The sequence below is a fragment of the Streptomyces antnestii genome (genome assembly GCF_004005495.1).
Classification (GTDB): Bacteria; Actinomycetota; Actinomycetes; order Streptomycetales; family Streptomycetaceae; genus Streptomyces; species Streptomyces antnestii.
Genome location: NZ_RZYA01000024.1, coordinates 1 through 54,641, shown reverse-complemented (window position 1 = coordinate 54,641; position 54,641 = coordinate 1). Strand labels below are relative to the sequence as shown.

The following is a 54,641-nucleotide window of genomic DNA, read 5'->3' as shown; positions in this document are numbered from 1 at the left end:
GAGGTGGGGCGCAGCAGGCCGGCGGCGATGCGCAGGAGGGTGGACTTCCCGCAGCCGGAGGGGCCGACTACGCAGGTGAACTCGCCGGGGGCGACGGTGAGGTCGAGCGGGCCGAGGGCCGCCACCGTGCGGTGGCCCCGTCCGAACGACCGGGTGAGTGTGCGGGCCTGGAGTTTGGGGTGCGGATGTCCCACGGGTTCCCTCCCAGGGTGCGGCGGAGGTGGGCGCCGCCGACGATATGACGGGTCGTCAGATTGGGGAAGGGGGCGGGTTGTTGAGATACGTACCAAGGGGGCGTACTAGAAGGCGTACGAGAAGGGTGCGCGAAGAGGGCCCGCACCGGTCGGTGCGGGCCCTCTTCGGAGGAGTCGTGTGCGCTACGCCGCCGCGCAGCTCGGGCAGACGCCGCGGTACGTGACCTCGACGTCCGAGATCGTGAAGCCGAAGCGCTCGGAGTCGGGGAGGTCGGTGAGCGGGTTGCCGCTCGGGTGGACGTCCCGGATGGCGCCGCACCGCGCGCAGACCAGGTGCTGGTGCGGGCGGTGTGCGTTCGGGTCGTAGCGCTTGGCGCGCTTGTCCGTGGCGACCTCGATGACCTCACCGAGGGAGACCATCTCGCCGAGCGTGTTGTAGACGGTCGCGCGGGAGATCTCGGGGAGCTTGGCGACGGCGCGCGCGTGCACCTCGTCGGCCGTCAGGTGTACGTGGTCTCCGTCGAGGACCTCGGCCACGACGCGCCGCTGCGCGGTCATGCGCCAGCCGCGTCCGCGCAGTCGTTCCAACAGGTCACTCATGAGGGTCAGCCTAACAGGCGGGGAACCAGGTCCCGAACGGGTGTGACTTTGGATAGCTCCTTGACTTAGACAATGTCCATTGTAGGATCGAGGCCAGGCTTTGGCCAAGAGGAACACAAGAGGGAGGGCCGAAGCCGGGGGACAGGACTCGCAGGACCAGTAGGACTCGACGCAGGAGGCGCACGTGACGTCGCAGGGACCGCTCACCACGGAGGCCGGCGCGCCGGTCGCCGACAACCAGAACAGCGAGACCGCGGGCATCGGCGGGCCGGTGCTGGTCCAGGACCAGTCGCTCCTGGAGAAGCTCGCCCACTTCAACCGCGAGCGCATCCCGGAGCGCATCGTGCACGCCCGCGGCGCCGGCGCCTACGGCACGTTCACGCTGACCCGGGACGTCTCGCGGTGGACGCGGGCCAAGTTCCTCTCCGAGGTGGGCAAGCAGACCGAGACGTTCCTGCGGTTCTCCACCGTCGCGGGCAGCCTCGGCTCGGCCGACGCCGTGCGGGACCCGCGCGGCTTCGCGCTGAAGTTCTATACAGAGGAGGGCAACTACGACCTCGTCGGCAACAACACCCCGGTGTTCTTCATCAAGGACGCCATCAAGTTCCCCGACTTCATCCACACGCAGAAGCGCGACCCCTACACGGGCAGCCAGGAAGCCGACAACGTATGGGACTTCTGGGGCCTGAGCCCCGAGTCGACGCACCAGGTCACCTGGCTCTTCGGTGACCGTGGCATCCCGGCGACGCTGCGCCACATGAACGGGTACGGCTCGCACACGTACCAGTGGAACAACGAGGCCGGCGAGGTCTTCTGGGTCAAGTACCACTTCAAGACCGACCAGGGCATCAGGAACCTCACCGCCGACGAGGCCGCGAAGCTCGCCGGTGAGGACCCGGACTCGCACCAGCGCGACCTGCGCGAGGCCATCGAGCGCGGCGAGTTCCCGTCCTGGACCGTGCAGGTGCAGATCATGCCGGCGGCCGACGCGGCGACGTACCGCTTCAACCCGTTCGACCTCACCAAGGTGTGGCCGCACGCGGACTACCCTCCGATCGAGATCGGCAGGCTGGAGCTCAACCGCAACCCGGAGAACATCTTCGCCGAGGTCGAGCAGAGCATCTTCTCGCCCGCCCACTTCGTGCCGGGCATCGGCCCGTCCCCCGACAAGATGCTCCAGGGCCGCCTCTTCGCGTACGGCGACGCGCACCGCTACCGCGTCGGCATCAACGCCGGCCACCTGCCGGTGAACCGGCCGCACGCCACCGAGGCGCGCACCCACTCCCGTGACGGGCACCTGTACGACGGCCGGCACAAGGGCGCGAAGAACTACGAGCCCAACTCCTTCGGCGGCCCCGCCCAGACGGACCGGCCGCTGTGGGTGACGTCCGCCGTCACCGGCGGCACGGGCAGCCACGAGGCCCCCTCGCATGCCGAGGACGACGACTTCGTGCAGGCGGGCGACCTGTACCGCCTGATGTCCGAGGATGAGAAGGCCCGCCTGATCGAGAACCTCTCGGCGAACATCGCGGGCGTCTCCCGCGACGACATCGCCGAGCGCGCGATCGGCAACTTCCGTCAGGCGGACGGTGACTTCGGCAAGCGCCTGGAGGTCGCGGTCCAGGCCCTTCGCGGCTGACGGGACGCCTGCCGTAGGCAGAGGGCCGGCTCCTTCGGGGGCCGGCCCTCTTCGCGTACGGCCGTCAGCTCACCAGGGTCGAGGGGTGGCGGCGGGCCGGGGCCCAGCAGCGGATGATGTCGCGGACCGAGACGATGCCGACCGGCTCGTGGTCGTCGAGCACGATGAGGTGCCGGAAGCCGCCGTGCGCCATGGCCTCGGCGGCCTCCTGGAGCGTCCACGCCGGGGAGGCGAAGACGACGTCGGTCGTGGTGTGGGTGCCGGCTGTCTCGTGGTCCGGATTCTGGCCGAGGCCGAGTGAGTTGAGGATGTCGCGCTCGGTCAGAATGCCGATGCCGCAGGTGTCGGGGTCGAGGACGACCGCCGCGCCGACGCGGCGCTCGGACATCAGACGGGCCGACCTGCGCAGCGTGTGGGCGGGGCCGATGGTGAGGACCATCGTGCTCATGGCGTCGCGGACGAGCATGGGCGTGAGCCACCTCCTTGGTGAACCCGCGACCTCCGGGATGCCGAAGGATTGCCTCCGGTCCCGACCTGGAGAACGGATTCACAAGTTCACAAGTGGGGGGACTCTCAGAGTCGCAGCCGAAGGGGCCGTCAACAAGGGGGCGCGAAGGGTCCGTTGCGCCGCTTTTGAGCTTCCGCGCGCGGTTGCGGCGCGACGCTCGGCATTCAAGTAGCGGCGCTCAGGCCTTCAGGCAGTGGCTGCAGGCAGCGGTGGCGCTCAGGGCTGCAGGCAGCAGCGGCGCTCAGGGCTGCAGGTAGCTGAGCAGCTCGCCGTGGAGGAGGCCGTTCGACGCCGCCGCGTTGCCGCTGTGCGGGCCGTGGCGTCCGTCGAGCCCGGTGAAGACGCCGCCCGCCTCCGTCACGATGATCGCGTTCGCCGCCATGTCCCACAGGGAGAGCTCGGGCTCCGCCGCCATGTCGACCGAACCCTCGGCGACCATCATGTACGGCCAGAAGTCGCCGTACCCGCGCGTGCGCCAGACCGCGCGCGTGAGGTCGAGGAAGCCGTCGAGCCGGCCCTGCTCCTCCCAGCCGCTGAGCGAGGAGTACGCGAACGACGCGTCCGCGAGGCGCCCGACCTTGGAGACCTGAAGGCGCGAGGCCGACGTCAGGCTGCGCCCCGTGTACGCGCCCGCACCCTTGGCGGCCCACCAGCGGCGGCCGAGCGCGGGCGCGGAGACGACGCCGACGACGGGCTGGTAGCCGCCCTCGCCCGCCTCCATCAGCGAGATGAGCGTGGCCCACACCGGCACCCCGCGCACGTAGTTCTTGGTGCCGTCGATCGGGTCGATGACCCAGCGGCGCGGGCCCGTGCCCTCGATGCCGTACTCCTCGCCGAGGATCGCGTCCCGCGGCCGTGCCCGCTGGAGCTGGCCGCGGATCAGTTCCTCCGCGGCCTTGTCGGCCTCGCTCACCGGCGTCATGTCCGGTTTGGTCTCGACCTTCAGGTCGAGGGCCTTGAACCGGTCCATGGTCGCGGCGTCGGCGGCGTCCGCGAGGACGTGGGCGAGACGCAGATCATCGTGGTAGTCGGGCATGGGTGAACAGTATCGATCGAGGTCGCCCTCGGGCCACAGGGGACATCGGATGGCCGCCCGAGAGGGCTCAGTGCGCCGAGCCCGACAGCTGGAGGCCGATCACGCCGATGATCACCAGCGAGATCGAGACGATCTTGAGGACGGACACCAGGTCGTCGAGGAAGACCATGCCGTAGATCGCGGTGCCCGCCGCGCCGATGCCCGTCCACACCGCGTACGCGGGCCCGACGTCGAGCTTGCGCAGCGCGAGGGTGAGGAGGCCGAAGCTGCCGAGGGCGAAGCACGAGAACGCGATGGTCGGCCAGAGGCGGGTGAAGCCGTGCGAGAGCTTCAGGCAGACCGCGAAGCCGGTCTCCAGAATCCCCGCCACGATGACGAGCAGCCACGCCATGTGCTTGCCTCCAGCATCTTCGACTTCCGTGACCGCTCGGGGCCGTCCCCACCGTCTCGATCTTGGGCCCGGCCTGCGCGCGATTATGCACTTACCGGCACGGCACGGGCGCAAACAACGCTGAGGTCAGTCGCCCTCGCGCCGCTCCCGCGTCGCGAGCAGCCTCCTCAGGGAGTAGAGACGCGCGGGATCCGCGTGTCCCTGAGCGACCCACTCGTCGAGCGCGCAGTCCTGCTCGTCGTGGCTGCACGCGCGCGGACAGTTCGCCGTGCCCGGCTCCAGGTCGGGGAAGGCGTGGATGACGCGCGACGGGTCGACGTAGTGGAGGCCGAAGGAGCGCACGCCCGGGGTGTCGATCACCCAGCCGCTGTCGTCGGGCAGCGGCAGCGCGAGCGCGGACGTCGTGGTGTGCCGGCCGCGCCCGGTGACCGCGTTGACGTGACCCGTCGTACGGCGGCTGCCCTTCGGTACGAGGGCGTTGACCAGGGTCGTCTTGCCGACGCCGGAGTGGCCCACGAACACGGTGATCTTGCCGTCGAGCTGCTCGCGCACGCGCGCGACCGCCGCCCCGCTCTCCAGCTCGTCCCGGCTGGTGACGACGTAGGGGACGCCCAACGCCCCGTACAGCTCCAGGAGTTTGTCCGGCGGGTCGAGGTCCGACTTGGTGAGGACGAGCAGCGGGTCGAGGCCGCTGTCGTACGCGGCGACCAGACAGCGGTCGATCATGCGCGGGCGCGGCTCGGGGTCGGCGAGGGCGGTGACGATGGCGAGCTGGTCGGCGTTGGCGACGACCACACGCTCGTACGGGTCGTCGTCGTCGGCCGTGCGGCGCAGGACGGAGGAGCGCTCGCCGATGCGGACGATGCGGGCGAGGGTGTCCTTCTTGCCGGACAGGTCGCCGACGACGGAGACCTGGTCACCGACCACGGCCGCCTTGCGGCCCAGCTCGCGGGCCTTCATCGCGATGACCGGGACGTCGTCGATGAGGACGGTGAGGCGGCCCCGGTCCACGGTCAGGACCATGCCGTCGGCGGCGTCCTCGTGCTTCGGGCGGATGTTCGTGCGCGGGCGGTTGCCCTTGCGGTTGGGGCGGACGCGGATGTCGTCCTCGTCGGGGTTCTTGCCGTAGCGGCGCATGATCTCGATCCGCCCGTCAGTTCCCCAGCATCCCGGCCCACAGGTCGGGGAAGTCCGGCAGAGTCTTGGCCGTCGTCCCCACGTTCTCGATCTCCACGCCCGGCACGGCGAGCCCGATGATCGCGCCCGCGGTGGCCATGCGGTGGTCGTCGTACGTGTGGAAGGTCCCGCCGTGCAGGGGGCGCGGGCGGATGTGCAGGCCGTCGGCGGTCTCGGTGACGTCGCCGCCCAGCTCGTTGATCTCCTTGGTGAGCGCGGCCAGGCGGTCCGTCTCGTGCAGGCGCAGGTGCGCGACGCCCCGGAGCGTGGAGGGGGAGTCGGCGAGGGCCGCGACCGCCGCGATGCCCGGCGTCAGCTCGCCGACCTCGCTCAGGTCGACGTCGATGCCGTGGATCGAGCCGGACCCGGTGAACTCCAGGCCCTTCTCGGTCAGTTCGCAGGAGCCGCCCATCTCGGTGAAGATCTCGCGCAGCCGGTCGCCGGGCTGCGTGGTGTGCTCGGGCCAGTCGGGGACGGTGACCGTGCCGCCGGTGACCAGGGCCGCGGCCAGGAACGGCTGGGCGTTCGACAGGTCGGGCTCCACCGTCAGATCACGGCCGAGCAGCGCGCCCGACGTGACCCGCCAGACGTTCGGCTCGCCGCCGGACTCCGGGGTGTCGACCTGGGCGCCGACCGTGCGGAGCATGTCGACGGTCATCCGGATGTGCGGCATCGAGGGCAGCGGGCCGCCGACGTGGCGCACCTCGACTCCCTGGTTGAAGCGGGGGCCGGACAGCAGGAGGGCGCTGACGAACTGGGACGACGAGGACGCGTCGATCTCGACCCGGCCGCCGTCGAGGGCGCCGACGCCGTGCACGGTCATCGGGAGCGAGCCGCGGCTGTCGTCGTCGATCCGGGCGCCGAGGACGCGCAGCGCGTCGATCACGCCGTTCAGCGGCCGCTCGTAGGACCGGGGGTCGCCGTCGAAGCGCACCGGGCCGTCGGCGAGCGCCGCGACCGGGGGCAGGAAACGCATCACCGTGCCGGCGTTGCCCACGTCCACCGTGGCGGGCCCGTGAAGCCCCGAAGGGATGACGCGCCAGGCCTCGCCCGAACCGTCCGGGCCCACGCCCTCCTCGATGCCGACGCCCATGGCGCGCAGGGCGGCCGCCATCAGGAGAGTGTCGCGCGAGCGGAGCGGGCGGCGCAGCCAGCCGGGCTCGGCGGCGAGGGCGGCCAGGACGAGCGCGCGGTTGGTGACCGACTTCGATCCCGGCACATGGACCGTCGCGGAGACGGGGCCGCTCGCGTGCGGGGCGGGCCAGAGGTCGGTGTGCGCGGGGTTTTCGGTCATGCCTTTACTTTAGTGGGCTCAGGCGATCGGACCGGATCACGCGCCCCCACCCGGGGACAGGGGGAGCTCAGAGGCCCAGCAGCCAGCGCCCGCCGCCGATCAGCGAGCACAGTGACACCGCGTGGAAGAAGAACAGCCACATGCCCGCCGGTACGTGGGTGAGCCGGGACAGCTGGTCCGCGTCGGAGTCCCCGGCCCCGCCCCGCCGGCGCTTGCTCTGCAGCTCGAACGCGGGCCGCACGCCGCCCAGGAGCAGGAACCACACGACGACGTAGCCGAACGCCGCCTGCACCTGCGGGCCCGCCAGCCAGGACACGAGCACGAAGACGCCGCCCGTCACGATCACGGTCAGGGCGCCGTACGCGTTCCTGATCATCACGAGCAGCGCCACCAGCAGGGCCGTGGCCAGCCACAGGAGGGCCGTGATGTGCCCGGCGGAGAGCAGCGCGGCGCCGCCGAGGCCGAGCAGCGGGGGAGCGGTGTAGCCGGCGGCCGCGGTCAGGATCATGCCGAGGCCCGACGGCTTGCCGCGGCTGACGGTGAGGCCGCTGGTGTCGGAGTGCAGCCTGATGCCGTCGAGACGGCGCCCGGTGAGCAGGGCCACGATGCCGTGCCCGCCCTCGTGGGCGATGGTGATCGCGTTGCGGGAGAGCCGCCATATGTTGCGGGGGACGATCGCGGCGAGCGCGAGCGCCGCTGTGGCGAACACCACCCACTGGTCCGGGTCGGGCTGGCTGCCGAAGACCCGGTCCCACAGGTCGGCGGCGCCGGTACTCGCGATGACGTACATGGTGGGGGAAGGCTCCCTCTGGTCGGCCGGATTCTGGCACTGTGGCACGTATGTGCGGACGGTATGCATCGAGTCGTAGGCCCGAGGATCTCGCAGGAATCTTTGAGATCGAGAAGTGGGAGCCCGAGGAGGCCCTCGCGCCCGACTACAACGTGGCCCCGACCAAAGAGGTCTACGCGGTTCTCGACCGCCCTGTGAAGGACGCCGCCGACCGGAATCCGGTTCGCCAGCTGCGCACCCTCAAGTGGGGCCTCGTCCCGTCGTGGGCGAAGACCCCCGAGGGCGGCGCCCGGATGATCAACGCGCGCGCCGAGACGGTGTACGAGAAGCCGAGCTACCGCCGGGCCTTCGCGAGCCGGCGCTGCATCCTGCCAGCCGACGGCTATTACGAGTGGGTGACCGGGGACGCCGAGCGCGACCTGGAGGTCGAGGGCAAGAAGAAGCGGCCCCGCAAGCAGCCCTACTTCGTGACGCCCGCCGACGGCTCCGTCTTCGCGATGGCCGGCCTGTACGAGTTCTGGCGCGACCGCACCCTGCCCGACGAGCACCCCCTCGCCTGGTGGGTGACGTGCACCGTGATCACCACCGAGGCGGAGACCGCGCCGCTCGCGGTGGCGCCCGCCGAGGGCCCCCGCTCGCTCGCCGACATCCACCCCCGGATGCCGCTGATGCTCACCCCGGACCGCTGGGACGCCTGGCTCGACCCGTTCCGCACCGACGTCGACGACCTGAGGCCGCTGCTCGCGCCGCCGCCGGAGGGCCTGATGCGGGCGTATCCCGTGTCGACGTCGGTCAGCAACGTACGCAACAACGGGCCGGAGCTGCTCAAGGAGCTGGAGGGGCCCGAAGAGGGCACACTTTTCTGACGTGACCCAGAAAGCTTCTGATGTGCCCAGGAACACGTCCCGTAACGAGCCCCGTAGCGAGCTCGTCGAGACCGACGCCGGTGAGGCGCGTATCACCTGGCATCCGGCGCCCGCGAAGAAGGCCCGGCTCGTCCTGGCGCTCAGCCACGGCGCCGGCGGCGGCATCGAGGCGCGCGACCTGAAGGCCATCGCCGCCGAGCTGCCCGCCCACGGCGTGAGCGTCGCGCTCGTCGAGCAGCCGTGGCGCGTGGCCGGCAAGAAGGTGGCGCCCGCGCCGAAGACCCTGGACGTGGGCTGGCGCGGCGTGTGGCCCGCCCTGGCGCGGCCCGGGCTCCCGGTCGTCGCGGGCGGGCGCAGCGCGGGCGCGCGCGTCGCGTGCCGCACGGCGGTGGAGCTCGGCGCGGCCGGCGTCCTCGCCCTGAGCTTCCCGCTGCATCCGCCGGGCCGCCCCGAGAAGTCCCGCGCCGACGAACTCCTCGGCGCCGGGGTCCCCACCCTCGTCGTCCAGGGCGGCAACGACCCTTTCGGGAAGCCGGCCGAGTTCCCCGACTCGACCGCTTACGAACTCGTCGAAGTCCCTTACGGGGACCACGGGTTCGCGGTGCCGAAGCGGGCGGACATCGGGCAGGACGAGGCCGTCGCCCTCATCACGGACGCCGTCGTGAAGTGGGCCGGATCACTCGCATAGCACCTGGGAATGTTGCGCGGCGCACTTCTGTTGTGCGGAGCAGATGGCGTGCGAACGCTGTCGAAGATTTTGCGACAACGTACGAGTCTTACGAGAGGAAGTCCGCCGCATGGGTTCGACCATCTGCCCGAGCCGCAGCAGCGCCGCTGACCTGGAGTGGAGCGTGCTGCACGCGGCGAAGACCGCCCCCATTCGGGCGGCGGGGGGACCGGATCGTCGTCTATCCTCCGTTTCGAGTGGGGTCCCGTTCGGCCCCGCGACGTCGTTGGAGGAGGTGGGTCCGGTCACAGGGACCGACGCAGGTACCGAACGCGGCCAGGCGGAAGAGCCCGAGGAGTCCGCGACGGAGCGCAATGCGCGCTTCGAGCGGGACGCGCTCACGTTCCTCGACCAGATGTACTCGGCTGCGCTGCGCATGACGCGCAACCCGGCCGACGCCGAGGACCTGGTGCAGGAGACCTACGCGAAGGCGTACGCGTCGTTCCACCAGTTCCGCGAGGGCACCAACCTCAAGGCGTGGCTGTACCGCATTCTCACGAACACGTTCATCAACTCGTACCGCAAGAAGCAGCGCGAGCCCCAGCGCAGTGCTGCCGAGGAGATCGAGGACTGGCAGCTGGCGCGCGCCGAGTCGCACATGTCGACCGGCCTGCGTTCCGCCGAGTCGCAGGCGCTCGACCACCTGCCCGACTCGGACGTGAAGTCGGCGCTCCAGGCGATCCCCGAGGAGTTCCGCATCGCGGTCTATCTGGCCGACGTAGAGGGCTTTGCGTACAAGGAGATCGCGGACATCATGGGTACACCCATCGGTACGGTGATGTCCCGGCTGCACCGGGGCCGTCGCCAGCTGCGCGGCATGCTCGAGGACTACGCCCGCGACCGTGGGCTGGTCCCGGCCGGCGCCGGCGAGTCGAACGAAGCGAAAGGCTCGGGCTCATGAGCTGCGGAGAGCCGCACGAGACGGATTGCAGTGAAGTCCTCGACCATCTCTACGAGTTCCTCGACCACGAGATGCCGGACAGCGACTGCACGAAGTTCGAGACGCACTTCGAGGAGTGCTCTCCGTGCCTGGAGAAGTACGGCCTGGAGCAGGCCGTGAAGAAGCTGGTCAAGCGGTGCTGCGGCCAGGACGACGTACCGACCGACCTGCGGTCGAAGGTCATGGGCCGCATCGAGCTCATCCGGTCCGGGCAGGCCGTGCCCGACCAGGACGTGACGGCCTCGGCACCGAAGCTCCGGGAAGCCTGAACGGCCCTGATCCTCTAAAGCACTGCATCGGCGGGACGTGACGGCGGTACGTCACGTCCCGCCGCCGTTCCGTGCCGCTGTCACCCGAATGTGCTAATCCGCCGCCGGTGGCCCGGGCAATCCTCGCGATGCCGCCCGCGCACCCGTCCCCTCGCCCTATTCTCCGGAAGCTGAAGCGGACACGGGGAGGGGACTCGGCATGCGGACGGTTCCGCCTCTGGCCCTCGGCTGCGTCCTGTGCGCGGTCGCCGGCGCCCTCGTGTGCGCCGCCCCCGCCGCCGGCCCCACGACCCCGTGGCCCGCCGTCGCCCTCCTCGCCGCCCTGTACGCCGCGTGCGAACACGCGGGCCGGTGCCGCGTGATCGGGCGACGCGTGCCGCAGGGCATGGGCACCTTCTTCCCCGTCCTGCTCGCCGGGGCGTTCCTCCTGCCGCCGGCGGCCGCCGCCCTCGTCGCCGTGCCCGGCGCGCTCCTCGCCACGACCGACCGGCGCCCGGCCGCCCCCCGCCGCGCCTGGCGCGCCGCCCAGCTGGCCCTCGCCACCTGGGCCGCCGCCCGTGTCCACGCGGCGCTCGGCGGCACCGCGGCGGTGTCCGCGCCCCACTTCCCGTACGCCCTCGTGCCCGCCGGAGCGGCCGTCCTGGTGTTCTGCGCCGTCCTCGCCCTCCTGGACGGCGCGATCCTCGCCGCCGCCGAACGCGTCCCGCTGCGGGCCGCCTGGCGCGGTCTGTTCCCGCGGGCCCTCGCCCCCGTCGCCGTGCACGGCCTGGCGGGCCTCATGATGGCCGTCCTGTGGCGCAGCCCCTACGGGCCCCTCGCGGCGCTGCTCGTGCTGCTGCCGATGTACATCTCCTGCTGGGTGTTCGCCCAGTACCACCGCGAGCGCGCCGCCCACCAGGCGACGATCCGGGCGCTCGTGCAGGCCGTCGACATCAAGGACGGCTACACGCGCGGCCACAGCGAGCGGGTCGGCCAGGCGTCCATGATGATCGCCCGCGAACTCGGCATGGCGGACGAGCGGGCCGAGGTCCTCAGGTTCGCCGGGATCCTGCACGACGTCGGCAAACTCGGCGTCCCCACCCGTCTGCTGCGCAAGGACGGCCCGCTGACCCCCGAGGAGCGGCGCGTCATCGAACTGCACCCCGAGTACGGGCACGAGATGGTGCGCGGCATCGGATTCCTCGGAGAGGCACGGGCGGCGATCCTGCACCACCACGAGCGGATGGACGGCAGCGGCTACCCCTACGGGCTCACCGGGTCGCAGATCCCGGAGTTCGCGCGGGTGGTGGCCGTCGCCGACGCCTTCGACGCCATGACGTCCACCCGGTCCTACTCGCGGGCCCGGCCCGTCGACGCCGCGCTCGCCGAGCTCTCCCGGTGCGCGGGCGCGCAGTTCGACCCGCAGATGGTCGGGGCGCTCGTGCGGGCGCTCGGGCAGCACGGGTGGCGCCCCGCCGTGACGGCGGACGAGCCCGCCCCTCAGCTGCCGGGTCCCCGCGCCGCGCGGCGGGCGGCTCCGCGTTGACCTGGGCGGAGGCCCCCGGGACGCGGAGCGGCCGGGCGCTCACCACGACCGTGGCCGTCCATGGGCTCGCACTCGCGCTCACCGCCGCCGCGGTCGGCGGCACCCTCTGGACCGGCGTCGAGGAACCGGGGACGGCCCTCGCCTTCGGCGTGTTCATCGCCGTCGGCGAACTCGCCCGCTGGGGATCTCCCGGAGGGGACCGGGAGCCCGCACCCCTGGGGGCCGCCGGCGCGCTCGCGTACGCCCTGCTCGGGGAGACGGCGGGGCGGGCCACGCACCACGGGGCGCTCCAGGTCGTCGCCGTGGTCGTCGCGGCGGGGCTCGTCGGCTGCGTGCCGCACCTCGCACGCGGGCGCGGGCCGTCCGCCGACCACATGGCACGGCGCGTCCTCACCGTCGCGTTCGCCGCCGTCTGCTTCCAACCCCTCTACAACCAGGGCCGGTTCGGCGCCTGGTTCGGCGACGGCGCCGCCTACGCCCTGCTCCTCGTTCTGCTCCTCGTCCTGACCGCCCTGTGCGACGCCGTACTCGCCGCCGTCATGGCGCACGCCCGCACCGGCTGGCCGTTCGGGCCGCTGCTCAGGGACGAGCTGCGGGCCATGATCGGCATCGGCTCGGCGGTGGGCGCGACCGGCGCCGTCATGGCCCTCGCCGTGGCCGTCGCAGGACTGTGGGCCCTGCCCGTCTTCTGCCTCCCCCTGCTCCTCACCCAGCTCGCCTTCCGCCGGTACGCCGCCGTGCGGACCACGTACCGGCAGACCATCACGTCGCTGGCCCGCGCCACCGAGATCGCCGGCTACACACCGCAGGGTCACGCGCTGCGCGTGGCGGCGCTCAGCCGCGCCGTGGGCCGCGACCTCGGCCTGTCCGAACCCGGCCTCACCGTCCTGGAGTACGCCGCCCTCATGCACGACATCGGGCAGCTGTCCCTCGTCGACCCCATCGCCGACGGCGCCACCGCCGCCCTGCCCGCCCAGGAGCAGCGCAGGATCGCGCTGCTCGGGGGGGCCGTCGTGCGCCAGACGGGTGTGGATGCCGAGGTCGCCGTCGTCGTCGAGCGTCAGGCCGACCCCTACCGTGAGCAGCCTCTCAGTGCCAGGATCGTCCGTACCGCCAACGCATACGACGAGATGGCCCGGGGAGAAGGCCCCCAGGGCTCCCTCACCGCCCTGGAGAGGCTGCGTCTCGCGACGGGGCGCGATCACCAGCCGGATGTGGTGGAATCCCTGGCCAGGGTCGTGTCGAGGGGCGGGGTGACCCTGCCTCCCGCGGGGTAACCCATGGGTAATGAGCGACTGTCCGGCCGTACGTGGTTGGATGCGAAGAAGAGGATGTCCGGGGGCTCCGGCCCCGGCCGTGCTCTGAGGGGGAAGGCCCCCCGAGGGCACTGCCCCCCGGACCGACAGGCGGGAATGCAGGCGGGAATCGTGAGGATCTTCGGCAAGGGACGGCACCGGCCCTCCGCCTCATGGCGGCAGGCCACCGATCGGGCGTTCACGCTCATCGGCGACGGCCGGTACGAGGACGCCGGCGCGCTGCTCACCCGGGCCGCCGACCTCGAGCCGTGGCTGTCCGAGTCGTGGTTCAACCTCGCCCTGCTGCACAAGTTCCGGCACGACTGGGAGCAGGCGCGGGCCGCGGGCCTGCGCGCGGTGGCCCTCCTGGAGCGCGAGTCCGGCGCCCCCGACTGGTGGAACGTGGGCATCGCGGCCACCGCCCTGCAGGACTGGCCGCTCGCCCGGCGGGCCTGGCAGGCGTACGGACTGAAGGTGCCGGGCGGCGCGACCGCCGCCGGCGAGCCCACCGGGATGGACCTGGGCAGCGCGGCCGTGCGGCTTTCGCCGGAGGGGGAGGCCGAGGTGGTGTGGGGGCGCAGGCTCGACCCCGCCCGTATGGAGGTCCTGTCGATCCCGCTGCCGTCCTCCGGGCGCCGCTGGGGCGAGGTCGTCCTGCACGACGGAGTGCCCCACGGCGAGCGGACGACGGCCGCCGGGCACGCGTACCCCGTCTTCGACGAGATCGAACTGTGGGCTCCCTCGCCCGTCCCCACCTGGGTCGTCCTCCTGGAGGCCGCGACCGAGGCCGACCGGGACGCGCTGGAGCAGCTCGCCTCCGACGCCGGGTTCGCCGCCGAGGACTGGTCGTCCTCCGTGCGGCTGCTGTGCCGGATGTGCTCCGAGTCGCGGATGCCGTCCGACGAGGGCGACGGCGAGCACCTGGACCCGCACGACCACAGCGAACCCGGCCATCCGGGACCGCTCGGCCACCGCACCGACGGCCAGCTGTGGGTGCCCGAGCGCGAGTGTGGCGTCGCGGCGCCCGCGTCGCTCGTGCGGGGGCTGCTCGACGGCTGGGTCGCCGACAGCCCGGACTCCAGGGACTGGCGGGACCTCGAAGAAGTCTGCTGAGTGACCTGCTGGGCGGTCCGCTGGGCGGTCTGCTGAGCGGTGTGCTGAGCGATCCCCGTAGTCTGTACCCCTGAATTTCCCCCGTAGCAGGCACCGGAAGGCGTACGTCGGACATGGCGCAGCAGGACACCGAGCACGAGCACGCCGGAGTGCTCCCCGTGGACGACGAGGGATTCGTCCTCGACACCGAGGACAACGCCGCCCGCGAGGAGGCCGCCGTCGCGCGCGGTACGGCGCGGCCGATCACCGTCGTCGGGAACCCCGTCCTGCACAAGGAGTGCAAGGACGTCACCGAGTTCGGCGACGAGCTGGCGCAGCTGGTGGACGACATGTTCGCCAGCCAGCGCGCCGCGGAGGGCGTGGGCCTCGCCGCGAACCAGATCGGCGTCGACCTGAAGGTCTTCGTCTACGACTGCCCGGACGACGACGGTGCGCGTCACACCGGTGTGGTCTGCAACCCGGTGCTCCAGGAGCTGCCGGCCGACCGGCGCCGCCTCGACGACGGGAACGAGGGCTGCCTGTCCGTGCCGACGGCGTACGCCGAACTCGCCCGCCCCGACTACGCGGTGGTGACCGGGCAGGACGAGAAGGGCAACCCGATCAAGGTCCGGGGCACGGGCTTCTTCGCGCGCTGCCTCCAGCACGAGACGGACCACCTGTACGGGTACCTGTACATCGACCGCCTCTCCAAGCGTGAGCGCAAGGACGCCCTGAAGCAGATGGCCGAGGGCACGCCCCGCTACGAGGTCGTCCCCAACGACTGATGCGGGAGGGCCCGTTGGGCCCTGAGCACATCCGAGTGACACGAGCGGCGTCCGGCCAGGGTTCACCTGGCCGGGTGCCGCTCGCGTGTGTGTGCCTCCGGCCACCCCCGGGCGGTCAGGTGTGCGAACCGGATCAGCCGCCGATGATCCAAAATCAGTCATCTAAGGGGACTTTTCCGGCGTGTGGGGGTAGTGAGGGGAGCAAATCCGTTCCCAGAACGGTCAGTTGTAGTGCTGAATAGAAAGTGCGGGGATACGCAACGGCGCGCGCCCGGCACAGCGAAGGGGCGCATGCCACCAGGCGGCTGAGAGGGGTTTGTTCGTGCCTGCTTTCTCACACAGCACTTCACGGACTCGGGTGCAGACACGCGCGCAGACACAGACGCAGACAGCGGTCCCACCGGCGCTCGCGCTACCGGTGATCGAGGAGGCGTTTCCTCGCAATCTGCATCCGTATTGGCCGAAGCTTCAGGAGAAGACGAGGTCCTGGCTGCTGCAAAAGCGGCTCATGTCGCCGGACAAGGTGGAGAAATATGCCGACGGCCTGTGCTACACCGACCTCATGGCGGGCTACTACATAGGCGCCCCCGACGATCTCCTCTCCGCGATTTGTGACTACAGCGCGTGGTTCTTCGTCTGGGACGACCGCCACGACCGCGACGTGATCCACGGGCGGACCGGAGCCTGGCGGCGCCTCGCCGTGCAGCTGCACGCGGCACTCGAGGCACCTCAGCTCCATCTGCACCACAAGGACCCGCTGGTGGCGGCCTTCGCGGACAGTATGGTCCGGTTGAACGGCTCGCTGACCCGGACCTGGAACGCCCGCTTCGCCCGCCACTTCCACGTGGTGATCGACGCGTACGACCAGGAATTCCGGAACCGGACCACGGGCGCGGTCCCCACGGTCGAGGAATACATCGAGCTGCGGAGGAATACCTTCGCGCACTGGATATGGCTCGATCTCCTCGAACCGACAGCCCAGTACGAACTCCCGGAAAAGGTCCTGGAAAGCGCCGCCTACCGGCGCGCCGCGCTCGCGTGCCAGGATTTCGCGGCCTGGTACAACGACCTCTGCTCACTGCCCAAGGAACTCGCGGGCGATGAACTCCACAATCTCGGGATCAGCCTCATCCACCACGAGGGGCTTTCGCTCGAAGAGGCCGTCGAAGAAGTCCGCCGAAGGGTCCAGGAATGCATTTCCGAATTCCTGGAGGCCGAGCCGGAAGTTCTCCGGATGGCGGACGAGGCGGCGGACGGGACTTTAGCGGGAGAGAGCCTCGCGGTGGCGCTCAGGTCATGCGTCTCCAATATGCGGAACTGGTTCAGTTCCGTGTACTGGTTCCACCACGAGTCGGGCCGCTATCAGGTGGACAGCTGGGACGACCGGGCCACCCCTCCGTACATCAGCGACCAGGCAGGTGACGAATGAGCGTCGAATCGGCAGAATCCTCGATTCCGGCCGGCGCGCAGGCCGCGCGTCGGCGCACGCCGCCGTACGCCGGTGGTGGCGCGCCCCTCCTCGGGCACGCCTGGAACCTCGTGCGCGACCCGCTCGCCTTCGTCGCCGGACTGCGCGACCACGGCGACCTCGTCCGCCTCCGGCTCGGCCCGAAGACGGCCTACGCGGTCTGCGACCCGGACCTCGTGGCCGCCCTCCTCAAGAGCCCCGACTACATGGTCGGCGGGCCCCTCTGGGAGACCCTCGGAGTCCTTCTGGGCAAGGGCGTGGCGACCAGTAACGGCTCGGTGCACCGGCGCCAGCGGCGCACCATCCAGCCCGCGTTCCGGCTGGACCGCATCGCCGACCACGCCGCCGTGATGGAGGAGGAGGCGCGCGCCATGGCGGCGCGCTGGAAGCCCGGCGACACGGTCGACATCGGCGCCGAGGTGTTCCGCACCGCGGTCCGCATCGTCGCCCGCTCGGTCCTGCACGTCGACTCGGTCGACGAGCGGGCCGACCGGCTCAGCTCCTCGCTGCACACCGTCTTCAGCGGTCTGTACCGGCGCATGGTGCTGTCCGTCGGACCGTTCTATCGGCTGCCACTTCCGGCCAATCGCCGATTCGAGCGGGCACTGGCCGATTTGCATCGCCTCGTCGACGAGATCATTGCCGAGCGGCGCGCGTCCGGGGTCAATCCGGGCGACCTGCTCGCGGCATTGCTCGGCGCCGAGGACGAGAATGGCCATTCTGTCTCCGAGCAGGAGGTGCACGACCAGGTCGTCTCGCTCGTCGTGGCCGGCGCGGAGAATGTCGCGTCCACCCTCACTTGGGCGTTCCACCTCCTCGCGGAACACCCCGGGCAGGAAAGCCGGTTGCACGACGAGGTTGAATCCGTGACGGGTGGTAGGCCCGTCGCATTTGCCGACCTCAAAGACCTCGTGCATACGCGCAATGTCATCACGGAGGCGATGCGTGTACGGCCCGCCGTATGGATATTGACGCGGCAGGCCGCCGTCGATACCGAGCTCGGCGGCTATCACATTCCGGCCGGGTCGGACATCGTGTACAGCCCCTTTGCGATGCAGCGCGATCCGCGGTCCTTCCGTGACCATCTGGAGTTCGACCCCGACCGCTGGCTGCCGGAACGCGCCGCGGAAGTGCGGCAGAGCGCGATGATGCCGTTCAGCGTCGGCAACCGGAAGTGCCCCGGCGATCACTACAGCATGGCCGAACTGGCCATCATCCTGGCCACGGTGACGCCCCGGTGGCGGCTGGTTCCCGCCCCGGAGACGGACACGACGCCCCGGATCGGCATCACGCTCCAGCCCAAGCGGGCACTGCTGCGGGTCGAGCGCCGCTGACTCGGAGACCCGGTCTTCCGGGGGTCGTGACCGGCCCCCGGAAATCCGGGAGCGGCACGCCAACAGGCCGCTGATACTGGCGCGATGAGCAGATACGTAGGAGTCGTCGTCATCGCCCGATGGGCTCAGGAGGTGATGGAGCCACTGACTCGTCCCGACAGCGACCGCGAGTGGCACCAGTGCTTCACCCCCGCCGAAGTGGGCATGTCGGACGCCTGGACCATCGAGTTCACGCGCCGCAACTGGGACGGACTCCTCGCCCACCTGGAGTCCCTGCCCTGGCCGTGTCCGGAGACGGTGCAGGTGCTCATCGGTGGCGAGGACGACGACTGCTTCGGCCTGTGGATGATGTACGGCGGCAGGCTCGTCGAGGTCCCCCTGCCGCACACCCGGCGCCACCTTGACGGCCCCGACGTCACCGGCAGTCTCACGCGCACCGACCGCTCGCCTGCGGAGCGCTGACGACGCGCACCCGGAACGTACGCCGGAAGGCGTTGGGCGTCGTGCCAAGCGCCTTCATGAACTGGTGCCGCATCGCCGCCGCGTTGCCGAAGCCGGCGCGGCTCGCGATCGCCTCCACCGTCTCGTCCGTCCGCTCCAGCAACTCCTGGGCGCGCAGCACGCGTTGGCGCAGGAGCCAGCGGTACGGCGTCGTCCCCGTCTCCTGCTGGAAGCGGCGCGCGAACGTACGCGGCGACATATGGGCGCGCGCCGCGAGCTCCTCGACCGTGAGCGCCTGGTCCAAGTGCCGCTCCATCCACGCCAGTACGCCGCCCACCGTGTCACAGGGAGTGACGGGCAGGGGGCGCTCCACGTACTGCGCCTGCCCGCCGTCGCGGTGCGGCGGGACCACCATGCGGCGCGCGATCGCGTTGGCGACCTCGGCGCCGTGCTCCTTGCGGACGATGTGCAGGCAGGCGTCGATGCCGGCGGCGGTGCCCGCGGAGGTGATGACCGGGTCCTCGTCCACGTACAGGACGTCGGGGTCGACGCGGGTGCGCGGGTGGCGCACCGCCAGTTCGGCCGCGTACCGCCAGTGCACCGCGCAGCGCCGGCCGTCGAGCAGCCCGGCCGCGCCGAGCACGAAGACGCCGGAGCAGACGCTGAGCACGCGCGTGCCCCGGTCCACGGCCCGGCGCAGCGCGTCGAGCAGCTCGGGCGGATACGTGTCCGGCATGGTCGCGGCCGGTACGGCGATCAGGTCGGCCTCGTCGAGCCGGTCCAGGCCGTACGGCGTGGAGATGGTGAAGCCGGCGTGGGTCGTGAGCGTCGGCCCGGCGGCGGAGACGACCGCGAAGTCGTAGACCGGCAGCCCCTCGTCACTCCGGTCGAGCCCGAACACCTCGCAGACCACGCCGAGTTCGAACGGGTGCGCCCCGTCGAGCAGTACCGCGGCGACGTTTTTCAGCATGCTCTTCAGTGTGCCGCAGAGTTGGCAGTAATTCGAGGGTCAGTGACAGTCCTGCCACTGCCGCGCCCGCTCGCACGGCGCGAAAGTAGAGCCATGAACACAGCACTGAACTACCTCACCGTCCTCGCCGTCTTCCTCCTCCTGACCGCCCCGTCCCTGTACGGCATGGCCCACGACCGCCGCATCGACCGCCAGATCGCGAAGGCGCGGCGCGAGGCCGAAGGGACCTCACGCCGCGCCGGGTTCGCCAAGGCCGCCTAGGCCCTGTCGCCTAGAAGTCCTCGTCGAACCCGACCGAGCCCTCGACGGCGACCTGGTACGCCGACGGCCGGCGCTCGAAGAAGTTCGTCAGTTCCTGGACGCCCTGGAGCTCCATGAAGGAGAACGGGTTCTCCGAGCCGTAGACCGGGGCGAAGCCGAGCCGCTGGAGGCGCTGGTCGGCGACGCACTCCAGGTACTGGCGCATCGAGTCGGTGTTCATGCCGGGCAGGCCGTCCCCGCACAGGTCGCGGCCGAACTGCAGCTCCGCCGCGACCGCCTCCTTGAGCATGTCGGTGACCTGCCGCTGGAGTTCGTCGTCGAAGAGGTCGGGCTCCTCCTTGCGGACGGTGTCGACGACCTCGAACGCGAAGTTCATGTGCATGGTCTCGTCGCGGAAGACCCAGTTGGTGCCGGTGGCCAGGCCGTGCAGCAGGCCGCGGCTGCGGAACCAGTACACGTACGCGAAGGCGCCGTAGAAGAACAGGCCCTCGATGCACGCCGCGAAGCAGATCAGGTTGAGGAGGAAGCGGCGGCGGTCCGCCTTCGTCTCCAGGCGGTCCAGCTTCTCGACCGAGTCCATCCACTTGAAGCAGAACTGCGCCTTCTCGCGGATGGAGGGGATCTCCTCGACCGCGTCGAACGCGGCGGCGCGGTCGTCCGGGTCGGGGAGGTACGTGTCCAGGAGCGTCAAGTAGAACTGGACGTGCACGGCCTCCTCGAACAGCTGGCGCGACAGGTACAGGCGCGCCTCGGGGGAGTTGATGTGCTTGTAAAGGGTGAGTACGAGGTTGTTCGAGACGATCGAGTCACCCGTCGCGAAGAACGCGACCAGACGGCCGATCATGTGCTGCTCGCCCGGCGACAGCTTCGCGAGGTCGGCGACGTCCGAGTGGAGGTCGACCTCCTCGACGGTCCAGGTGTTCTTGATCGCGTCCCGGTAGCGCTCGTAGAAGTCCGGGTAGCGCATGGGGCGCAGGGTCAGCTCGAAGCCCGGGTCGAGCAGGTTCTTTTCGGCGGAAGACGTCATTACTGGCAGGCCTCGCAGGACTCGGGGTTTTCGAGGGAGCAGGCGACGGCGTCGGGGTCGGCCACCTGCTGGACGGGGATGGGGGCCGCGGACGCCGCGCGGGCGATCCGCGTCGCCGGGCGCGAGCGCAGGTAGTACGTCGTCTTCAGGCCCTGCTTCCAGGCGTACGCGTACATCGACGAGAGCTTGCCGATGGTCGGCGTCTCCATGAAGAGGTTCAGGGACTGCGCCTGGTCGAGGAACGGCGTACGGGCCGCCGCCATGTCGATGAGGCCGCGCTGCGGGATCTCCCACGCCGTGCGGTACAGGTCGCGGACGTCCTGCGGCACCCAGGTGAAGCCCTGCACCGAGCCGTTGGACTCGCGCAGCGCCTCGCGGGTCTGCGCGTCCCACACGCCGAGCCGCTTGAGCTCCGCCACCAGATAGGAGTTGACCTGGAGGAACTCGCCGGACAGGGTCTCGCGCTTGAACAGGTTGGAGACCTGCGGCTCGATGCACTCGTAGACGCCCGCGATGGACGCGATCGTCGCGGTCGGCGCGATGGCGAGGAGCAGCGAGTTGCGCATGCCGGTCGCGGCGATGCGCTCCCGCAGGGCGGCCCAGCGCTCCGGCCAGGTCAGCTCGACGTCGTAGTGGTCGGGGTGCAGGACGCCGCGCGCGGTACGGGTCTTCTCCCAGGCCGGGAGCGGGCCGTTGCGCTCGGCCAGGGCGGCGGACGCCTCGTACGCGGCGAGCATGATGCGCTCGGCGATCCGCGTCGACAGGGCCTGCGCCTCGGGGGAGCCGAAGGGCAGCTTCAGCTGGAAGAAGACGTCCTGGAGGCCCATCGCGCCCAGGCCCACCGGACGCCACTTGGCGTTGGAGCGGCCGGCCTGCTCGCTCGGGTAGAAGTTGATGTCGACGACGCGGTCGAGGAACGTGACGGCGGTGCGCACGGTCTCGTCGAGGCGCTGCCAGTCGATGTCGCCGGTCGCCGTGTCGACGAACGCGCCGAGGTTGACCGAACCCAGGTTGCAGACCGCCGTCTCGCCGTCGTCCGTGACCTCCAGGATCTCGGTGCACAGGTTCGAGGAGTGCACGACGTTGCCGGGCTCCGCCGTCTGGTTGGCGGTGCGGTTGGCGGCGTCCTTGAAGGTCAGCCAGCCGTTGCCGGTCTGCGCGAGGGTGCGCATCATGCGGCCGTACAGGTCCCGGGCGGGGATGGTCCGCTGGGCCTTCCCCTCGGCCTCGGCCTTGCGGTACGCGGCGTCGAACTCGTCGCCCCACAGGTCGACGAGCTCGGGCACGTCGGCCGGCGAGAACAGCGACCACGGCTGGTCGGCGTTCACGCGGCGCATGAACTCGTCGGGGATCCAGTGCGCGAGGTTGAGGTTGTGGGTGCGCCGGGCGTCCTCACCGGTGTTGTCCCGCAGCTCCAGGAACTCCTCGATGTCGGAGTGCCACGTCTCCAGGTAGACGGCCGCGGCGCCCTTGCGCCGGCCGCCCTGGTTCACGGCCGCGACGGACGCGTCGAGGGTCTTGAGGAACGGCACGATGCCGTTGGAGTGCCCGTTCGTGCCCCGGATCAGCGAACCACGGGAGCGGATGCGGGAGTACGAGAGTCCGATGCCGCCGGCGTGCTTCGAGAGGCGGGCCACCTGGTGGTAGCGGTCGTAGATGGAGTCCAGCTCGTCGAGGGGCGAGTCGAGGAGGTAGCAGGACGACATCTGGGGGTGCCGGGTACCGGAGTTGAAGAGCGTCGGCGACGACGGCAGGTAGTCGAGGCGGCTCATCAGGCGGTACAGGGAGGCGACCTCGTCCAGGGCACGCGTCGAGTCGTCCTCCGCGAGCCCGCACGCGACGCGCAGCATGAAGTGCTGCGGGGTCTCGACGACCTGGCGGGTGATCGGGTGGCGCAGCAGGTAGCGGCTGTGCAGGGTGCGCAGGCCGAAGTAGCCGAAGCGGTCGTCACCGGCGACGTCGATCAGCGCGTCGAGCCGCTCGGCGTGCAGGCGCACGAACTCGGCCGTACGGTCCGCGATCAGGCCCTCGCGGTGGCCCACCGCGACGGACCCGGAGAACGAGGTGACGCCCTGCGAGGCGGCCTCGGCAGCGACGCTGATCGTCAGGAGCCGTGCCGCGAGCTTGGAGTAGACCGGGTCCTCGGAGATGAGTCCGGCGGCCGACTCGGTGGCGAGGGAGCGCAGCTCCGCCTCGTCCGCCGCGGCGGACCGGCCGCGCAGCGCGGCGGCGGCGACCCGGCCGGGGTCGGCGTCGGGGAGGTCGGCGGTCAGTTCGGTCAGGGTACGCAGCAGCGCGGTACCCGGGCTGTCCTCCGACTCGGACTGCGCTGTGGCCGGTTCGGCGGGCGCGATGGTCACGTGGGGCTCTCCCTCGCTCGGCTGTGGGCCTGACGGGGAGGAGGGCACGGGGGCATGGCGGGGCCCGCGTCGCCGGCCCACTCCACGAGACCCGGACGTCGTCATGCCCGGGCCGGACGGCTCGGGCGTGCTGTCGACAGGTCCTCGGACTCGCGTATGCGTGCATACGTACACCGTTGCGGGACAGTTCCGGACTTGCACCGGATTCCCCTGCGGCGACAGCGAGCATGAGCATACATCTTGTGCTGGCCGTGGAACGCAGCCCCACATCTTGTGTCGACTAGGGTGGCGGCCGAACTGATGGCCGAGCAGGGGGAGGCGCCGTGCGAGGTGGGGCGCGAGGGCGTGGAGCGGGCTGTGCCGCGGTACTGCTGATGCTGGTCGCGGGATGCGCAGGCGGTGAGGCCGGTGGCGCCGATGGGCCCGACGGGTCGGGGCGGCGGCCCTCGGCACCCGGCGTCGACGGCTCGGCGGATCCCGGGAAGGTCTTCACGGACGCCGAGTTGGGAGCCGTACTCCTGCCGGCGCAGTCCGTCGGCGACGACGCGACGGCGAACGAGATCTCCCTGGGCCTGTTCGACCGGCACTTCGGCGGCGGCGACTGGAGCACCTGCGCCGCCGGCCGGGACGCGCGCGGGGAACTGGTGCGCATGAAGGGGGCCAGCGCCGAGCGGACGGTCCGTCCGGACCCCGCGGCGACGAGCGACGACGCCCCCTTCGTCTTCGAGCGCCTGGTCTCGATGCCGGCCGCCCGCGCCGGGCGGTATCTCGAACTGCGGCGCGCGCTCCACGACGCGTGCGGCCGTGTCACGGTCGACACCGACGCCGCCCCCGTAGTCGAGCACCACGAGGCCCGGCCGCTCGCGGACCTGGGCGACGAGGCGGTACTGGAGACGACGCGCACGACGGGCGGCGACGAGTTCGACGGCACCCCGCACTACGAGGTCGAACTGCGGGTCGGCGGCGTCCTGGTGACGGTGGGGGCGGGCACGGACAGGGCCCTGACGCTCTCCTCGGCGGCCGAGGCGGCCCAGAGGGTCAGGAAGGACCTCTACGGCGCCTCGTGAGCCCCCTGGGGCTCCCCAAGTACGCCGACGGGCCCTAGTACGCGGACGGGCCGCCGGATTGCTCCGGCGGCCCGTCCAGTCGTAAGGGAGTTGGAGAGTCGGGAGTCGGGTCAGTGCCCGCCCGCTCCCGCCGTCGCCTCCGGCAGCTCCGTCAGGACGCCGGGGTCGCCCGCGTCCGCCGTGTAGTCCCCCGGAGAGGTCTCGTCGACGCCCTCGGGGGCCTTGAACGCCTTCAGGGCGAAGGTGAGGACCACCGTCACCGCCACGTTCAGGACGAACGCCGTGAGGCCGATGTAGCCGATCTCGCCGATGCCCGGGATCTCCTTGGCGCTGCCGCCGAAGTGCTTCTGCGTCGGGGAGGCGACCCCGTACGCGGCGAACGTGCCGTAGACCATGCCGACCGCCCAGCCGGCGAGCAGCGCCCAGCGGTGGAACCAGCGCGTGAACAGGCCGCCGACCAGGGCCGGGAAGGTCTGCAGGATCCAGATGCCGCCCAGGAGCTGGAAGTTGATCGCGACCGTCTTGTCCATGGTGAGGACGAACGCGAGCGCGCCCACCTTCACCAGGAGCGAGACCAGCTTGGAGACCTTGGTCTCCTGCTCGGGGGTCGCGTCCGGCTTGATGAAGTCCTTGTAGATGTTGCGGGTGAACAGGTTGGCCGCCGCGATGGACATGATCGCGGCGGGGACCAGCGCGCCGATGCCGATGGCCGCGAACGCGACGCCCGTGAACCAGTCGGGGAACATGTTCTCGAAGAGCTGCGGGATCGCCAGCTGCCCGTTCTGCACCTTGATCCCGGCCGCGATCGCCATGAAGCCGAGCAGCGCGAGCAGGCCGAGCATCAGGGAGTACAGGGGCAGGATCGTGGTGTTGCGGCGGATCACGTTGCGGCTGCGCGAGGACAGCGTCGCGGTGATCGAGTGCGGGTACATGAAGAGCGCGAGGGCGCTGCCCAGGGCGAGCGTCGCGTACGTCCACTGTCCGGCCGGGGCCGGGGCGAGCCCGCCGACGGGCTTGCCCGTCGCGGGATTCGTCGCCGAGAACTTCTCGTTCGCCGCGTGGAAGATGGCGTCGAAGCCGCCCAGCTTGATCGGGATGTAGATGATCGCGACGGCGATGACGAGGTAGATCAGGCCGTCCTTGACGAACGCGATCAGGGCGGGCGCCCGCAGACCCGACGAGTACGTGTACGCGGCGAGCACCGCGAACGCGATGAGCAGCGGCAGGTCCTTGACGAACCAGTTGGTCGACTCGTCGCCGCCGACGCCCATGACGTCGAGGACGGCCTGGATGCCGACGAGCTGGAGCGCGATGTACGGCATCGTGGCGAGGATGCCGGTGACGGCGACCGCCAGGGACAGGCCCTTGGAGCCGAAGCGGCCGCGCACGAAGTCGGAGGTCGTCACGTAGCCGTGCTTGTGGGAGACGGACCACAGGCGGGGCAGGAACGTGAAGATCAGCGGGTAGACGAGGATCGTATACGGCACGGCGAAGAAGCCGGAGGCGCCGGCCGCGTAGATCGCCGCGGGGACGGCGACGAACGTGTACGCGGTGTAGAGGTCGCCGCCGAGCAGGAACCAGGTGACCCAGGTGCCGAACGACCGTCCGCCCAGGCCCCATTCGTCGAGGCTCTGCTCGTTCTCGGCCTTGCGCCAGCGCGCGGCCAGGAAGCCCAGGACCGTGACGGCGAGGAAGAAGAAGATGAAGACGCCGAGCGCGACGCCGTTGACTCCGCCGTTCATGCCTTGCCGCCCGTCTTCCGGGCGCGCTGGTCACGCTGCCACAGCTTGTACGCGATCATCGTCAGCGTGGTCGAGATGAGGACCCACAGCATCTGGTACCAGTAGAAGAACGGGATGCCGATGAAGGCCGGATCGACCTTCGCGTAGGAGCTCACCCAGAGCATCGCCACGAACGGCGCGACGAGGCACAGGGCAATGACCACGCGGACCGGTGTGACGACCGGCCGTTTCACTTCAGGCGCATCCGACATACTGCGGTCCGTCCCCTCGCTGAGCCCGCTTGCTTATCTCACGCTTAACGGTGGGGAAATCTAGGCGAGGATCTTGCCTTATGGAACCCCCGTCCGGATAACGGACATCGCGCGGCCGACATGTCGTTCATAGGCTGACTCGTCGGCCGGCGCGGGTCGTTGGGGCGGTTCGGGGTCGTGTAGGGGTCGCGTCCGTAAGGCCGCCAGCCCGTAAGTCCGTCAGTCTGTCGGGCGCTTCAGGCGGGCCACGAATTTGTAGCGGTCGCCCCGGTACACCGAGCGCACCCACTCGACGGGCTGCCCGGCGCCGTCGATGGAGTGACGCGACAGCATCAGCATCGGCAGACCCACGTCGGTGCCGAGCAGGCCGGCCTCGCGCGGGGTGGCCAGGGAGGTCTCGATGGTCTCCTCGGCCTCGGCCAGGCGCACGCCGTAGACCTCGGCGAGCGCCGTGTACAGAGAGGTGTACTTGACGAGCGAGCGGCGCAGCGCCGGGAAGCGCTTGGCCGACAGGTGCGTCGTCTCGATGGCCATCGGCTCGCCGCTCGCGAGACGCAGCCGCTCGATGCGCAGCACGCGCCCGCCCGTGGTGATGTCGAGCAGCCCGGCGAGGGTGTCGTCGGCCGTCACATATCCGATGTCCAGGAGCTGGGACGTGGGTTCCAGGCCCTGGGCGCGCATGTCCTCGGTGTACGAGGTCAGTTGCAGCGCCTGCGAGACCTTGGGCTTGGCGACGAACGTGCCCTTGCCCTGGATGCGTTCGAGCCGGCCCTCGACGACCAGCTCCTGAAGGGCCTGGCGCACGGTCGTGCGTGAGGTGTCGAACTCGGCGGCGAGGGTGCGCTCGGGCGGGACCGGGGTGCCCGGGGGCAGCGTCTCGGTCATGTCCAGCAAGTGCCGCTTCAGGCGGTAGTACTTGGGCACGCGCGCGGTGCGGCCCGCTGCCGGTGCCTCCGCCGTCGTGGCGCCGCCCGCATCGGTTCCGCTGCTGCCCGCATGGGTGCCCATGGCCCGCCTTCCCGGCTCCTGTGGTGCTGCCGTCACCGGCTCCTCCGTCTGTTGCGGCTCACATCGTGGCACGGCCCTGCCCGGGAGGGCCGTGCCCCCTCAGGTGTCGGTCCGATAACGGACGCGGGAGCCCTTCCGGCGCACCCTTGACACCCCTAAAGGTCTAGGCCAAGCTCCCGGTTACTGGTCTACACCATTAAAGACCAGGTCCCAGTCCCACGTGCAGTACCACGTCGAGTTTTGTTGTGCGTTGGTTCGTCGTGTTCGTCGTTGTGGGCGGGCGGTTGCTGGCATCCCTGAGGAGGGTGACGTGAAGCGCAGGCTCATCGCGGCTATCGGTGTCGCGGGCATGTTGGTTTCGATCGCGGCGTGCGGCAGCGGTGACGGCGGCGGCAAGGACGAGAAGGCCGGCGCCGACGGCTACAAGGGGCAGACGCTGACGGTGTGGGCCATGGACGGCTCGACGCCCGACACCTGGCAGAAGGACGTGACGGCGGCCTTCGAGAAGAAGACCGGCGCCAAGCTGAAGATCGAGATCCAGCAGTGGAACGGCATCCAGCAGAAGCTCACCACCGCCCTGTCGGAGCAGAACCCGCCGGACGTCTTCGAGGTCGGCAACACTCAGACCCCCGCCTACGCCAAGACCGGCGGCCTCGCCGACCTCGGTGACCTCAAGTCGACCATCGGCGCCGACTGGGCCGAGTCGATGAACAAGTCGGCCGTCTCGGACGGCAAGCAGTACGCCGCCCCCTGGTTCGTGGTCAACCGCGTCGTCATCTACAACAAGAAGATCTGGGCCGACGCCGGCATCAAGGACCTCCCCAAGACGCGCGACGAGTTCTACAAGGACCTCCAGGCCATCGGCAAGAAGACCGACGCCGAGCCGATCTACCTGCCCGGCCAGAACTGGTACCACTTCGTCGGCCTGACCATCGGCGAGGGCGCCGAACTGGTCAAGAAGGACGGCGGCACGTACGTCTCCAACCTCGCCGACCCCAAGGTCGCCGCCGCCATGGAGACGTACAAGAAGTTCCAGGCCCTGTCCAAGGCACCCAAGGACAAGGACGAGGCCACCCCCCAGCAGGCCGAGGTCTTCGCCAAGGGCAAGACGGGCGCGTTCATCGGCATGGGCTGGGAGTCCGCCCTCGCCATCAAGGCCAACCCGAAGATCGAGAAGGAGATCGGCTACTTCACGATCCCCGGCGCCACCGCGGACAAGCCCGAGGGCGTCTTCCTCGGCGGCTCCAACCTCGCCGTGGCCGCGGGCAGCAAGAAGCAGGGCCTCGCCAAGGAGTTCCTGAAGCTCGCGCTCTCCGACAAGTTCGAGGGCGAGCTCGCCAAGGAAGGCGGCGTGATCCCCAACAAGGAGGCGCTGCAGTCGAACCTCAAGGGCAACGCGGCCGCCGAGGCCGCCGCCCCCGCCGCGGCCGGCGGCGGCACCACCCCGCTGATCCCGGAGTGGGCCCCGGTCGAGAACGCGCCCAACCCGATCAAGACCTACATGACCGCGGTGCTGAAGGGGAAGTCCCCGGCCGCCGCCGCCAAGCAGGTCGAGGCCGAGTTCGACAAGCGCCTCTCGCAGAAGCAGTAGCAGTAGCAGTACCGGCCTTGACGGGGTGGAGGGAACGGGCTCGTGTTCTCCACCCCGGCGGCCCACGGCGTCCCGGCAGGCCCAGAAAGAGGAATGGCGACCATGACCGTGCAGACCGAACGGCCGCCCTCCGGCCCGGCGGTGGCCCTGAAAACGGACGGCGGGGGACCCGCCCGGCCGGGGAAACGGGCCGGCGCGCTCGCGCCGTACCTGCTGCTGCTCCCCGCCGTCGCGGCCACCGTGCTCCTCCTCGGCTGGCCGCTCGTCAAGGACGGGCTCCTGTCGTTCCAGAACCTCAACATGGGGCAGCTGATCCAGCACGTCACCGAGTGGAACGGCTTCGACAACTACCAGGAGACGCTGACCAGTCCGGACTTCTGGCGGGTGACCGGGCGCTCCCTCGTCTTCACCCTCGTCAACGCCCTCCTGACCATGGGGCTCGGCACCCTCGTCGGCCTGCTGCTCGCCCGGCTCGGCAGGCGGATGCGCGTCCTGCTCCTGGTCGGGCTCGTGCTGGCCTGGGCGATGCCCGTCGTCGCCTCGACCACCGTCTACCAGTGGCTGTTCGCGGAACGCTTCGGCGTCGTCAACTGGGTCCTCGACAGGCTCGGTCGGCACTCCATGGCCGACTACAGCTGGACGGGCAGCCAGCTGTCGACATTCTTCGTCGTCACCGTGCTGATCGTCTGGCAGTCGGTCCCCTTCGTCGCCATCAACCTCTACACCGCGACGACCACCATCCCCAAGGAGCTCTACGAGGCCGCGTCCCTCGACGGCGCCGGCCCCTGGAAGAGCTTCCTCTCGGTCACGCTGCCGTATCTGCGCCCGTTCCTCTACGCGACGACGTTCCTGGAGGTCATCTGGGTCTTCAAGGCGTTCGTCCAGGTCTTCAACATCAACGGCGGCGGCCCCGACCGGCTCACGGAGATCCTGCCCGTGTACGCGTACATCGAGGGCGTCGGCAACCAGCACTTCGGCATGGGCGCGGCGATCGCCGTCCTGACCATCCTGATCCTGCTGGCCCTGACCGCGTACTACCTCCGCATCGTGCTGAAGCAAGAGGAGGACGAGCTGTGAAGCGCTCACTCTTCGGCCGCGCCTGGCCCAACGTGACGGCCGTGATCCTGTTCGCCGGCTTCGTCTTCCCCGTCTACTGGATGTTCTCGACGGCGTTCAAGCCGACCGGCGACATCATCAGCGAGAACCCCGTCTGGTTCCCCACCGACATCACCTTCGAGCACTTCAGGACGGCCGTCGGCGCCGACCACTTCTGGACCCTGGTCCGCAACTCGGTCACCGTCACCGTGCTCGCCGTCGTCTTCTCGCTGCTCATCGGCCTGGCCGCGTCGTTCGCCCTCGCGCGCATGCGGTTCAAGGGCCGCCGAGGCTTCGTCATCGGGTTCATGCTGGCCCAGATGGCGCCCTGGGAGGTCATGGTCATCGCGATCTACATGATCGTGCGCGACGCGTCGATGCTGAACAGCCTCGTCCCGCTGACCCTCTTCTACATGGTGATGATCCTGCCCTTCACCATCCTCACGCTGCGCGGCTTCGTCGCCGCGGTGCCCAGGGAGCTGGAGGAGTCCGCGATGGTCGACGGCTGCACCCGCGCGCAGGCCTTCCGCAAGGTGATCCTGCCGCTGCTCGCGCCCGGCCTGATGTCGACCTCACTGTTCGGATTCATCACCGCCTGGAACGAGTTCCCGATGGTCCTCGTTCTCAACAAGGCGCCCGAGGCACAGACCCTGCCGCTGTGGCTCTCCAGCTTCCAGACCGCCTTCGGCGACGACTGGGGTGCGACCATGGCCGCGTCCTCGCTCTTCGCGATCCCGATCCTGATCCTCTTCGTCTTCCTGCAGCGCAGGGCCGTCAGCGGCCTCACCGACGGCGCCGTGAAGGGATAACACCGCCAGATGACGACACTCACCGCACGCGGCACCGACACCCTCACCCGTGACGCGCTCACCGTCCTGCAGCCCGGCTTCACCGGCACCACCGCCCCGGACTGGCTGCTGCGCCGCCTCGGCGAAGGCCTCGCCTCCGTCGGCCTGTTCGGCCGCAACATCGCCTCCCCGGAGCAACTCGCCGCCCTGACCGCCCAGTTGCGTGCCGAGCGCCCGGACGTCCTGGTCGCCATCGACGAGGAGGGCGGCGACGTCACCCGGCTCGAAGCGCGCTCGGGCTCGTCCTTCCCCGGCAACCACGCCCTCGGCGCGGTCGACGACGCCGAACTCACCCGGGCCGTCGCCGCCGAACTCGGCCGCCGCCTCGCGGCCTGCGGCGTAAACCTCAACTGGGCGCCGTCCGCCGACGTCAACTCCAACCCGGACAACCCCGTCATCGGCGTACGCTCCTTCGGCGCCGACACCGCACTCGTGTCCCGGCACACCGCCGCCTACGTCACCGGGCTCCAGTCCGCCGGCGTCGCCGCCTGCACCAAGCACTTCCCCGGGCACGGCGACACCGCGGTCGACTCCCACCACGACATGCCCCGCATCGACGTGGACCTCGACGTGCTGCACGCACGCGAACTCGCCCCGTTCCGCGCGGCGATCGAGGCCGGCACCCGCGCGGTGATGAGCGCCCACATCCTCGTCCCCGCCCTGGACCCGGACCGCCCGGCCACCCTCTCGCACCGCATCCTGACCGGCCTCCTCCGCGAGGAACTCGGTTACGAGGGACTGATCGTCACCGACGGCATGGAGATGCGGGCCATCTCCGCCACCTACGGCATCGAACGCGGCAGCGTCCTCGCCATCGCGGCCGGGGCCGACGCCATCTGCGTCGGCGGGGGACTCGCGGACGACCTCACGGTCCGGCGGTTGCGGGATTCCCTTGTCATGGCGGTGCGCGCGGGCGAACTGCCGGAGGAGCGTCTCGCCGACGCGGCCGCGCGGGTGCGGGCGCTCGCCGCATGGACCTCGGTGCCGGGCGCGGCCGAGCACTCGGGGGGCGCGCCCGGCACCGAGATCGGCCTGGTCGCTGCGCGCCGGGCGGTCACCGTCACGCGCGGCGCCCACGCGGCCCCGGTCACCGAGCCGCCGTACGTCGCCGCCTTCACGCCGGTCGCCAACATCGCCGTCGGCGACGAGACACCGTGGGGCGTCGCGGCCGAACTGGAACGCCTGCTCCCCGGCACGGAGACCGGCAGCTTCTCGGGCCAGGACGCGGGGGCCGCGGCGCTTGCGGCGGCGGGGGAGCGGCGCATGGTCGCCGTGGTCCGCGACGCCCACCGTCACGCGTGGATGGCGGCGGCCCTGGACACACTCCTGACGGCCCGCCCCGACACGGTGGTTGTCGAGATGGGCGTCCCCCAGGCCCCACCGAGGGACTCCCTGCACGTGGCGACACATGGCGCGGCCCGGGTCTGCGGCTTGGCGGCCGCCGAGGCCATCACGGCACGCTGACCTCTTGGTTTGTGGGCAGGCGTTCCGCACGGCGGAACGGGTGGGCACAAACCACCCACGGCCCGCTGCCGCAGAACGAACGCCGGCCACCCCACGACGGGGCGGCCGGCGCTGTCACACTCACCGAGCCGTTAAAGCCCCTGCCAGGCCGGCTTATTGGCATAGGTGTGCCGGAAGTAATCCGCCAGCTTCAACTTGGACGCCGCCGCCTCGTCGACGACAACCGTCACATGCCCGTGCAACTGCAACGCCGACGCCGGCACCACAGAAGCCACCGGCCCCTCCACGGTCGCCGCCACCGCATCCGCCTTACCCTCACCCGTCGCGAGCAGCACCAGATGCCGGGCTTCGAGAATCGTGCCGATGCCCTGCGTGATGACATGCCGCGGCACCTGATCCAGGTCGCCGTCGAAGAAGCGTGCGTTGTCCGCGATGGTCTGCTGCGTCAGCGTCTTGATCCGCGTACGGGAGGCGATCGACGAGCACGGTTCGTTGAAGCCGATGTGCCCGTCCGTGCCGATGCCGAGCAGCTGGAGATCGACGCCGCCGGCCGACGCGAGCGCCTCGTCGTACGCGTCGCAGGCCGCCTGCACGTCCTCGGCGCTGCCGTCCGGGCCCATGAAAGAGCCCTCGCTCAGGCCGAGCGGCTCGACGACCTCGCGCAGCACCGTCGCCCGGTAGGACTCGGGGTGCCCGGTCGGCAGACCCACGTACTCGTCGAGCTGTGCGATACGCGCCTTCGAGGCGTCGACCTCGCCGCGGCGGACCTTCGCCGCGAGCGCCTCGTAGATGGGCAGCGGGGTCGAGCCGGTGGCCACACCGAGCAGGGCGTCGGGCTTGCGTCGCAGCAGCTGGGCCATCGCCTCGGCGATGAGCTCGCCGCCTGCCTGGGCGTCCGGGACGATCACAACTTCCACGCTGGGCCTGCCGATCTGGTCGAGAGGGTGATGCTGCGCATGTGGTATAGACCAATCTAGCAGAGGCGGCCCGGTCGGTCACGGGGTGTGTACGCCCCCATCTGCCCATGCTCGGCGCTCCCCGCTCCGACGGCACCTCGAACCCGTCGCACATCCGGGCGGGCTTCGCCGAGGGGGAGTTTCCGCCGGACACCGACGCCGCCGCTCTGGCACGCTATGGGGGGGCGGGCTTCCAGAGAATGTCGCCCCGCGAAGTGACCGAGGCGAGAACCGAGAGCCAACGACAAACATCGACGAACATCGTCCAACGCATAGACATGACAGAATGGTCTAGTCCACAATGCGATGGTAAAGCCTCCGCCCTCCCCGCACAGGAGGGCGGACCGAGGAGCCGGCGCTCTCTGCCCTGACTGCGGCGGGTCCTCACACGGCCGGACGGGACCGCACACCCGACGGCCGTTGCAACTCCGGGCTGCGGTGCCGGGAGGGCTGAGGGTCCCTCCCAGGCGCCGCGGCCCGCGGGTGTCTCCGGGCCGGTGTCGTCACCTTCCCGTCCGCCGGGCGGCTCTAGTGCCCGTACGCGCCAGGTACCCTCGGCTCCGTGCCCTCCATGAACGACCTCGTACGCCAGCACACGGCCCTCGGTGACACCGACCTCGAGTGGCTCCACCTGCTGGTCTCGGAGTGGCAGCTGCTCTCCGACCTCTCCTTCGCCGACCTCGTGCTGTGGGTCCCGACCCTCGACGGCACCCGCTATGTCTCCGTGGCGCAGATGCGGCCCAACACCGGCCCCACCTCCTACCAGGACGACATGGTCGGCCACCTCGTCCCGCGCGGCCGCCGCCCGATGCTCGACGTCGCCCTCGACGAGGGCCGCATCGTCCGTGAGGGCGACCCCGAGTGGCGCGAAGAGGTCCCGGTCCGGGTCGAGTCCATCCCCGTACGCAGGGAGGGCCGCGTCCTGGGCGTGATCGCCCGGAACACGAACCTGCTCACGGTCCGCACCCCGTCCCGCCTCGAACTCACCTATCTCCAGTCGGCCTCCGACCTCGCCCAGATGATCGCGGCCGGGTCGTTCCCGTTCCCGGGCCAGCAGGTCGACATGGACGCCTCGCCGCGCGTCGGTGACGGCCTCATCCGCCTCGACGCCGACGGCGTGGTCCAGTACGCGTCGCCGAACGCGCTCTCCGCCTACCACCGCCTCGGCTTCTCCGCCGACCTCGTCGGCCACCACCTCGGCCGGACGACGGCTGAACTCGCCCCGTCGCGCGGCCCCGTGGACGAGGCCCTCGCCAAGGTGGCCAGCGGCTGGGCGCCGCGCGAGTTCGAGATCGAGGGGGAGGAGGGGTCGATCCAGCTCCGCGCGATCCCCCTCAAACCCAAGGGCACCCGCATCGGTTCGCTCGTCCTGCTGCGCGACGTCACCGAACTGCGCCGCCGCGAACGCGAGTTGATCACCAAGGACGCGACCATCCGGGAGATCCACCACCGGGTGAAGAACAACCTCCAGACCGTCGCGGCCCTGCTGCGCCTCCAGGCCCGCCGCATCGACTCCGACAAGGGCCGCGAGGCGCTGGAGGAGGCGGTCCGCCGCGTCGGCTCCATCGCCATCGTCCACGAGACGCTGTCCCAGAACCTGGACGAGCGCGTCGAGTTCGACGAGATCGCCGACCGGGTGCTCGCCATGGTCGCGGAGATCTCGCCCGGGGTGGTCACGGGCCGGCGTACCGGGCGCTTCGGCATCCTGGACGCCGAGGTCGCGACGCCGCTGTCGATGGTCCTCACCGAGGTCCTGCAGAACGCGCTCGAACACGGCTTCCGGCAGGGCGACACCGGCACGGTCGAGGTCTCCGCGGTGCGCGGCGGCACCACCAAGGACGCCCGTCTGCTGATCACGGTGACCGACGACGGGGTGGGCCTGCCCGAGGGCTTCGACCCGAAGCGCGCCGGCAACCTCGGCCTGCAGATCGTGCGCACCCTGGTCGAGGGCGAGTTGAGCGGATCGTTCGACATGGTCCCGGCGCCCGGCCGCGGCACCCAGGTGATCCTCGACATCCCCATCGTCGCTGCCAAGTAGCCGGCCGCCGGCGACGGACCGGCAACTGGCGGCCGGGCGAGCATCACCACATCCGCAATCGCCACATCCGCAAACGACAGTGAGCCCCGGACCGTGTGGTCCGGGGCTCACTGTTCGCATTGCCCGGGTCTACATCCCGGGCGGAGCCTGGGTGGAGCATCGGGGGTACTGCGCGCTGCGGCTCGGGGGCGGGAGTTGCGTACTCGCTGTACGCGCCGCCGGGCTCAGGCTCGTGGGGGGCGTGGGCGTCAGGCGCTGGCCTGGCGTGCACGGTTGCGGGCGGCGCGACGCTTCATGGCGCGGCGCTCGTCCTCGCTGAGGCCACCCCAGACGCCGGAGTCCTGGCCGGACTCGAGCGCCCACTGCAGGCACTGCTCCATGACGGGGCAGCGGCGGCAGACGGCCTTGGCTTCCTCGATCTGCAGCAGCGCAGGACCGGTGTTGCCGATAGGGAAGAAGAGCTCGGGGTCTTCTTCGCGGCAAACGGCGTTGTGACGCCAGTCCATGGCTGCTACCTCTCCTTGGTATTACGTGCGGGTTGCTTGTGAATGTGAACGCTTTCACGAATCCCCTGACAACGGAAGGGACCTACGTCACATATGCGACGATGTCCTATGCGTTGAAGGAGGGGGTTCGGGCTCTCTGTGGGGCCGATGTTGCGGGCCGTCCCGAGCGCCATGTAGAGATTCGCAAACCTCGGCGGCGGATACAACCCCTTCAGGAAAGTTTTTTTTGATTCCTCGGTGTCGGCTAGGTCACAGCCGTACTTCCATGGGGTGGATCCTGGCCCAAACGTTCGAGATGAAGGACTTCAGGCTCTTCCACTCACACAATCACACGCAGTGCACGGCGTACGCCTGTGAACGTCACGCTAGTCCGCAGCCCCAGGTGGTCACCGTCCATCTGGAGGGGCAGGGGAACCTTCGATTGCAAGGTGAAGTCGGTCAGGTCGTGCAGGGTCACGGCGTTCTTGCCGTGGGGGCCCCGGTCGGGCGTGGAGGTGAGCAGCTGGGTGCCGTAACGGGCCACCGAAGAGGCCGACAGTTTCTTGAGTCCCAGCAGGTCAAGGCCGGTGTCGAAGGATGCCTGAGGGGAGGCGTAGAGCGGCCTGTTCCCCAGGTATGACCATGGGGAGGTATTGCAGACTATCGACAGGACCAGACCGGTGACGGGGTCCTCACCCGGCCGGTCCACCGTGATCGAGCCGTGCCGCCGGTCGTGTTCCCCGAGGAACTGGCGTACGACCTGGCGCAGATACAGCGCGTGCGTCGAACGCTTTCCGAGCTCGCGCTGCTGTTCGACCCGGCCGATCACGCCTCCGTCGAAGCCGAGGCCGGCACAGAACGTGAACCAGCGCGACGGGACCGACTCGTCCTCCGTGCCCGGGGTGCCGCCCGCGCGGCCCAGGCCCACCGTGCGCTCCCGGCCCTCGCGCAGCGCGTCCAGCAGGGCGCCCGTCGCCTCCACGGCGTCGTTGGGCAGGCCGAGGGCGCGTGCGAAGACGTTCGTGGAGCCGCCGGGGACGACGGCGAGGCGGGGGAGGCGGTCAGGGTCGGGGCCGTGGTGCAGCAGACCGTTCACGACCTCGTTGACCGTGCCGTCGCCGCCGAGGGCGACGACCAGCTCGATGTCCTTGCTCTCCGCGGCCTGCCGGCCGAGGTCCCTGGCGTGCCCGCGGTACTCCGTGGTGATCGCGTCGAGCTTCATCTCGCTCGCGAGCGCGTGGATCAGCACGTCACGCGTGCGCGCACTGGTGGTGGTTGCCGCCGGGTTGACCACAAGAAGTGCACGCATGCGAAGCAGGGTACCTACCGAGTGGTACTCGGCCCAGACCGAGGTAGGAGTCGGGTAAGAGTCCGGGCGCCGGTGGCCGTACCCGCGGCGGCGGGGTCGGGGCCGGTGAGGGCTACCCTGCTGGGGTGAGTTCTGAGCAGAATCCCGCCCCCGACACCGAAGCGACCACCGGCGACGGCCCCCGCCCCGGACGGCTGACCGCGGCCGCGGCGCTTGCCGGGCTCGAAGGGGCCGCCCTGCTCGTCGGCGGCGTCTACATGCTCGTGATGGGTCTCGCGGGTCACCCCGACAACCCCGAGCAGGCCGTGACGGGCGGTGTCACACTCGCCGTCCTCGCGCTGCTGCCGCTGATCGCGGCGCGCGGCCTCCTGAAGCGGCGCAGCTGGAGCCGGGGGCCCGCGATCATCACGCAGATCATGGCCCTGCCGGTCGCCTACACGCTGCTCCAGGCCGACAGCCTGATGATCCCCGGCGGCATCGCGCTCGCCGTCGTCGCCGTGACGGCGCTCGTGCTCCTGGTGAACCCGGCGACCACGCGGGCGCTCGGCATCAGGACCCCGGGCGCCCCCGGCGACGTACAGAAGTAGACGGTCTGCAGAAGCAGACGATCTACAGAAGCAGACGATCTACAGAAGCAGACGATCTACAGAAGCAGACGGCCTACAGAAGTAGACGGTCTCACTCCTCCACGAGGAGCTTCTCCCTGAGCTGGGCCAGGGTGCGGGCCAGCAGGCGGGAGACGTGCATCTGGGAGATGCCGACCTCCTGCGCGATCTGCGACTGCGTCATGTTCCCGAAGAAGCGAAGGAGCAGGATCCGCTTCTCGCGCGGCGGCAGGTCCTCCAGGAGCGGCTTGAGGGACTCGCGGTACTCGACGCCCTCCAGCGCCTCGTCCTCCGAGCCCAGGGTGTCCGCGACCGCCGGCGACTCGTCGTCCGTGTCGGGGACGTCCAGGGACAGCGTGGAGTACGCGTTGGCCGACTCCAGGCCCTCCAGGACCTCCTCCTCCGAGATCGCCAGCTTCTCGGCGAGCTCGTGGACCGTGGGGGAGCGGCCGTGCAGCTGCGACAGCTCCGCCGTCGCCGTGGTCAGCGCGAGACGCAGCTCCTGCAGCCGCCGCGGGACGCGCACCGCCCAGCCCTTGTCGCGGAAGTGCCGCTTGATCTCCCCGACGACCGTCGGCGTCGCGTACGTGGAGAACTCCACGCCGCGCTCCGGGTCGAACCGGTCCACCGACTTGATCAGGCCGATCGTGGCGACCTGGGTCAGGTCGTCGAGCGGCTCGCCGCGGTTACGGAAGCGGCGGGCCAGGTGCTCGACGAGCGGCAGATGCATACGGACCAGCTGATTGCGCAGGTCCGCGTACTCCGGGCTGCCGTCCTGCAGGGTGCGCAGCTCGATGAACATCGCCCGCGCGCCGCTGCGGTCCCGCGGGTCGTGCCGGCGCTGCTGCTCACCGTGTCGCTCGTGCTCGCTCATCCATCCCGCCCGTCGCGCGTCCGGTCCCGCGGAGATCTTCTCTCCGCCGGCCGGCTCTTCCTGCTCCGACGCATCGGCCACCGCCGCCGGACCCGGCCGGTCCAGGTCCGCGGGGTCCGCGGGGTCCTGGGGGTGTGGCCGGGCCTGCTGTTCGGGGATGCCGCCGGTCAGCCGCTGCATCCCGTCCCCGCCGTCGGCCGGGAGGTCCTGTGTGCCGTGTTTCTCGTCCCGCACCGGCCCGTCCCCGTCTCTCACGCCGGCCCGGGACCCGCGCCGCGCTGTTTGTAGAGGCTGATCGAGACGGTGTTGTCGTCGGCCACGGTGGAGTCCACCTTGCCCGCGAGGGCCGACAGCACCGTCCAGGCGAAGGTGTCGCGCTCCGGGGCGCGGCCGTCGGTGGTGGGCGCCGAGACCGTCACCTCCAGCGAGTCGTCGACGAGCCGGAAGACGCAGCTGAGGACGGAGCCGGGCACGGCCTGCTGGAGCAGGATCGCGCAGGCCTCGTCGACCGCGATACGGAGGTCCTCGATCTCGTCGAGGGTGAAGTCCAAACGCGCCGCGAGGCCGGCCGTGGCCGTCCGCAGCACCGACAGGTAGGCACCCGCAGCCGGCAGCCGGACTTCTACGAAGTCCTGATTCCCGGGCTCGCCTGCGATCTGGGACACCCTCACCTCCATGGTGGTACAAGCACTTTCGGGCTCCGGGGGGTTCGTCCCCCGGGGTGACGCGCTACGTGTTCAGCGGTGACGCTACCGCGCGCCCAAGTCTTCTGTCCCGGGGACCCCCGGCCCGTCGGTGTCACTCATAGTAAGTCTACGGGTACGCACAGTGGCTAGGGGGTGTGCGGGCTCAATTGGAAAGAGCGGGCGCCGGGTTGACGTACCCAGGCCCCGCGCGGTCGAACCTCAGACGAGCAGGTTGTCCACGAAGCACCAGCGCCAGCTCTCTCCGGGCTCGAACGTCCGCATGACCGCGTGGCCCGTCTCCTTGAAGTGCTGCGTCGCGTGCTGCAAGGGCGACGAGTCGCAGCAGCCCACGTGTCCGCACACCAGGCAGAGCCGCAGCTGCACATAGTGCGTACCGGCCGCGAGGCACTCGAGACAGGTGTCGCTCAGAGGTGCGGGTTCGGGCTGCGGCAGCGCTTCGACGTGCGGGCACTCGTTCATGATGGCCAGGTTACGACGGGCGGCGGCGGCATGGCGGACGGCGGAGGGACGGACTGATGGACGTAGCACCCCTGGTGGGACTGATCGCGGCGAGCGCGGCGGTGGCGGGGGCCGCGCGCAGGACCCCGGTCCCCGCGCCGCTGCTGCTCGTCGCGGTGGGGCTCGTGGCGTCGTACCTGCCGGGGGTGCCGCAGTACACGCTCGACCCGCACATCGTGCTGCCGCTGATCCTGCCGCCGCTGCTGCACACCGCGGCCCTGGACAGCTCCTACCTCGATCTGCGGGCCAACGTCAGACCGGTCGCGCTGCTCTCCGTCGGGTACGTGCTGTTCGCGACGGTCGCCGTGGGCTGGCTCGCGTACGAGCTGATCCCCGATCTGCCGCTGACGGCCGCGCTCGTCCTGGGGGCCGTGATCGCCCCGCCGGACGCGGTCGCGGCGACGGCCATCGCGCGCAGGGTGGGGCTGCCGGCGCGGATCACGACGATCCTCCAGGGCGAGTCCCTGGTGAACGACGCCACCGCCATCACCGCCTACAAGGTGGCGCTGGCGGCCGCGGTCGGGGAGGGTGCCAGCTGGGTGGGCGGCATCCAGGAGTTCCTGGTGGCGGCCGTCGGCGGGATCGGGGTCGGGCTGATCCTGATGGTGCCGCTGCACTGGCTGCGCACGCACCTGCGGGAGGCGATCCTGCAGAACACGCTCTCCCTGCTCATCCCGTTCGTCGCCTACGCGGCCGCCGAGCAGGTCGGCGCCTCCGGAGTGCTCGCCGTGGTCACGGTCGCCCTCTACCTGGGGCACCGCTCCTGGCAGGTCGACTTCGAGACGCGCCTCCAGGAGGCCGCCGTGTGGAAGGTGGTCGCCTTCATCCTGGAGTCGGCGGTCTTCGCACTCATCGGACTGCAACTGCCCGTCGTCCTGAAGGACCTCGGCGAGTACAGCGTGGGACAGGCCCTCTGGTACGCCGTCGCGGTCTTCGTCCTCGTCGTCGCGATGCGCTTCGTGTGGTCGTACCCGGCGACCTACCTTCCCCTGTGCCTCTCCTCGCGTATCAGGGAACGGGAGCGGGACAGCGACTGGCGGCGGCCGCTGATCGTGAGCTGGGCGGGGATGCGCGGGGTCGTGTCGCTGGCGATCGCCTTCTCCATCCCGATGGTCGTCGAGGACGGGAGCCCGTTCCCCTCGCGCAGCCTCGTCCTGTTCCTGACGTTCACGACCGTGATCGGCACCCTCGTCGTCCAGGGGCTCTCGCTGCCCTGGCTGATCAAGCTCCTGAAGCTGCCGGGCCGTGACGCACAGGCCGAGACGCTGGCCGAGGCGCAGGCACAGACCGTCGCCTCGCAGGCCGCCGAGGCGCGCATCGACGAGCTGATGTCGGACCAGCGCAACTGCCTGCCCCAGCCGCTTGAGGACCGGCTGCGGACCGTCCTGGAGCGGCGCCGCAACTCCGTGTGGGAGCGGCTCGGCCAGACCAACCCGGTGACGGGGGAGTCCGCCGACGACACCTACCGCCGGCTCACCCGGGAGGCGATCGCGGCCGAGCGCGAGGTCTTCGTACGGCTGCGGGACGAGCGGCGGATCGACGACGAGATGATGCGCACGCTGCTGCGCAAGCTCGACCTGGAGGAGGCGGCGGCCCACCGGGAGGTCGACGAGTGACGCTCCGCTACGGAGAGGGCGTTCCCGTGATCACGGCTGCCACGCGCGTGCCCGGCGGGAACGCGCCCTCTTCGGTGAGGGTCAGCAGACCGTGCAGCAGTTTGGCCACATAGAGGCGCTCTATGGGGACGCCGTGACGCTGTTCGAAGTCTTCGGCGAAGGCGAGGAGGGCGGGGGTGGTGCGGCCGTAGCCGCCGCAGTGGAAGCGCTCGTCCAGGGACCAGTCGCCGCGCCGGGCGCCGAACGCCTCCTCCTGGAGCGTGCGTATCTCGTCGCCGAGGAAGCCGCCCCTGAGGACAGGGATGCCGAGGGCGCGCTGCCCCGCGGCGAGTCCCGCGGCGAGCCCGGCGAGGGTGCCGCCGGTGCCGCACGCGACGCCCACCACGTCGGCGGCCTGGCGCAGCTCGTGCCCGAGCGCCACGCAGCCGCGCACGGCGGCGGTGTTGCTGCCGCCCTCGGGGACGACGTAGGGGGTTTCCGGCGGCCCGTCGGGCGGCGCCACCGCGCGCAGGATCCGCGCGAGCGTGGCCGGATCCCGCTTCTCCCGGTACGTCGCCCGGTCGACGAAGTGCAGGCGCATACCGTCGGCCACGCACCGCGCGAGGGACGCGTTCAGGGGCCGCTCCGCGAGCTCCTGGCCGCGTACGACGCCGATGGTCCCGAGGCCCAGGAGGCGGCCCGCGGCGGCCGTGGCCCGCAGATGGTTGGAGTACGCGCCGCCGAACGTCAGCAGGGTGCGGTGGCCCGCGGCGGTCGTCGCCGCCAGGTTCGGGGCCAGCTTGCGCCACTTGTTCCCGGGCAGGTCGGGGTGGATGAGGTCGTCGCGCTTGAGCAGGAGGCGTACGCCGTGGCGGTGGAACCGGTCGTCGTCGACCGGCTCCACCGGCGAAGGCAGCCGGGGGTGCGGAAGCGGGTTCGGCGAGGTCGGCGGGGTCACCCGGACATTGTGCAAGGGGCCCGCCGGGGGCCGCGTGCCGAGGGCGCGCTACTTGAGCCGGTCGTGGACGCGCGCCCGCATCGAGGCCATGGTGAAGCCGCGCGGGTCGACCTTGCCGGGCTGCCACTCCTTGTGGCCGATCACCGACCGCTCGGTCCAGCCGTGATGGCGGCACACCGCGGCCGCCGCCTTCTCGACGGCCTCCAGCTGGACCGCGGGCCAGGGGTCCTCGCCGTCGCCGAGGTTCTCGCACTCGAAGCCGTAGAAGCAGCGGTTGCCGTCCGTGTTCGCCTCGTTGTCGTGGGGCAGCGTTCTCTCGGCGATGACGGCGCGCAGGACGTCGTCGTCGCCGAGGCCGGCGTGGTTGGCCCGGCCGTAGCCGACGAGGTGTACGTGGCCGTCCTTGGTGATGACGCCGTGGCACAGCGGGCCCGGCAGGTCCGGATGACCGTTCCGGCAGAGCTCGACGGTGCGCTTGCCGCCGGACGTCGCGGTGTGGTGGATCATCACGCCGTGCACGGGACCCCAGGGCCCCTTGCCGTTCCGGTTGTGGTGTCTCCAGTCGCCGACCTGGACCACCGTCAGGCCCTCGCTCCTGAGGGCGTCCAGGAAGCTGCTTGCGGACATGGGTGGGGCCACGGCCGCCTCCGTTCGCGGGTGCGACGGCTGCCGGGCGCGGCCGTCTCGTACCGCCGCTTGTACCCGAACCGGCTCGCGGGTACTACTTGTTCGCATCGCGTGCGAGCCGTTCCGGTCAGCGTCAGCGTCGGAGTCAGAAGTCAGAGCCAGGGTCAGAGCCAGGGTCAGAGCCAGGGGCAGGGTGGTGTGGCCGTCGGCCGCCGGAGGCGTCAGCTTCTCAGGAAGCCGTCCCCGTGCTCCGCGACGTGACTCTCCAGGGCCCCGAGCGCGGCCTGCGTCGCCTCGGGCGTGCCCGTCCCCTTGCGCTCCGCGTAGTACGCCGCGCCCAGCTTCTTCAGGAGGTCGCCGCCCGCCCGGTGCGCCTGCACCTCGTCCACCTTCTGCTTGCCCTGGTTGAGTGCCTGCTGCGCCTGCTCCTTGGCGCGGTCCAGGAAGCCTGCCATCGCTGTCTCCCGTCATAGGTGCCACGGTCTACCGGTTGAACGCCCGCCGGGATCTTGTAGTTCCTCCGCACCGGAGTTCACCACCCGGAAAACGGGCTCGTGCCCCGTCCACTCTCGCTCAACCCCGCTCGTTTGTGTAATGGCGCGGCCACGCTGCGTGCTGGAAGGCTGGTTGCCGCAGGTCAGTTCTTGATCGGGAGGCAAAGCCCATGTCGGTAGGCGAAGAGGTCCGCGCGGAAGAGTCCGAGCCGCAGCAGAGTCTCGGCACATCCGCCGCGCGGAATCTGGCCACCACCACCAAGTCCGCGCCACAGATGCAGGAGATCAGCTCCAGGTGGCTGCTGCGGACCCTGCCGTGGGTGAACGTGCAGGGTGGCACGTACCGGGTGAACCGGCGGCTCAGCTACTCGGTCGGCGACGGACGTGTGACGTTCGTGAAGACCGGGGACCAGGTGCGGGTCATCCCCGCGGAGCTCGGCGAACTGCCCGCGCTGAGGGAGTACGGGGACCAGGAGGTGCTCGGCGAGCTGGCGGTGCGCTGCCGGCAGCGGGAGTACGCACCGGGCGAGCTGCTCGCCTCGTTCGGCAGTGCGGCGGACGAGGTCTTCCTCCTCGCCCACGGCAAGGTCGAGAAGATCGGCACGGGCCCCTACGGTGACGACGCCGTCCTCGGGGTCCTCGCCGACGGGGCGTACTTCGGCGAGCAGGCGCTCCTCGACCGGGACGCCATCTGGGAGTACACGGCGCGCGCCGTGACCACGTGCACCGTGCTCACGCTGCCGCGCCAGGACCTGGAGCAGGTCGCCGAGCGCTCCGAGAGCCTCGCCGGACACCTGCAGGGGCTGCGGTCCGTGCCGCAGCAGCGGGCGAACAGTTACGGCGAGAAGCAGATCGACCTCTCCGCGGGCCACGTCGGCGAGGCGGTCCTCCCGGGCACGTACGTCGACTACGACGCGGCGCCGCGCGAGTACGAGCTGAGCGTCGCCCAGACCGTCCTGCGGGTCCACTCGCGCGTGGCGGACCTCTACAACCAGCCGATGAACCAGACGGAGCACCAGCTCCGCCTCACCGTCGAGGCGTTGAAGGAACGCCAGGAGCACGAACTCGTCAACAACAGGGAGTTCGGGCTCCTCAACAACTGCGAGTACGACCAGCGGCTCCAGCCGCACGACGGCGTGCCGGGCCCGGACGACCTGGACGAACTCATCAGCAGGCGGCGCGGCACGAAGATGCTGCTCGCCCACCCGCGCGCGATCGCGGCGATCGGCCGCGAGCTCAACAAGCGCGGACTCGTCCCCGAGACCATCGACATGGGGGGCACCCGCATCCCCACGTGGCGCGGTGTGCCCATCTACCCGTGCAACAAGATCCCGGTCAGCGAGGCCCGTACGACCTCGATCATCGCGATGCGTACCGGCGAGGAGGAACAGGGCGTCATCGGGCTGCAGCAGACGGGCATCCCGGACGAGATCGAGCCGAGCCTGTCGGTGCGGTTCATGGGCATCAGCGAGCAGGCGATCATCTCCTACCTGGTGACCACGTACTACTCGGCCGCGGTACTCGTCCCGGACGCGCTCGGTGTCCTGGAGAACGTCGAGATCGGCAGGTGGCGGTGACGCTCATGGCGCGGACCAAGCAGTCCATAGTGCCGCCGCAGCAGGCGGCTTCGGAGGGCCAGGAGGCGGCGTCGATCCTGGCGCAGGCCAGGGCGCGGGTGGACCCGGAGCTGCGCAGGGCCGTGGAGACCCTGCCGGCGTCGCTGCGCCGCGTCGCGCTCTACCACTTCGGGTGGGAGCACGCCGACGGCACTCCGGCGGCGGGGCACGCGGGCAAGGCCATCAGACCGGCGCTCGTCCTCGCCGCGGCGCGGGCGCTCGGGGGAGACCCGGAGCTCGCCGTACGGGCCGCGGCGGCCCTGGAACTCGTCCACAACTTCACGCTGCTGCACGACGACGTCATCGACGGGGACGCCACGCGCAGGCACCGGCCGACCGCGTGGACCGTCTTCGGGGAGGCCGACGCGATCCTGGCGGGCGACGGGCTCCAGGCGCTCGCGCAGCGGCTGCTCGCCGAGGACCCGCATCCGGCGGCCCGGGCGGCGGCCGCCCGGATCGCGGCCTGTGTCGTGGAGCTGTGCGAGGGCCAGGTGGTCGACGTCGCCCTGGAGCGGCGCGCCCCGGACGAGGTCACGCTCGACGAGTGCCTCGTCATGGCGGAGGCGAAGACGGGGGCGCTGCTCGGCTGCTGCTGCGCGATCGGAGGGCTCTACGCGGGGGCCGGGGAGGAGGAGGTCGTGGCCCTCGACAGGTTCGGCAGGGAGGCCGGGCTCGCGTTCCAGCTGATCGACGACGTCATCGGGATCTGGGGGGATCCGGCCCGTACGGGCAAGGCGGCGGGCGCCGATCTGGCGGTCCGCAAGAAGTCCCTGCCGGTCGTGGCGGCGCTCGTCTCGGGCACACCCGAGGCCGGTCGGCTGGCCGCGCTCTACGGCGTGGTGGGACCGGACGACGGCCCGCCGCGGGAAGAAGAGCTGGAGGCCATGGCGCTGGCCGTCGAGCGGGCCGGGGGACGTGACTGGGCACAGCTGCACGCCGCCGACCGGATGGCCCGTGCGGTGCACCAGCTGTCCCGGGCGGTCCCGGTGCCGGAGGCCGCGGGCGGACTGCTCTCGCTCGCGGAGTTCGTGACGCGGCGAAACCATTAGCCACCATGAGCCATCTGTCGGCCGCTGGATCGGCCACCGGGGGCACGGCGTTATGACGTGCGGGTCCCGCGTTCCGGGAGGAGTGTGGGGCCCGCACGCGCGTACGGAGCCGATCGCCTAGGCTGCCGACGGGCCGGCGTGGGACGGCCAACCGGCGCAGGGGCACGGCCCGTTGAAGCGGGCCGCGACATGAGGGGGCGGGCCAACCATGGGCGTGGCGATCCGGAGGGCCACGGAGGACGACCGGGCGGATCTCGTGCGGCTGCTCGACGTGGCGTTCATGGACGACCCGGTGAGCGGCTGGGTCTTCCCCGGCCTGGCCCACCGCCGCCGCACGCACGCGGCCCTCATGGCGGCCTTCGTCGACATCTCGCTGAGCGAGGGCTATGTCGACATCACCGAGGACGGTGCGGCGGCCGCGCTCTGGCTGTCGGTCCCGGCCGCGCCCGGCGGCACGGACGGGACCGCTGACCCCGATCCCGACCCCGACGCCGACCCCGATCTCGACCCCGACACTCACGCCGATGACGGGCCCGCGCAGCTGCGCGCGGCCGTGGACCCGGACAACGAACGGGTGGAGGAGATCGGCCGGCTGACCTCGGCGGCCCACCCGCGCGACCGCGCCCACGAGTACCTGTGGATGATCGCCGTGGAACCGGAGCGGCAGGGCGAGGGCCTGGGCACCGCGCTGATGACCCCCGTCCTCGACCGGTGCGACCAGGACGGCGCCCCGGCCTACCTGGAGGCGAGCAGCGCCCGTAGCCGTGTGCTGTACGAGCGGCTCGGCTTCACCTGCACCGGCAGCGGGATCGCGCTGCCCGACGGGCCGACGATGTGGCCCATGTGGCGGGACCCGCAAGGGAATTGATCCCTCACCGTCCGGCTTCGTCAGCTACTCCCGCGGTACGACCGTCCGTACGATCCGGTCCACGAGGCCGTCCGGGACGCTCACGCCGGGCACCGCGCCGTCGAGCATCCCCGGCATCGTCAGGTGTTCCAGGATGAGTCCCAGTACGGCGAGATAGAGCACGGTCACCGTCTCCGCGCCGCCGGGGAGGCCCGCCTCGGCGTGGAACGAGATGCCGAAGTCGAGGTCGTCGCGGAGCGACTTCATGAGGGACGCGCGCAACTCGGGCCGGCGGCCCGCCTCCAGGCGCATCTCCAGCATGGCCAGATAGCCGGTGCGCTCGCGCTGCGCGCGGCCGAGCAGGTCGTGCATGAACGCCGCGACGAGGTCGCGGTCCCTCGGCCGCTCCAGTAGCTCGGCGACCACCGCGGGGTCCGGGGCGAGACGCGCGTGCAGCCGCACGTCGATCTGGTGCAGCAGGTCGTCGCGGCTGGTGAAGTAGTTCGACGCGGTGCCCGTGGGGACACCCGCCGCCGCGTCCACCGCGCGGAAGGTGAGGCCGCGCGCGCCCTCTCCCGCGAGCACTTCCACCGCCGCGTCCACCAGGGCCGCCCTGCGCTCCGCATTCCTCGCCATCCGCCGACGCTCCTTCTCTCAGGGAAACCTCTTGCAACCACTACAGGTGAAGCACTATAACTGCAGTGGTTCGGACGGGTCACGTGCCGGCCGCGTCACGTGCCGCCCACGGCGCACCGCCCACGGCACGCCCCCGGACACCCTTGTCGCCTGCGGAAAGAGAACGACTTGCGAAAGCTCACGTACTTCGTCGCCGTGTCGGTCGACGGCTTCATCGGCGGTCCGGACGGGGATGCGAACGCCTTCATGTCCTTCCTGGACGACGAGTTCCTCGGCTTCCTCAAGACCGAGTACCCCGAGACGATCTCGGCGCAGGGCCGGCGGGCCCTCGGCCTGGAACACCGGGCCAACCAGCGTTTCGACACCGTCATCCAGGGCCGGGCCAGCTACCAGCTCGGCCTGGACGCCGGTATGACCAGCCCGTACGGGCACCTGCGCGAGTACGTCGCGACGCGCTCGATCGAGAAGTCCCCCGACCCGAACGTGGAGCTCGTCGCCGACGACCTCGTCGGGAAGATCCGTGAACTGAAGGCGGAGGACGGCGAGTTCGACATCTGGCTGTGCGGCGGCGCGACGCTCGCCGGTGAGCTCGCCGACGAGGTGGACGAGCTGGTGCTCAAGACCTACCCGGTGATCCTGGGCTCGGGCATGCCGATGTTCCGCTCCGGCTTCGCGGTCACCGAGTTCGAACCGACGCGGAACCGCACGTTCGGCAACGGCGTGACCGTACGGACGTACAGCAGGAAGCGTCCGGGCCTCCCCGACTAGACTTTTTTCCGGGCGGTGTCGAGAACGCTGCTGCCGCTCCGACGTCTCCGATGAAGCCGCCCGCGCCCGGCGGACGGCGGACCGAAGGAGCGCAGAGCCATGAAGTACCTGGTGATGGTGCAGGGCACACAGCTCGACTACGAGGCGATGCGGGGCAAGCCGTCCGACGGCAACCCGGCCTGGAGCGAGGAGGAGCTGCGGGCGATGTTCGCCCACATGCGGAGCATCAACGACGACCTCGCCGAGACCGGGGAGATGCTCGACGGCAACGGCCTGGCGGAGCCCGCGCAGACCCGCTTCGTCACCCCCGGCGTGGACGGCCCGCCCGTGATCAGTGACGGCCCCTACGGGGAGACCAAGGAACTGCTCGCCGGTTACTGGGTCCTCGAATGCGAGAGCCTGGACCGCGTCACGGAGATCGCCAAGCGCGTCGCCGAGTGCCCCGGACCCGAGGGCGCACCCGTCCGCCCGGTCGTCATCCGCCCCATCCTGGACGGCGGCGGCGACTTGTGCTGACCGCGTCGACCGAGGACGTGCTGCGGTGCTGACCGCGTCGACCGAGGACCGGCCGCGGTGCTGACCCCGGAGACCGAGGACCTGCTCCGCCGTAACGCGCCGCAGGTCCTCGGCGCGCTCGTCCGCCGTTACGGGCACTTCGACGCCGCCGAGGACGCAGTGCAGGAGGCCCTGCTCGCCGCCGCCCGGCAGTGGCCCGAGGCCGGGGTGCCCGGCAACCCGCGCGGCTGGCTGATCAAGGTCGCGTCCCGGCGCCTCGTCGACACCCTGCGCAGCGACGACGCACGCCGCAGACGCGAGGAGGCGGACGCGGCGCTCACCCCGCGCGACGCGTTCACGGCGCCACCGCCTGGCGAGAGCCGGGCCCCCTCCGAGGACGACACCCTCACCCTGCTCTACCTGTGCTGCCACCCGGAGCTCACCCCCGCCGCCCAGATCGCCCTCACCCTGCGCGCAGTCGGCGGCCTGACGACCGCCGAGATCGCCCGCGCCTTCCTCGTGCCGGAGCCGACCATGGCGCAGCGCGTCAGCCGCGCCAAGCAGAAGGTGCGGGGCGTGCGGTTCAGCCTCCCCGGCGACTGGCGCGAGCGCCTGCCCGCCGTCCTCCAGGTTCTCTACCTGATCTTCAACGAGGGGTACACGGCGTCGTCGGGGCCCCGGCTCCAGCGCGCCGACCTGGCCCGAGAGGCGATCCGGCTGACCCGCGCCGTCCGTGCGCTGCTGCCCGACGACAGCGAGGTCGCCGGGCTGCTCGCCCTCATGCTGCTCACCGACGCGCGCCGCGCGGCCCGCACCGACGCTGCGGGCGAACTGGTCCGCCTCGACGAACAGGACCGCTCCCTGTGGGACCGCGAGGCGATCGCGGAGGGCGTCGCGCTGGTCGCCGCGGCGCTCCCGCGCGGACCGGTGGGCCCGTACCAACTCCAGGCGGCCATCGCCGCGTTGCACGACGAGGCGTCGCGCGCCGAGGACACCGACTGGCCGCAGATCCTCGCCCTCTACGACCTGCTCGTGCGGGTCGTGCCCGAGGGCGACGCGATGGCCGCGCTCGGCCGGGCGGTCGCCGTGGCCATGGTGCACGGGCCCGAGGCGGGCCTGGCGGAGACGGACAAACTGACGGAGGCCCTGGGCGGGCACCACCGGCTCGCCGCCGTGCGCGGTCACCTCCTTGAACTGGCCGGGGACCGTGACGCGGCGCGGGCGGCCTACCAGGCGGCGGCGAGCGGCACGCTCAGCCGCCCGGAGAAGCGTTATCTGGGCGTCCGGGCGGCCCGCCTCGGCTGACGCGCCCGTACGTTGTCCCGTATGACTGAACTCCTGCACATCACCGAACGCGCCCTGTGGGACGCGGCCTGCCGGTCCGGCGCCTACGAGGTGTCCACGCGCGGCCGGACCCTCGCCGAAGAGGGCTTCATCCACTGCTCGCTCGCCCACCAGCTCCAGCCGGTGGCCGACTTCCTGTACGGCGATTACGACGGGCCCGACGAGCTGGTGGTCCTGGTCATCGACAGCACGCGGGTGCCCGCACCGGTCAGGTTCGAGGCGGCGAAGCCCGGCGGCGAGGAATTCCCGCACATCTACGGGCCGTTGCCGGTCGACGCCGTGACCGTCGTGCTGGGGTGGGGGGCGGACCGATGAAGCCGTAATGGGACGTGGGTTCCTTTAGTGCGCTCCCCTCTGTTACGTTTGGCGTGCCTTAACGGGAACGTTGAGCCATTTAAGGAGCCCGCCCGCCATGTCGGCGCCCACGCGAACCTCACCCACACAGACCACACCCACACAGACCTCACCCGCCCCCGCCGTCGCGTCGCCCCCGCGCATGACGGCCCGGCAGAAGCTCGTCCTCACCCTCCTCCTCGGCGCCCAGTTCATGATCGCCGTGGACTTCTCGATCCTGAACGTCGCGCTGCCCGTCGTCGGCGAGGGCCTCGGCTTCCCGCTGTCCCGACTCCAGTGGATCGCGACGTCGTTCGCGCTCGCCGCCGCCGGGTTCACCCTGCTCTTCGGCCGCGTCGCCGACCTCGTGGGCCGCAAGCGGCTGTTCCTCGCCGGCATGGCGGTCCTCGGCACCTCCTCCCTCCTCGGAGGGCTCGCCGGATCGCCCGAAGTCCTCCTCGTGGCACGGGTGTTGCAGGGTCTCGCGACCGCCGCCGTCACCCCGGCCGGACTCGCCCTCCTGACCACCGCGTTCAAGGAGGGCCCACTGCGCGAACGCGCGCTCGGCCTCAACGGGGCCCTGATGTCCGCCGGCTTCACCGCGGGCGCGATTCTCGGCGGGCTGCTCACCGACCTGCTCTCCTGGCGCTGGGCGTTCTTCGTCAACGTCCCCGTGGCCGCGCTCGTCCTCGCCCTCGCCCCGTCCGTCATCACCGACTCCCGCCCCGCGCACCGCCCCCGCCTCGACCTGCCCGGCGCCGCGACCGTCACCGGCGGACTCCTGCTCCTCGTCCATGGCCTCACGCAGGCCGGCGAGACCGGCTGGGGCGCCCCCACGACCCTTGCCGCGCTGCTCGCCGGAGTCGCACTCCTCGTCGCCTTCGGGTTCGTCGAGAAGCGCGCCGCCGCGCCCCTCGTCCCCCTCCGCATCCTCAAGCGGCGCACCGTGATCTGGGGCAACGCCGCCGGCCTCATCGCCTTCGTCACCGAGACGTCCCTCGTCTTCCTGCTCACGCTCTACCTGCAGGAAGTCCTTGGCTACTCGCCGCTCGCCACGGGCCTCGCCTTCGGCGTCCTCGGGCTCGGCACGGTGCTCGGCGGCACGCTCGGCGGCCGAGCCGTCGGACGCCTCGGCAACCGGACCACCATCGTCGTCGGCGGCGCCGTCCAGGCCGTCGCGACGCTCGCCCTGGTGGCGCTCGGCACGTCGGGCGCCTGGATCTGGCTGCTCCTCGCGGCGACGTTCGTCGGGGGCGTCGGCAACATGCTGGTGATCGTCGGCTTCATGGTGACGGCCACGTCCGGGCTGCCCGACGAGGAGCAGGGGCTCGCCACCGGGCTCGCGACCATGACCCAGCAGGTCGGCATCGCCATGGGCATCCCCGTGATGAGCGCGGTCGTCACCGCCCGGGTGGCCGGCGCGAGCGGCCCGGACGCGGTCCTGTCCGGGGTCTCCACGGCCGTACTCGTCAACGCGCTGCTGGTGGCGGCCGGTTCGGTGCTCGCCGCGCTGTTCCTCCGCCCCCGGCGCGACAGCCGATCCGGCGCGCCCGTGTCAGACGCGCCCGTGTCAGACGCGGGCGGCCAGTAGCCCCCGCAGCGAGTGCGTCATCGCCGTGACGAACGCGTCCCGCGCGTCCGCGCCGGCCAGGTCCAGGGACAGATAGGGGTTCAGGTCCTCCAGCTCGACCAGGAGCAGCCCGCCCTCCGGCGTGCGGCAGGCGTCCACGCGCTGGATGCCGTGGCCGATGGTGTTCCAGTCGACGAACTTCTGCGCGAACTCCCGGTCCGCGTCGGTGGGTTCGTACGGTTCCAGGGCCCACCGCTCCTCGGGCCGGGGCGCGTACAGGGCGTACTGGAGGCTCCGGTCGACGAAGTAGAACGAGACCTCGTAGCGGAAGCGGATCCGGGGCTGGACGAGGAGGGCGCCGCCGTCGAGGTCCAGGGCGGACAGCGCCTCGCGGCCGACGAACTCCAGGCCGATGGAATCGGCACCGAGCACCGGCTTGACCGCGTACTCGTCCGCGTCGGGCAGCAGCTGGAGATCGGCTGCCCGGGCGACCGTGGGGATGACCGGATACCCGGCGGCGGTCAGGTCGAGCAGATAGCCCTTCCCGGCCATGTCGCCCTTCCCGGACAGCGCGTTGAAGACCGGCACCCCGCCGGCGAGCGCCCGCTCACGGAACGCGTCGTACGCGGCCTGGTAGTGCAGTACGGGCCCGCTGTTGCGCACGACGACCGCGTCGAAGCCGTCCATCAGGGCGGCGGCGTCCAGCGGGTGGCACAGGGCGACGTCGAACTCCTCGCGCAGACGCGACGACAGCCATATGTCCTCGTCGCAGTAGCGGCGGCCACGGGCCGGGTACGCGAGATCGGTGACGTAGAGAAGGCGGGGGCGCGACAGGTCCATCCGGGGGACGCTACCCGAACCCACCGGGAACGCCGACAGCACCCGGCTCCGCGCGGATGCCGGGTGCTGTCGGAACGGACGACGGGAAGGCGTCAGGCCTTCTTCGTCTCCCAGAAGATCTTGTCGATCTGGGCGATGTAGTCCAGCGCCTTCTGGCCCGTGGCCGGGTCCGACGAGGCCTTCGCGGCCGAGAGGGCCTTGAGGGTGTCGTTGACCAGCTGGTGCAGCTCCGGGTACTTCTCGAAGTGCGGGGGCTTGAAGTAGTCGCTCCACAGCACCGACACGTGGTGCTTGGCGAGCTCGGCGCGCTGCTCCTTGATGACGATGGCGCGCGTCTGGAACGCCGCGTCGTCGTTGGCGGCCATCTTGTCCTGGACGGCCTTGACCGACTCCGCCTCGATGCGGGCCTGGGCCGGGTCGTACACGCCGCAGGGCAGGTCGCAGTGGGCGCTGGCCTTCACCTTGGGGGCAAACAGGCGGGAACGCATGTAGCTGTCCTTCCTCGTGATCGTCTTCTCAGGTGGGACATTACTCCGTGGCAGAGGGGTTTTCTCTGGTGCCCCCATGGGCTTAGGACAAAAGTCCAGGGCGCGACCGGGACTGGTGGAGGATGGGACCGGTGGACCGGCGGGCGGATCCGGGGAGGATGTCTTAATGGCTGAGACGGCGGCGAAGACGCGGGAGGCCAGGGTGCCGTTCCAGATCATCGAGGTGGACGGGCCGTCGATGGTGCCCACGCTGTATCCGGGGGACTGGATGCTCGTGCAGCACGGCGCCCGGGTGCGGCCGGGGGACGTGGTGATCCTGCGGCACCCGTTCCAGCAGGATCTGCTCGTGGTGAAGCGGATCTCCGAACGCAGGGAAGGGGGTTGGTGGGTGCTCGGCGACAACCCCCACGCGGGCGGCGACAGCGAGGTGTACGGGGCGGTGCCCGACGACCTCGTCCTCGCCAAGGTGCGCGGCCGGCTCCGGCGCCGCAAGCCGTGGGTGGAGGGCGAGCGTCAGCGCTCGCTCGTGGCCGTCGCGGCGTGGGCGTTCTCCGCGCTGCGGCCCGTGCTGTCCGACCGGTCCGCCTCGGCGCGCTTGCGGGCGCGGTAGGCCGCCACGTTGGCCCGGGTCGCACAGCGGTCCGAGCAGTAGCGCCGGGAGCGGTTCGTCGACGTGTCCAGGTAGGCGTTGCGGCAGGGCGCGGCCTGGCACAGGCCGAGGCGGTCCACGCCGTACTCGGTGAGGTGGAAGGCGAGGCCCATCGCGGCGATCGCCGCGTACCCCGCCGTCGCGTTCGACGGGTGGTCCGCCAGGTGCATGTGCCACAGCGGGCGGCCGTCGTCGTCGCGGTGGTCGTGCCCGGAGATCTGCGGGCTGACCGGGAACTCCAGGAGGAGCGAGTTCAGCAGGTCGACGGCGAGCGTCTCGTCGCCGCTGTCCGCCGCGTCGAAGACGGAGCGCAGGCGCGCCCGTACACCGCGGAAGCGGGTCAGGTCGGCGTCCGTGGCGCGCCGGGCCGCCGACTGCTGGACCCCGAACAGGTCGCGCACCGCGTCGACCGTGGTCAGGGAGTCCTTGCCGCGCCCCGGTTCCTCGGTGTTGACCAGGCGTACGGCGTAGTCCGAGTAATAGGCCAGTTCCACTGTGAGTCCTTACCGGGGCGGTCTATGTGCTGGCGTGGGGGCGTAATGGACGCTTCTGATTCGAGGGTATTACGTACGGGAGGGTTCCTGGGGACGGGGACGGGGTGCGCATGGGAAAGGGGCGGTACGGGCCGTGTGGCCCGTACCGCCCCTTTCACCGTCGTGCTTTACAGGACCTTCGCGCTTTACAGGACCTTGGAGAGGAAGGACTGGGTGCGTTCGTGCTGGGGGTTGGTGAGGACGTCGCGGGGGTGGCCGGATTCGACGACGACGCCGCCGTCCATGAAGACGAGGCTGTCGCCGACCTCGCGG

Annotated in this window: 57 protein-coding genes, 1 pseudogene and 1 riboswitch (1 of these 59 running past the window's edge); of the genes and pseudogenes, 30 read left to right on the top strand and 28 right to left on the bottom strand. The window is 70.9% G+C overall.

Annotation, left to right across the window (positions count from 1 at the left end):
- On the bottom strand, positions 1 to 194 hold the start of the coding sequence (locus tag EOT10_RS34515) for an ABC transporter ATP-binding protein (protein WP_127832328.1). The gene continues 589 nt to the left of window position 1, outside the view; only the first 194 of its 783 coding nucleotides appear in the window; it begins with the start codon at positions 192 to 194; its stop codon lies off the left edge, out of view.
- A 183-nt stretch (positions 195 to 377) separates the two neighbouring features.
- Entirely contained in the window at positions 378 to 794 is a 417-nt protein-coding gene (locus EOT10_RS34510) for a Fur family transcriptional regulator (RefSeq protein ID WP_127832327.1), read from the bottom strand.
- A gap of 184 nt (positions 795 to 978) precedes the next feature.
- On the opposite strand from EOT10_RS34510, the gene EOT10_RS34505 reads away from it, so the two are divergent.
- On the top strand, positions 979 to 2,433 hold the full coding sequence (locus EOT10_RS34505; protein WP_127832326.1) for a catalase: 1,455 nt from the start codon (positions 979 to 981) through the stop codon (positions 2,431 to 2,433).
- Positions 2,434 to 2,497: 64 nt separating this feature from the next.
- Here EOT10_RS34505 and EOT10_RS34500 read toward each other — a convergent pair whose 3' ends face one another.
- The 6 genes from EOT10_RS34500 to EOT10_RS34475 all read right to left on the bottom strand — a co-directional run bounded on the left by EOT10_RS34500 (position 2,498) and on the right by EOT10_RS34475 (position 7,628).
- Positions 2,498 to 2,899, bottom strand: a complete 402-nt coding sequence (locus EOT10_RS34500) for a CBS domain-containing protein (RefSeq protein WP_127832325.1) — start codon at positions 2,897 to 2,899, stop codon at positions 2,498 to 2,500.
- A 283-nt stretch (positions 2,900 to 3,182) separates the two neighbouring features.
- Positions 3,183 to 3,977: a histidinol-phosphatase gene (hisN, locus tag EOT10_RS34495; RefSeq protein ID WP_127832324.1), complete on the bottom strand. Its 795-nt coding sequence runs from the start codon at positions 3,975 to 3,977 to the stop codon at positions 3,183 to 3,185.
- Between the two features lie 67 nt (positions 3,978 to 4,044).
- Positions 4,045 to 4,368, bottom strand: coding sequence for a DMT family transporter (locus EOT10_RS34490; RefSeq protein ID WP_127832323.1), 324 nt, complete (start codon positions 4,366 to 4,368; stop codon positions 4,045 to 4,047).
- A gap of 126 nt (positions 4,369 to 4,494) precedes the next feature.
- On the bottom strand, positions 4,495 to 5,505 hold the full coding sequence (gene rsgA / locus EOT10_RS34485; protein ID WP_127832322.1) for a ribosome small subunit-dependent GTPase A: 1,011 nt from the start codon (positions 5,503 to 5,505) through the stop codon (positions 4,495 to 4,497).
- Between the two features lie 16 nt (positions 5,506 to 5,521).
- Entirely contained in the window at positions 5,522 to 6,838 is a 1,317-nt protein-coding gene (gene aroA, locus EOT10_RS34480) for a 3-phosphoshikimate 1-carboxyvinyltransferase (protein WP_127832321.1), read from the bottom strand.
- Between the two features lie 67 nt (positions 6,839 to 6,905).
- Positions 6,906 to 7,628 (bottom strand): M50 family metallopeptidase, encoded by a 723-nt coding sequence (locus EOT10_RS34475; protein WP_127832320.1) that lies wholly within the window; start codon positions 7,626 to 7,628, stop codon positions 6,906 to 6,908.
- Positions 7,629 to 7,678: 50 nt separating this feature from the next.
- Here EOT10_RS34475 and EOT10_RS34470 point away from each other — a divergent pair, with 50 nt between their 5' ends.
- The 11 genes from EOT10_RS34470 (at position 7,679) to EOT10_RS34420 (ending at position 18,391) form a co-directional block, all read left to right on the top strand.
- Positions 7,679 to 8,494 carry an SOS response-associated peptidase gene (locus EOT10_RS34470; RefSeq protein ID WP_127832319.1) on the top strand — a complete coding sequence of 272 codons (816 nt, stop codon included), beginning with the start codon at positions 7,679 to 7,681 and terminating at the stop codon, positions 8,492 to 8,494.
- 22 nt (positions 8,495 to 8,516) lie between these two features.
- Positions 8,517 to 9,182, top strand: a complete 666-nt coding sequence (locus EOT10_RS34465) for an alpha/beta hydrolase family protein (protein WP_127832392.1) — start codon at positions 8,517 to 8,519, stop codon at positions 9,180 to 9,182.
- Positions 9,183 to 9,456: 274 nt separating this feature from the next.
- Complete coding sequence (gene sigR, locus EOT10_RS34460) at positions 9,457 to 10,122, top strand: RNA polymerase sigma factor SigR (RefSeq protein ID WP_189492446.1); 666 nt, start codon at positions 9,457 to 9,459, stop codon at positions 10,120 to 10,122.
- Positions 10,119 to 10,430, top strand: a complete 312-nt coding sequence (gene rsrA, locus EOT10_RS34455; RefSeq protein WP_127832317.1) for a mycothiol system anti-sigma-R factor — start codon at positions 10,119 to 10,121, stop codon at positions 10,428 to 10,430. Before sigR ends, rsrA begins: the two co-directional genes overlap by 4 nt.
- A gap of 199 nt (positions 10,431 to 10,629) precedes the next feature.
- A complete protein-coding gene (locus EOT10_RS34450; protein ID WP_127832316.1) occupies positions 10,630 to 11,955 on the top strand; it encodes an HD-GYP domain-containing protein in 1,326 nt (441 codons plus the stop codon).
- Positions 11,952 to 13,232 carry an HD-GYP domain-containing protein gene (locus tag EOT10_RS34445; protein ID WP_127832315.1) on the top strand — a complete coding sequence of 427 codons (1,281 nt, stop codon included), beginning with the start codon at positions 11,952 to 11,954 and terminating at the stop codon, positions 13,230 to 13,232. The genes EOT10_RS34450 and EOT10_RS34445 overlap by 4 nt, the downstream gene beginning before the upstream one ends.
- A gap of 150 nt (positions 13,233 to 13,382) precedes the next feature.
- Positions 13,383 to 14,363: a tetratricopeptide repeat protein gene (locus EOT10_RS34440; protein WP_127832314.1), complete on the top strand. Its 981-nt coding sequence runs from the start codon at positions 13,383 to 13,385 to the stop codon at positions 14,361 to 14,363.
- Between the two features lie 113 nt (positions 14,364 to 14,476).
- Positions 14,477 to 15,127: a peptide deformylase gene (gene def / locus EOT10_RS34435; protein ID WP_127832313.1), complete on the top strand. Its 651-nt coding sequence runs from the start codon at positions 14,477 to 14,479 to the stop codon at positions 15,125 to 15,127.
- A gap of 322 nt (positions 15,128 to 15,449) precedes the next feature.
- Positions 15,450 to 16,556 (top strand): epi-isozizaene synthase, encoded by a 1,107-nt coding sequence (gene cyc1 / locus EOT10_RS34430; RefSeq protein ID WP_431313357.1) that lies wholly within the window; start codon positions 15,450 to 15,452, stop codon positions 16,554 to 16,556.
- Positions 16,553 to 17,929: a bifunctional albaflavenone monooxygenase/terpene synthase gene (locus tag EOT10_RS34425; RefSeq protein ID WP_127832312.1), complete on the top strand. Its 1,377-nt coding sequence runs from the start codon at positions 16,553 to 16,555 to the stop codon at positions 17,927 to 17,929. The genes cyc1 and EOT10_RS34425 overlap by 4 nt, the downstream gene beginning before the upstream one ends.
- 84 nt (positions 17,930 to 18,013) lie before the next feature.
- Positions 18,014 to 18,391 carry a hypothetical protein gene (locus EOT10_RS34420; protein WP_127832311.1) on the top strand — a complete coding sequence of 126 codons (378 nt, stop codon included), beginning with the start codon at positions 18,014 to 18,016 and terminating at the stop codon, positions 18,389 to 18,391.
- Here EOT10_RS34420 and EOT10_RS34415 read toward each other — a convergent pair.
- Positions 18,357 to 19,340 carry a GlxA family transcriptional regulator gene (locus EOT10_RS34415; RefSeq protein ID WP_127832310.1) on the bottom strand — a complete coding sequence of 328 codons (984 nt, stop codon included), beginning with the start codon at positions 19,338 to 19,340 and terminating at the stop codon, positions 18,357 to 18,359. The two genes, EOT10_RS34420 and EOT10_RS34415, sit on opposite strands and share 35 nt — an antisense overlap.
- Before the next feature lie 93 nt (positions 19,341 to 19,433).
- On the opposite strand from EOT10_RS34415, the gene EOT10_RS41490 reads away from it, so the two are divergent.
- Complete coding sequence (locus EOT10_RS41490; protein WP_189492430.1) at positions 19,434 to 19,601, top strand: hypothetical protein; 168 nt, start codon at positions 19,434 to 19,436, stop codon at positions 19,599 to 19,601.
- A gap of 10 nt (positions 19,602 to 19,611) precedes the next feature.
- Here the strand turns inward: EOT10_RS41490 and EOT10_RS34410 are convergent, their stop codons facing one another.
- Positions 19,612 to 20,628, bottom strand: coding sequence for a ribonucleotide-diphosphate reductase subunit beta (locus EOT10_RS34410; RefSeq protein ID WP_127832309.1), 1,017 nt, complete (start codon positions 20,626 to 20,628; stop codon positions 19,612 to 19,614).
- Positions 20,628 to 22,988 carry a ribonucleoside-diphosphate reductase subunit alpha gene (locus EOT10_RS34405; RefSeq protein ID WP_127832308.1) on the bottom strand — a complete coding sequence of 787 codons (2,361 nt, stop codon included), beginning with the start codon at positions 22,986 to 22,988 and terminating at the stop codon, positions 20,628 to 20,630. Before EOT10_RS34405 ends, EOT10_RS34410 begins: the two co-directional genes overlap by 1 nt.
- 118 nt (positions 22,989 to 23,106) lie before the next feature.
- Positions 23,107 to 23,223, bottom strand: a riboswitch (cobalamin riboswitch).
- A gap of 139 nt (positions 23,224 to 23,362) precedes the next feature.
- Between EOT10_RS34405 and EOT10_RS34400 the strand changes: the two genes are divergently transcribed.
- Entirely contained in the window at positions 23,363 to 24,055 is a 693-nt protein-coding gene (locus tag EOT10_RS34400; protein WP_127832307.1) for a hypothetical protein, read from the top strand.
- Between the two features lie 110 nt (positions 24,056 to 24,165).
- Here EOT10_RS34400 and mctP read toward each other — a convergent pair whose 3' ends face one another.
- From mctP to EOT10_RS34385, 3 genes are all read right to left on the bottom strand, one after another.
- Entirely contained in the window at positions 24,166 to 25,797 is a 1,632-nt protein-coding gene (gene mctP / locus EOT10_RS34395) for a monocarboxylate uptake permease MctP (protein ID WP_127832306.1), read from the bottom strand.
- Entirely contained in the window at positions 25,794 to 26,048 is a 255-nt protein-coding gene (locus EOT10_RS34390) for a DUF3311 domain-containing protein (protein ID WP_127832305.1), read from the bottom strand. The genes mctP and EOT10_RS34390 overlap by 4 nt, the downstream gene beginning before the upstream one ends.
- Positions 26,049 to 26,267: 219 nt before the next feature.
- Positions 26,268 to 27,056, bottom strand: coding sequence for a GntR family transcriptional regulator (locus EOT10_RS34385; protein ID WP_127832390.1), 789 nt, complete (start codon positions 27,054 to 27,056; stop codon positions 26,268 to 26,270).
- A gap of 310 nt (positions 27,057 to 27,366) precedes the next feature.
- Between EOT10_RS34385 and EOT10_RS34380 the strand changes: the two genes are divergently transcribed.
- From EOT10_RS34380 to EOT10_RS34365, 4 genes are all read left to right on the top strand, one after another.
- Positions 27,367 to 28,647, top strand: a complete 1,281-nt coding sequence (locus EOT10_RS34380; protein WP_127832304.1) for an extracellular solute-binding protein — start codon at positions 27,367 to 27,369, stop codon at positions 28,645 to 28,647.
- Positions 28,648 to 28,749: 102 nt separating this feature from the next.
- Positions 28,750 to 29,724: a carbohydrate ABC transporter permease gene (locus tag EOT10_RS34375; protein ID WP_127832303.1), complete on the top strand. Its 975-nt coding sequence runs from the start codon at positions 28,750 to 28,752 to the stop codon at positions 29,722 to 29,724.
- Complete coding sequence (locus EOT10_RS34370; RefSeq protein ID WP_127832302.1) at positions 29,721 to 30,551, top strand: carbohydrate ABC transporter permease; 831 nt, start codon at positions 29,721 to 29,723, stop codon at positions 30,549 to 30,551. The genes EOT10_RS34375 and EOT10_RS34370 overlap by 4 nt, the downstream gene beginning before the upstream one ends.
- A gap of 9 nt (positions 30,552 to 30,560) precedes the next feature.
- Positions 30,561 to 32,054: a glycoside hydrolase family 3 protein gene (locus EOT10_RS34365; protein WP_127832301.1), complete on the top strand. Its 1,494-nt coding sequence runs from the start codon at positions 30,561 to 30,563 to the stop codon at positions 32,052 to 32,054.
- Positions 32,055 to 32,185: 131 nt separating this feature from the next.
- On the opposite strand, the gene nagB is transcribed toward EOT10_RS34365, so the two are convergent.
- Positions 32,186 to 32,971 (bottom strand): glucosamine-6-phosphate deaminase, encoded by a 786-nt coding sequence (gene nagB / locus EOT10_RS34360; protein ID WP_127832300.1) that lies wholly within the window; start codon positions 32,969 to 32,971, stop codon positions 32,186 to 32,188.
- 610 nt (positions 32,972 to 33,581) lie between these two features.
- Between nagB and EOT10_RS34355 the strand changes: the two genes are divergently transcribed.
- The gene (locus EOT10_RS34355; protein ID WP_127832389.1) at positions 33,582 to 35,048 is read left to right on the top strand and encodes a sensor histidine kinase; all 1,467 of its coding nucleotides are present in this window, start codon (positions 33,582 to 33,584) and stop codon (positions 35,046 to 35,048) included.
- 248 nt (positions 35,049 to 35,296) lie between these two features.
- Here the strand turns inward: EOT10_RS34355 and EOT10_RS34350 are convergent, their stop codons facing one another.
- Both EOT10_RS34350 and EOT10_RS34345 read right to left on the bottom strand, forming a co-directional pair.
- Positions 35,297 to 35,554 carry a WhiB family transcriptional regulator gene (locus EOT10_RS34350; protein ID WP_016639615.1) on the bottom strand — a complete coding sequence of 86 codons (258 nt, stop codon included), beginning with the start codon at positions 35,552 to 35,554 and terminating at the stop codon, positions 35,297 to 35,299.
- Positions 35,555 to 35,873: 319 nt separating this feature from the next.
- A complete protein-coding gene (locus tag EOT10_RS34345; RefSeq protein WP_127832299.1) occupies positions 35,874 to 36,842 on the bottom strand; it encodes a diacylglycerol/lipid kinase family protein in 969 nt (322 codons plus the stop codon).
- A gap of 125 nt (positions 36,843 to 36,967) precedes the next feature.
- Between EOT10_RS34345 and EOT10_RS34340 the strand changes: the two genes are divergently transcribed.
- On the top strand, positions 36,968 to 37,429 hold the full coding sequence (locus EOT10_RS34340) for a hypothetical protein (protein ID WP_127832298.1): 462 nt from the start codon (positions 36,968 to 36,970) through the stop codon (positions 37,427 to 37,429).
- A 91-nt stretch (positions 37,430 to 37,520) separates the two neighbouring features.
- On the opposite strand, the gene EOT10_RS34335 is transcribed toward EOT10_RS34340, so the two are convergent.
- The 3 genes from EOT10_RS34335 to EOT10_RS34325 all read right to left on the bottom strand — a co-directional run bounded on the left by EOT10_RS34335 (position 37,521) and on the right by EOT10_RS34325 (position 39,487).
- A complete protein-coding gene (locus EOT10_RS34335; protein ID WP_127832297.1) occupies positions 37,521 to 38,576 on the bottom strand; it encodes an RNA polymerase sigma factor SigF in 1,056 nt (351 codons plus the stop codon).
- The gene (locus tag EOT10_RS34330) at positions 38,573 to 38,986 is read right to left on the bottom strand and encodes an ATP-binding protein (protein WP_100595936.1); all 414 of its coding nucleotides are present in this window, start codon (positions 38,984 to 38,986) and stop codon (positions 38,573 to 38,575) included. Before EOT10_RS34330 ends, EOT10_RS34335 begins: the two co-directional genes overlap by 4 nt.
- A gap of 240 nt (positions 38,987 to 39,226) precedes the next feature.
- Positions 39,227 to 39,487: a UBP-type zinc finger domain-containing protein gene (locus tag EOT10_RS34325; RefSeq protein WP_127832296.1), complete on the bottom strand. Its 261-nt coding sequence runs from the start codon at positions 39,485 to 39,487 to the stop codon at positions 39,227 to 39,229.
- 56 nt (positions 39,488 to 39,543) lie between these two features.
- Between EOT10_RS34325 and EOT10_RS34320 the strand changes: the two genes are divergently transcribed.
- Complete coding sequence (locus EOT10_RS34320) at positions 39,544 to 41,142, top strand: Na+/H+ antiporter (protein ID WP_127832295.1); 1,599 nt, start codon at positions 39,544 to 39,546, stop codon at positions 41,140 to 41,142.
- Positions 41,143 to 41,149: 7 nt separating this feature from the next.
- Here the strand turns inward: EOT10_RS34320 and EOT10_RS34315 are convergent, their stop codons facing one another.
- The 3 genes from EOT10_RS34315 to EOT10_RS34305 form a co-directional block, all read right to left on the bottom strand.
- Positions 41,150 to 42,079, bottom strand: a complete 930-nt coding sequence (locus EOT10_RS34315; RefSeq protein ID WP_127832294.1) for a 1-aminocyclopropane-1-carboxylate deaminase/D-cysteine desulfhydrase — start codon at positions 42,077 to 42,079, stop codon at positions 41,150 to 41,152.
- Positions 42,080 to 42,127: 48 nt separating this feature from the next.
- On the bottom strand, positions 42,128 to 42,706 hold the full coding sequence (locus EOT10_RS34310; RefSeq protein ID WP_127832293.1) for a peptidoglycan recognition protein family protein: 579 nt from the start codon (positions 42,704 to 42,706) through the stop codon (positions 42,128 to 42,130).
- A gap of 221 nt (positions 42,707 to 42,927) precedes the next feature.
- The gene (locus tag EOT10_RS34305; RefSeq protein ID WP_127832292.1) at positions 42,928 to 43,161 is read right to left on the bottom strand and encodes a hypothetical protein; all 234 of its coding nucleotides are present in this window, start codon (positions 43,159 to 43,161) and stop codon (positions 42,928 to 42,930) included.
- 209 nt (positions 43,162 to 43,370) lie between these two features.
- Here EOT10_RS34305 and EOT10_RS34300 point away from each other — a divergent pair, with 209 nt between their 5' ends.
- The 3 genes from EOT10_RS34300 (at position 43,371) to EOT10_RS34290 (ending at position 46,733) form a co-directional block, all read left to right on the top strand.
- Positions 43,371 to 44,777, top strand: coding sequence for a family 2B encapsulin nanocompartment shell protein (locus EOT10_RS34300; protein ID WP_127832291.1), 1,407 nt, complete (start codon positions 43,371 to 43,373; stop codon positions 44,775 to 44,777).
- A gap of 5 nt (positions 44,778 to 44,782) precedes the next feature.
- Positions 44,783 to 45,865: a family 2 encapsulin nanocompartment cargo protein polyprenyl transferase gene (locus EOT10_RS34295; RefSeq protein WP_127832290.1), complete on the top strand. Its 1,083-nt coding sequence runs from the start codon at positions 44,783 to 44,785 to the stop codon at positions 45,863 to 45,865.
- Positions 45,866 to 46,073: 208 nt separating this feature from the next.
- Positions 46,074 to 46,733 carry a GNAT family N-acetyltransferase gene (locus EOT10_RS34290; protein WP_127832289.1) on the top strand — a complete coding sequence of 220 codons (660 nt, stop codon included), beginning with the start codon at positions 46,074 to 46,076 and terminating at the stop codon, positions 46,731 to 46,733.
- A 24-nt stretch (positions 46,734 to 46,757) separates the two neighbouring features.
- Here EOT10_RS34290 and EOT10_RS34285 read toward each other — a convergent pair whose 3' ends face one another.
- Complete coding sequence (locus EOT10_RS34285; RefSeq protein WP_127832288.1) at positions 46,758 to 47,348, bottom strand: TetR/AcrR family transcriptional regulator; 591 nt, start codon at positions 47,346 to 47,348, stop codon at positions 46,758 to 46,760.
- 168 nt (positions 47,349 to 47,516) lie between these two features.
- On the opposite strand from EOT10_RS34285, the gene EOT10_RS34280 reads away from it, so the two are divergent.
- The 5 genes from EOT10_RS34280 to EOT10_RS34260 all read left to right on the top strand — a co-directional run bounded on the left by EOT10_RS34280 (position 47,517) and on the right by EOT10_RS34260 (position 51,879).
- Positions 47,517 to 48,116, top strand: a complete 600-nt coding sequence (locus tag EOT10_RS34280; RefSeq protein ID WP_127832287.1) for a dihydrofolate reductase family protein — start codon at positions 47,517 to 47,519, stop codon at positions 48,114 to 48,116.
- Between the two features lie 99 nt (positions 48,117 to 48,215).
- Positions 48,216 to 48,632, top strand: coding sequence for a YciI family protein (locus tag EOT10_RS34275; RefSeq protein ID WP_127832286.1), 417 nt, complete (start codon positions 48,216 to 48,218; stop codon positions 48,630 to 48,632).
- Between the two features lie 57 nt (positions 48,633 to 48,689).
- Entirely contained in the window at positions 48,690 to 49,916 is a 1,227-nt protein-coding gene (locus EOT10_RS34270) for an RNA polymerase sigma factor (protein ID WP_127832285.1), read from the top strand.
- Positions 49,917 to 49,937: 21 nt separating this feature from the next.
- Positions 49,938 to 50,270, top strand: a complete 333-nt coding sequence (locus EOT10_RS34265) for a DUF952 domain-containing protein (protein WP_127832284.1) — start codon at positions 49,938 to 49,940, stop codon at positions 50,268 to 50,270.
- Positions 50,271 to 50,367: 97 nt separating this feature from the next.
- Entirely contained in the window at positions 50,368 to 51,879 is a 1,512-nt protein-coding gene (locus EOT10_RS34260; RefSeq protein WP_127832283.1) for an MFS transporter, read from the top strand.
- Here EOT10_RS34260 and EOT10_RS34255 read toward each other — a convergent pair.
- The gene (locus EOT10_RS34255) at positions 51,859 to 52,698 is read right to left on the bottom strand and encodes an ATP-grasp domain-containing protein (protein WP_127832282.1); all 840 of its coding nucleotides are present in this window, start codon (positions 52,696 to 52,698) and stop codon (positions 51,859 to 51,861) included. The two genes, EOT10_RS34260 and EOT10_RS34255, sit on opposite strands and share 21 nt — an antisense overlap.
- Positions 52,699 to 52,790: 92 nt before the next feature.
- A complete protein-coding gene (gene sodN, locus EOT10_RS34250; RefSeq protein WP_127832281.1) occupies positions 52,791 to 53,186 on the bottom strand; it encodes a superoxide dismutase, Ni in 396 nt (131 codons plus the stop codon).
- 166 nt (positions 53,187 to 53,352) lie between these two features.
- On the opposite strand from sodN, the gene sodX reads away from it, so the two are divergent.
- Positions 53,353 to 53,796, top strand: a complete 444-nt coding sequence (gene sodX, locus EOT10_RS34245; protein WP_127832280.1) for a nickel-type superoxide dismutase maturation protease — start codon at positions 53,353 to 53,355, stop codon at positions 53,794 to 53,796.
- Here sodX and EOT10_RS34240 read toward each other — a convergent pair.
- Positions 53,700 to 54,329 (bottom strand): CGNR zinc finger domain-containing protein, encoded by a 630-nt coding sequence (locus EOT10_RS34240; RefSeq protein ID WP_127832279.1) that lies wholly within the window; start codon positions 54,327 to 54,329, stop codon positions 53,700 to 53,702. The genes sodX and EOT10_RS34240 overlap by 97 nt on opposite strands.
- Positions 54,330 to 54,514: 185 nt before the next feature.
- Positions 54,515 to 54,641: pseudogene (locus EOT10_RS34235) on the bottom strand (ectoine/hydroxyectoine ABC transporter ATP-binding protein EhuA); the annotation flags it as partial.

Excerpts from the sequence above, each read along its gene's own strand:
- EOT10_RS34510 (WP_127832327.1), bottom strand. The coding sequence starts at position 794 with ATGAGTGACCTGTTGGAACGACTGCGCGGACGCGGCTGGCGCATGACC.
- EOT10_RS34500 (WP_127832325.1), bottom strand. The coding sequence starts at position 2,899 with ATGCTCGTCCGCGACGCCATGAGCACGATGGTCCTCACCATCGGCCCC.
- hisN (WP_127832324.1), bottom strand. The coding sequence starts at position 3,977 with ATGCCCGACTACCACGATGATCTGCGTCTCGCCCACGTCCTCGCGGAC.
- EOT10_RS34490 (WP_127832323.1), bottom strand. The coding sequence starts at position 4,368 with ATGGCGTGGCTGCTCGTCATCGTGGCGGGGATTCTGGAGACCGGCTTC.
- rsgA (WP_127832322.1), bottom strand. The coding sequence starts at position 5,505 with ATGCGCCGCTACGGCAAGAACCCCGACGAGGACGACATCCGCGTCCGC.
- aroA (WP_127832321.1), bottom strand. The coding sequence starts at position 6,838 with ATGACCGAAAACCCCGCGCACACCGACCTCTGGCCCGCCCCGCACGCG.
- EOT10_RS34475 (WP_127832320.1), bottom strand. The coding sequence starts at position 7,628 with ATGTACGTCATCGCGAGTACCGGCGCCGCCGACCTGTGGGACCGGGTC.
- EOT10_RS34470 (WP_127832319.1), top strand. The coding sequence starts at position 7,679 with ATGTGCGGACGGTATGCATCGAGTCGTAGGCCCGAGGATCTCGCAGGA.
- rsrA (WP_127832317.1), top strand. The coding sequence starts at position 10,119 with ATGAGCTGCGGAGAGCCGCACGAGACGGATTGCAGTGAAGTCCTCGAC.
- EOT10_RS34450 (WP_127832316.1), top strand. The coding sequence starts at position 10,630 with ATGCGGACGGTTCCGCCTCTGGCCCTCGGCTGCGTCCTGTGCGCGGTC.
- def (WP_127832313.1), top strand. The coding sequence starts at position 14,477 with ATGGCGCAGCAGGACACCGAGCACGAGCACGCCGGAGTGCTCCCCGTG.
- EOT10_RS34425 (WP_127832312.1), top strand. The coding sequence starts at position 16,553 with ATGAGCGTCGAATCGGCAGAATCCTCGATTCCGGCCGGCGCGCAGGCC.
- EOT10_RS34420 (WP_127832311.1), top strand. The coding sequence starts at position 18,014 with ATGAGCAGATACGTAGGAGTCGTCGTCATCGCCCGATGGGCTCAGGAG.
- EOT10_RS34415 (WP_127832310.1), bottom strand. The coding sequence starts at position 19,340 with ATGCTGAAAAACGTCGCCGCGGTACTGCTCGACGGGGCGCACCCGTTC.
- EOT10_RS41490 (WP_189492430.1), top strand. The coding sequence starts at position 19,434 with ATGAACACAGCACTGAACTACCTCACCGTCCTCGCCGTCTTCCTCCTC.
- EOT10_RS34410 (WP_127832309.1), bottom strand. The coding sequence starts at position 20,628 with ATGACGTCTTCCGCCGAAAAGAACCTGCTCGACCCGGGCTTCGAGCTG.
- EOT10_RS34400 (WP_127832307.1), top strand. The coding sequence starts at position 23,363 with ATGCTGGTCGCGGGATGCGCAGGCGGTGAGGCCGGTGGCGCCGATGGG.
- mctP (WP_127832306.1), bottom strand. The coding sequence starts at position 25,797 with ATGAACGGCGGAGTCAACGGCGTCGCGCTCGGCGTCTTCATCTTCTTC.
- EOT10_RS34390 (WP_127832305.1), bottom strand. The coding sequence starts at position 26,048 with ATGTCGGATGCGCCTGAAGTGAAACGGCCGGTCGTCACACCGGTCCGC.
- EOT10_RS34385 (WP_127832390.1), bottom strand. The coding sequence starts at position 27,056 with ATGGGCACCCATGCGGGCAGCAGCGGAACCGATGCGGGCGGCGCCACG.
- EOT10_RS34375 (WP_127832303.1), top strand. The coding sequence starts at position 28,750 with ATGACCGTGCAGACCGAACGGCCGCCCTCCGGCCCGGCGGTGGCCCTG.
- EOT10_RS34365 (WP_127832301.1), top strand. The coding sequence starts at position 30,561 with ATGACGACACTCACCGCACGCGGCACCGACACCCTCACCCGTGACGCG.
- EOT10_RS34355 (WP_127832389.1), top strand. The coding sequence starts at position 33,582 with ATGAACGACCTCGTACGCCAGCACACGGCCCTCGGTGACACCGACCTC.
- EOT10_RS34350 (WP_016639615.1), bottom strand. The coding sequence starts at position 35,554 with ATGGACTGGCGTCACAACGCCGTTTGCCGCGAAGAAGACCCCGAGCTC.
- EOT10_RS34345 (WP_127832299.1), bottom strand. The coding sequence starts at position 36,842 with ATGCGTGCACTTCTTGTGGTCAACCCGGCGGCAACCACCACCAGTGCG.
- EOT10_RS34325 (WP_127832296.1), bottom strand. The coding sequence starts at position 39,487 with ATGAACGAGTGCCCGCACGTCGAAGCGCTGCCGCAGCCCGAACCCGCA.
- EOT10_RS34320 (WP_127832295.1), top strand. The coding sequence starts at position 39,544 with ATGGACGTAGCACCCCTGGTGGGACTGATCGCGGCGAGCGCGGCGGTG.
- EOT10_RS34310 (WP_127832293.1), bottom strand. The coding sequence starts at position 42,706 with ATGTCCGCAAGCAGCTTCCTGGACGCCCTCAGGAGCGAGGGCCTGACG.
- EOT10_RS34305 (WP_127832292.1), bottom strand. The coding sequence starts at position 43,161 with ATGGCAGGCTTCCTGGACCGCGCCAAGGAGCAGGCGCAGCAGGCACTC.
- EOT10_RS34300 (WP_127832291.1), top strand. The coding sequence starts at position 43,371 with ATGTCGGTAGGCGAAGAGGTCCGCGCGGAAGAGTCCGAGCCGCAGCAG.
- EOT10_RS34295 (WP_127832290.1), top strand. The coding sequence starts at position 44,783 with ATGGCGCGGACCAAGCAGTCCATAGTGCCGCCGCAGCAGGCGGCTTCG.
- EOT10_RS34290 (WP_127832289.1), top strand. The coding sequence starts at position 46,074 with ATGGGCGTGGCGATCCGGAGGGCCACGGAGGACGACCGGGCGGATCTC.
- EOT10_RS34285 (WP_127832288.1), bottom strand. The coding sequence starts at position 47,348 with ATGGCGAGGAATGCGGAGCGCAGGGCGGCCCTGGTGGACGCGGCGGTG.
- EOT10_RS34275 (WP_127832286.1), top strand. The coding sequence starts at position 48,216 with ATGAAGTACCTGGTGATGGTGCAGGGCACACAGCTCGACTACGAGGCG.
- EOT10_RS34265 (WP_127832284.1), top strand. The coding sequence starts at position 49,938 with ATGACTGAACTCCTGCACATCACCGAACGCGCCCTGTGGGACGCGGCC.
- EOT10_RS34260 (WP_127832283.1), top strand. The coding sequence starts at position 50,368 with ATGTCGGCGCCCACGCGAACCTCACCCACACAGACCACACCCACACAG.
- EOT10_RS34255 (WP_127832282.1), bottom strand. The coding sequence starts at position 52,698 with ATGGACCTGTCGCGCCCCCGCCTTCTCTACGTCACCGATCTCGCGTAC.
- sodN (WP_127832281.1), bottom strand. The coding sequence starts at position 53,186 with ATGCGTTCCCGCCTGTTTGCCCCCAAGGTGAAGGCCAGCGCCCACTGC.
- sodX (WP_127832280.1), top strand. The coding sequence starts at position 53,353 with ATGGCTGAGACGGCGGCGAAGACGCGGGAGGCCAGGGTGCCGTTCCAG.